The organism is Arthrobacter sp. zg-Y1219 (assembly GCF_030125545.1).
Taxonomy (GTDB): Bacteria; Actinomycetota; Actinomycetes; order Actinomycetales; family Micrococcaceae; genus Arthrobacter_B.
The window spans coordinates 1-43,927 of sequence record NZ_JASKLY010000004.1 but is presented as its reverse complement, the minus strand read 5'-3'; the positions used below and the strand labels follow the sequence as shown (position 1 = coordinate 43,927).

Here is a 43,927-nt window from a genome sequence, read left to right as displayed (position 1 = left end):
TTCCCCCCCTCTACGGGCAATCTGGTGCGCTCCCCCGCGGGGTGACGCCCCCCTTCTGCCATTTCGGCGGTTGGTTTCCTAGTGGCCGAACGGATCCGGGTCGACGCCGGGCATCCAGGTCAGCCCCGGAACGTTCCAGCCGTGGGCCTTGATCACCTTGCGGGCCTTGCGGCTCCACCGGTCGTTGAGCTTGTCCACATAGAGTTTGCCGTCCAAGTGGTCGTACTCGTGCTGCAGGACGCGGGCAAACCAGTCGGTGGCCTCGAATTCCACCGGCGCGCCGTTTTCGTCGAAGCCGGAAATCTTCACCCATTCAGCGCGGTTCACGGGGAAATTCTCGCCGGGCACCGACAGGCAGCCTTCAGCGTCCTCTTCGGGGTCCGGGGCGGAGCCGGGAACCTTGGAGGTGATGAGCACGGGATTGACGACGACGCCGCGGTCGGGGGCATCGTCGTCGTTCTGGAAAGCGAAGGTAAAGAGGCGCAGCCCCACGCCCACCTGCGTAGCTGCCAGTCCGACGCCGTTGGCCGCGTCCATGGTTTCGTACATGTCGGCGACCAAGGTGCGCAGTTCGTCGTCGAACTTTTCCACCGGAGCGGCGCGGCGGTGCAGGACGGGTTCGCCGTGGATGACGATGGGACGGACTGTCATGGCTGTCTTTCTGTAGGACGGGCGGTGCTGGTGCTGCAAGAAGTGCGGGTGCGGAAAGCGCGGCGGCTAGGCGGTGATCTGCCGGCCGATGACTTCGCGCATGATCTCGGAGGTGCCGCCGAAGATGGTCAGCAGCCGTGCGGCGAGGAACGCCTGCGCCACCGGGTACTCGAGGATGTATCCGTAGCCGCCGTGCAACTGCAGGCAGCGGTCGGTGATGGACTTGACGCGTTCACTGGCCCAGAGCTTGGCCTTGGCCGCGGAGACGGCGTCCAGCTTTCCCTCGTTGAACGCTCCAATGGCTGAGTCCACGTATGCCTCGGTGACCTCAACCTCGGTGAGGATGTCGGCCAGGGCAAAGCGGCTGTTCTGGAAGTCGGCAACCCGTTCACCGAAGGCGTTGCGGTTCTTCGTGTACTCGACAGTGGCTTCATAGATCTGCCGGGCGACGGCGGAGGAGGCGACGGCGATGGCCAGCCGGCCCTGGGGGAGCTGGCCGGCGGCGTACTCCAGGCCGCGGCCCACTTCGCCGACAAGGTTCCCCTCCGGAACAAGGACGTTGTCGAAGAAAAGCTCGGCGGTGTCCGAGGCTTTCAGCCCCATCTTGTCCAGCTGCCCGCCGGTGACGTAGCCCTCAGTCTTTTCCACCATGAACATGCTGAACGAGTCCCTGCCGCCGCGGCCCGTGCTTCCGTCGGTGCGGGCCAGGACCAGGGACGCATCGCCGCTGATTCCGTTGCCGATGAAGGTCTTCTGGCCGCTCAGGCGCCAGCCGCCGTCGTCGGCGCGGACGGCCTTGGTGCGGATGCCGCGCAGGTCACTGCCGGCACCGGGCTCCGTCCAGGCCACGGAGGTGACCTTGGCGCCGCTGACCATGTCCGGCAGCCAGCGTTCCTTGAGGTCGTCGGAGCCGTAGGCCAGCAGGTGGGGGAGGACCATGTCGTCGTGCAGGTGGAACGCCAGGGCGACCGCGAGGTGGTTGGCTTTCGCGAATTCCTCATCCATTACGGCGCGGAAGCGGTAGTCGGGCATGCCGGCGCCGCCGAACTCTTCCGGAACGGCCAGGCCGAGCAGGCCCTGTTCGCCGGCGGCCGTCCACAGCTGCCGGGGCATCATGTGTTCGGCGTCCCACCGGGCATACCCGGGGGCAACCTCGCGGGCGTTGAATTCCCGGGCGAGGTCGCGGAAAAGCTCATGGTCTTCTTCGAACAAGCTGCGCTCCAAGGCGGCGTCTCCTCATTGGCTGGCCACACTGATTTTCAGCGGCGGTGGCCGGTGGTTCATTGGCTTGCTGCGGCGCTGCGCTGCGGTCGCTGCGGCGGGCCGGAGCACCTCATAACAGTCAAACACAACAAAGGCCGCCCCGAATCAAACCGGGGCGGCCTTTGTGAAGCTGGTCCTGCCAACTTCATTGGGGTGAGTAACGGGGGTTGAACCCGCGACCTCCTGGACCACAACCAGGCGCTCTGCCAACTGAGCTATACCCACCATGTGCCCCGGATAACATATTTCCAAAGTCCAGGCGAGTGGTCTTTGCAAACTCATTTATCTGGGGCAGCGGAATCAAGCTTACACGGTTTTTCGGGTAGTCCTGACCAAGTTCGGGCCGGGTGGCCCAAATGTGACCGAGCTAACCTTTGATGTCCTCGATGATGCCCGCGGCGATCTTCTTGGCTGTGGCCGAGTCCGGTCCCGGAGCCGGCACAAAAACGGCCTGGCGGTAGTACCGGAGTTCGTTGATGGAATCCACGATGTCGCCCAGCGCCCGGTGGTTTCCCGTCTTAGCGGGCGCCTGGAAGTACGCGCGGGGATACCAGCGGCGTGCCAGTTCCTTGATGGTGGAGACATCGATGATCCGGTAGTGCAGGTAATCGATGACCTCGGGCATGTCCCGGGCCAGGAACATCTTGTCAGTGCCTACTGAGTTCCCGGCCAGCTGCGCCTTCTTGGGCTCCGGAACCCACTTGGTGATGTAGTCAATCACCTGGGCTTCCGCCTCAGCCATGGACATGCCGTTCGGCAGTTCATCCAGGAGCTTGGAGGTGGTGTGCATGTTCCGCACAAAGTCACCCATCTGCGCGAGGGCGGCGTCATCGGGACGGATGACGACGTCCACCCCGTCCCCCAGAATATTCAGCTCGGAGTCGGTCACCAGGACTGCCACTTCGATCAGGGCGTCATTCGTGATGTCCAGCCCGGTCATTTCACAGTCAATCCAGACAATGCGTTCATTAGTTATTGGCACAGAACCAATGTACCGCTTGGCTCCGGCAGCGCGCGGCGCGCTGTGTTGCGATGCATGCACCGAAGAATCCGTGCCTTCGGCGGTGCCGGAGGTTCCAAGGCCGGAGGATCAGAAGCTGGAGCGTCAGAGGCCGGAGTGGCTGCGCTGCCTGCGGTCCGGAGAGTCGGCGTCGGGAGCAGCGGGCACGACGACGGCGGAGGCGGCAGCGGCGTTGTGTCGCTGGATCGGGAGCTGGCCGGTTTCGGGCGGGCCGAAGGCGCGTGTCCAGCGGCTTTCCGCGGGCTCCTCGGTGTCGGCTGAGTCCGCAGCAGCCGCAGCAACTCCTGATGCCGTCGGTGCCGTCAGCGTTGCAGCAGCAGGTGCTGCAGGTGTTGCCGGTTCCACAGTCTGGACCGGAGCCGCGGGGGCCGGGGCAGGATCCGCAACGGGGACGGTCACGGCGCCCGAAGGAGTCGACGAGGCGTACCAGACGGCCGCAAAGGCCAGGAGAAGCAAGAGGGCGGATGCGGCAGTGACGGGCCAGTCGACGCCGACCCAAACCATGGCTGTGGCTGCTGTGGCGGTCAGGAAGAAGCCCCAGCCGAGCAGATCGTAATTGATCTGGGCGGGCTTCTGCGAGGGCTTCCGGAAGGGCTTCGGCGCCGCGGAGTCGGTGGCTGCAGGTTTGGAGCGGCGGCCGGAGCTGCGGCGCGGACGCAGTGCCTCGCTGCTGACAGGTCGCAGTGTCGAAACGGGTTCCTCGCTGTCTCCGCGCCTGCGCTGCGGCACCGGAACCTGCGGTCCGTCGTCGTGCTTCTGTCTGTCTTCACTGTCTGCCCGGTGGCGCCCCACAGCCCATACCGCCTTGCGTTGATGATCCAAACGGATGTCGGTGTATGTGACGCACCCCGCATACCTGTGTTCCGGCTCCGGCGCGTCCGCACCATCCCGGATTTGCGCGCTCTGCGATGCTAATATTTGGGCTACTGACGGTCCTCGCCGCGGTGCATCGGTGCTGGTTGTACGGTACCGTCGGCCACGCTGATTTGCTGCTGGTGACTGCAGCTCGTGAAATCCGGCCTTCGCCGTGAAATCAGGCCCGCGCCGCCACGCCGTTGGGTAACCGTACAAACCCAAAGATTGGAACCACGCAGATGACCGCCCAGGTCCCCGCGACCGAGCCTTCGTCTCCGGACACGGAGATCGCGAAAGCCAACAATCCGAACGTCGCGATCATCCAGGGCCTCGTCGGTTCCATCATGATGCTTGCCGGCTCGCTTGGTGTCGGATGGCTGTCCCTGGCTTCCTATGACCTGCGCCGCAACCCGGTGATCATGTGGCTCCGGTTTGAGCCGGAGGGCTCCGTGCTTGCCGTCTTCCTGCTGGCACTGGGCGGCATGCTCCTCGTCCGTTCGTGGCTGAGGCTCGGGCAGCGCATCACGTCCTGGGGGCCGGAAACCCGGCCGGTGGTGCTGAAGGCGATCGTTGCCTGGGGCGGTCCGATGTGCCTGGCACTGCCGCTCTTCAGCCGCGATGTCTTTGCTTACATTGCGCAGGGCCTGGTCATGGTCAGCGGGCTGAATCCGTACAAGGACGGCTATTCGCAGATTTCCAATTATCTGCAGACCGGCGCCGACGATCTGTGGGCGCAGAGCCCCACGCCGTACGGCCCGGTGTTCCTGTGGCTGGAGGAACTCGTCGTCGGCATCACCGACGGCCAGCCGGAGTTCTCGATCCTGCTCTTTCGGCTGATCTCCCTGATCGGTGTGGCGCTGTGCGTCTACTACGTTCCCAAGCTCGCCGAACTGCACAACATCAACCCCAACCGCGCCCTGTGGCTGACGGCGGCCAACCCATTGTTCCTGACCACCTTCATTGCCAGCATCCACAATGACGCCCTGATGATCGGGCTGGCCCTGGCCGGCTTGTACCTAGCCGCCACCAAGCGTGCGCTTCCCGGCATCCTGCTGATCACGCTGTCCATTGGCATCAAGCCGATCACCGTCATCCTGCTGCCCTTCGTGGGCCTGATGTGGGCGGGCAAGGGCGCTTCCTGGCCGCGCAAATTCCTCTACTGGTTCATGACCGCCGGAATCTCCCTGGGCATCCTGTGGATCATGGGCATCGTGAACGGTTTCGGCTTTGGCTGGGTCGGTGCGCTGAGCACTCCCGGCAGCGTCTGGATTTGGTACGCACCGGTCGGCTTCCTCGGCATGCTCGTCGCCACCCTGGGCAATGCCCTCGGCCTTCCCGGCTGGACGTTTGCCGACATCGTGCACACCGTCGGCCGGGTCGTGTCCGTCGTGATCGTGCTCTGGCACATGTTCGTGGGCGAGTACAGCAGGCTGGTGCGCCGTCTGGCCCTGGCGTTTGCCGCCGTCGTCCTGCTCGCGCCGATGATCCAGTCCTGGTACGTGGTGTGGCTGATTCCGCTGTTTGCCGTCACCGGAATCCGCAACGACTGGCAGGTGAAAACGCTTTACCTCCTGGTCTCGTTCTTCATGGTTTACGCGATCAGCGACCAGCTGGACATCTGGCCCTACTTCGACTTCAGCCTCAGCGCCGCCAGGCAGATTGCTGCCGTGACGGCGCTGGGCTTCGCGCTGTATCTGATCTTCCTGGACCGCAAGACGAAGGTCCTCTTCCAGCGAAAGCTTACGGAGCCGTCTCCGGGCGAACTCCGGGTGCGCTGAGGCGGCCGGCGCCGCCTGCCTTGGTCAGGCGGACAATCCGCACCAGCGACCAGACGAAGAGGACCAGCAGCAGGATGTTGCGGACCGTGAGCAGCAGCGCCACAACCACGTTCAGGTCGTTGTACAGCGCAGCGTAGAACATCGGGTAAACCAGTGTGGTCAGCGGAGCGATGACCAGCATCAGGATCGCCGGGACGCGCCAGCTGCGGCCCTCCCAGGCCACTCCGACGGCCACCACGGCGCCCAGCCACAGCATGAACTGCGGCGAACCCACCTTGTTGAACACGATGAATGCGGCCACCAGCGCCAGCGATCCGGCGATGAGCAGCTGCCCGGCGTCGGCTCCCCGGCGCATGGCCCACAGAAGCAGGACGACGACGGCGAGGGCCGCCAGCGCCAGCAGCGGCATCATGAGCGCGGCCACCGGCTCGCCGAGTGCACCGCGGACCTCGCGCGTGTTGATGAGCTTGTCCTCGAAAATGTAGGCATCGGATCCGCCCAGAATCGCCTGCCACAGCCCGGGCGTCGTGAACGGGGCCTCCATCTGCATGCCGCGGGCACCCTGGGCGCCAATGAAGGACAGCAGGTGGGAGATTCCGCCGCCGGCGACCACAACTCCGGCCATGAGAAGGGATACAGCCGCGCCGGTCAGCAGCAGCGTTCCGCGGCGGCGCCAGGTGACCAGGACCGCCAGGATCACCGCCGCCGGCCAGACCTTCATCCAGGTGGCGAACGCCAGCAGGGCCGAAGCCACGACGGGACGCTTGGCCAGCAGCAGCAGCGCGATGACCACCAGAGGTGCCGTAAGGCCGTCCACTCGGCCCACAGCCACCGGGCCCAGCAGCCCGGTGATGAGCAGCCACCAATACGAAGCCGCATAGCGGACCGGGGTTCCCGGCTTGCTCAGAACGGCCACGGCAGCGGCGTTCAGCGCCGTGAAGATGAGGAACCAGACCAGCTGATACGGGCCCCAGCCCAGCACGGCGGCCAGGAGCATGGGAATCAGTGCTCCGATCGGATAGACCCAGTCCGCACTGATGCCCTGCCAAATGCCGTTCTCGATGCCGTCGAAGGCCCACTGCCGGTAGAAGATGATGTCGCTGAGCACGCCGCCGGAGAAAATGAGCGACGACAACGCTGCGAAGAAGACTAAATGGACCACAGCGAAGCAAATCCATAACGATTTGCGGTGCATGAAGCGCTCCTGCAAAGGGGCCAATTTCTGCGACATTCCGGGTGGTTCTCCTTAGGTGATGCAGGTGCCGTGTCCTGTTCGGACACAGCGATAAGGCTACCGGCGGCCGCGCCGCGGCATGCAATCCGCCGTCGGACACGGGATACTGGAAGGATGACCGACGGAACAGAACACGTAATTACGGCAGATTTTGATGTCTCGGAATGGGAACCGACGCCTTATCAGGTGGAAGGAACCAACAGCGAACTCTCCACAGTCCGCGCAGTGAAGATCTTTGAAGGCGACATCCTGGGCACCAGTGTGGCGGACCTGATCATGGCCGGAAACGCCGTCGGCGCCGGCTATGTCTGCTCCGAGGTGTTCGCAGGATCCATTGCCGGGCGGGAAGGCACCATGGTCATCCAGCACTGGGGCGTCGCCGAAGGAACCGCGACCGCCAGCTCCGGCCACATTATTCCCGGCTCCGGCACTGACGGGCTCGCCGGCATCGCCGGGAAGGCCCACTTCACGCAGGAACCCGACGGCCAGCACCGGCTGGAACTGCGGGTGACCCTGCCGGAGGAGTGACCGGGAGATCCGTGGCTCAGCGCAGCGCTCAGGACAACCAGCCGGCCGCGGGGCGGGCCCACCAGAGTGCCGCAGCCACTGACGCCGTGATCACGGCAGCAAACGCTGCCAGCCACAGTGCCGACGGCACGCCGGTGCGCTGATAGAGGATGTAGGCGTCCGAGCTCTGCAGGGACCGCCTGCGCCGGGTGTGGACGCTCAGGACGTTCAGCCAGTCCCGGACGGCGCCCGCCAGGAGGGCAATTCCCACCGCCAGCGTGATGCACGAAACGGCAAAAGGCGTGGCAAACCACACCAGCATCACCGAAACGGCGGCGCAGCCGCAGGCAATCAGCAGACCCTGGGCATTGCGGATGAACAGCAGCGCGGCCAGCAGCACCAGGGCACCGGCGGACAGCGCAAATCCGGCCCAGCCGGAGAAGGCGGCCCAGACCAGGAGCGCGCCGGTAACGGCCGGAACCGGATAGCCCCAGAACCCTGTCCAGGCAGCGGCAAAGCGGCTGCGTCCCATGCTGCGCATCTGCCCGGAATGATCGAATCGCAGCTCGATGCCCTTCACCACCTGCCCGGTCATCAGGGCGGCAAACGCATGCCCGAGCTCGTGGACGAACGTCACGAACAGGCCGAACCAACGCCACACGGGCCGGGGAACGGTGAGTGCCGCAGCGGCGGCGGCGATCAGGAGCAGGACCGGCCAAGCGACCTCCAGGGGAGCGCCGCGCGAAAAACCGTCAGCGACCTTGGACCACCACTGCGTTATGACGGATCCGACAGTACCGAAATCCACTAAAGAACCACATCCACTAAAAACGTCCCCCAAGAAGCATGAACTAAAGATCCAGCTGTCCGCGCAGGATTGAATTCCCGGAGTGCGCGGGGTCGCCGTCGAACGGCTCGTCCGAAATATCCACCACCGGATAGCGGTTCAGATCCAGGTCGGCGGGCAGCTCAAAACGCCCTTCGGTGCCTGCCATCGCGCCGAGACTGACCATCGACTGCGCGTCGGGTGCCAGGAGCCAGACCTCCCGGTAGCCCTGGGCGGCGTCGCTGCCGGAGGTCACCACGAGTTCGCGCCGGCCGTCCGGCAGCTGATCCACGACGGCGCTGCCCGTCTCGGAGTAGGACGCGAGGGGTGCCAGGTCCGCCGAAGCAACCGGTTCGGGGCCGGGCAACGAATCCACTGTGCGCAGCGCACCCCAGGTCCCTGCTCCGGCGACGACGACGGCGGCTGCCGCAGCGGCCAGCCAAGTGACGGTGCGCCGGCGCCGGGCAGCGGCAAGGGACGGCACTGGGGAGGACAGCGGGTCTTCCCGCAGCTCTTCGTCGAGGTTGAGCGCCTGGTGAATGCCTGCCCACACGGAGGGTGCCGGAGGTTGCAGGGCCGCATCGGAGGGGTCCTCCCGTTCCGGCGGCGCATAGGCCGGCTGCCGGCCGCTGCCGGATTCCTGGGTGCTTGTCCGGCGGGCAGCGGTAACCACCCGGGAGAAGGAACCAAAATCGGCCCGGCATCGCGGGCACTGTTCCAAGTGGGCGGTTTCCTCGTCGGTGGCGGGCTCACCCAACGCCAGGAGGGTGAGCGCGTCATCAGGCAGGTGCTGCATCACTGACCTCCAATCTTTGCCTCAGATGAACGAGGCTTCGGCGTATATGGCTCTTAACGGTCCCCAGCGGCAGTTCGAGCCGGTCGGCAATCTGCTGGTGGGTCAGGTCCTCGTGGAAAGCCAGTCGGAGGATTGAGCCCTGCGGTTCGCCGAGCCGGTCCAGTTCCGCATCGATGACCACCTTGTCGGCAACCCGATCCGGATTGCCGACACCGTCGTCGGCTTCTTCCCGGCGCTGGGAGGCCGCGGTCTCCCAGACGTTCGCCTCGCGGATCCGTGAGGCGCCCATGCCGAGGGCCACATTGCGGGTAATGCCGACCAGCCAGGACAGGAGACCGGACAGTTCGGGGGAGTAGCTGGCACGGTATTTCCATGCCCGAATGAAGACTTCCTGCACGACGTCGTCAGCGGCAGCAGAATCAGCCAGGCGCCGGAGCGCGAGCGAGCGGATCAGGGGAGCGAACCGGCGGTAGGCCTCAGCGAGGGCCGTCTGGCTGCCGGAGGCGAAGGCGCGGTCAAGGGCCGCGTCCTGCTCAACGGAACCGGCTGGCATCGAGTGCGGTCTCCTGGTCTCGGGAATCCGGTCCAATGCGGCGCGGCCATCCGGCCCGCCCCTCGGATCGGCAGTTTTGCCTATGATACCGGTGCCGCTGTCAGGACCACGTTATCTTCGTAGTCATCCTGTGCCTCCAGCCACTGTCCGCCGCAGGTGACGAGTTTCAGCCGCGGTTCTCCCGTGCGGTCAAAAAGTCGATGGCCGTCCAGGCTTTTCTTGGCGATGTGGTCCACACCTTCGGCGGCGTACCGCAGCACTGAACCGTCCTCCCGGGTGACGGTTACGACGGTTCCTGCGGGCACGTCCTTGAGTCCGGCGATCGGCAGCTGCTCGGTGCGCGAATCCACGTGTGCGGCGAGGACGCTGGAGCCTTCTTCCGCACCGGGTGCGGGACCGTAGCGGTACCACGCGGCTTGGTCGTGGTTGTCCGGCAGGGCCATTGCACCGTTTGCCTCCACTCCTCCCGGAATGACCTCAAGGTCAATTCCCGTTCCTTCCACCTGAACGCGCACCGGACGCGGGATGCTGACGGCGGGTTCCGGAACTGCCGGGCGGATGTCGATTGGAGCGGCCGCGGTTGGAGTGGCCGCGGTTGGGGACGGGGCGGGCGATGCGGGGGCGGCGGCAGGAGGGGCCGACGTCGGCTCGTCAGCCGCTTCCTGGCCACAGGCTGTGGAGCCGGCGACTAACGCGGCCGCGAGTGCAGCACCGGCCCACAGACGGCGGCGGCTGGGTGCGGGTCGGGTCATTCTGGGAACCTTTCGGAGCTGTGCTGCGGGGACTGGGGGTTTGCAGAGCGGGGCCAGCGGAACCGGCGGCCGGCAAATGGATCCGCCGGCGGCCCGGCCCCGCTGCTGTTGTTCCGGGGTTGGTTCCCGGACATAAATCCCGGGGCATGAGATTCCCGTGTGCCTTGGAACCCCGGGTGCCGCTGCTACCGGCGGGAAGCGGCCGCTGTACTGCTGCGGCGCACCGCCACGGCGGCGCCGGCCAAAAGCATCACCGCAATGCCTCCGGCTGCGAGGGCCTGGCCGTCGTTCGACGTGGCCAGCGCACCCGGCACCGCGTTCGGCGCCGACTCCATGCCGTGAACGGTCTGGGATGCGAGGGCGAGGTTTCCGTCCGCCAGCGAACCCCAGGCGTAAACAAACGTATGCGTGCCTTCGGGCAGCGTCAGGTCTGCCGGACCGATAACCGGCTCGGTGGTTCCCGCGGCCGCCACTGAAGCCGAGATGGTTCCGGCGTCGACCGCCAGAGTCTCTTCACCCGGATTCTCCAGCCCGCTGATCACGGGAGAACCGCCCGCCAGGACGTCGACGGCGGGAGCCGCCGCGGTGTGCCGGACCGTCAGGTGCGACTTGCCCGGAGCCACAGTGGAGAGGTCATTGGTGTAGAAGTTTGCGGTGGGGGCTCCGGACGCGTCGAGGTTGGCAACGGCGGTGTAGTTTCCGCCGGCGGCCAGGTCCACGGTCACTGGTCCGATGATTGGCGCGGAGGCGTCAGCGGCGTCAGGGGCGGTGATGGCCAGCTCGTAGCTGCCGCCGGCCAGGTCGAGGGGACCGGCGAGGGTTCCGGGGGTGAAATCGTCGAGGGTGAGTGCCCCGTTGACGTACACATCAACCGTGGTGTCGGGTACAGCATGCAGGACGGAGAGCTGGGCGGTGTCCGCTGCTGCAGCAGGGGTCAGGAATCCGACTCCGGCAGTCAAGCCTGCTGCTGCTGCAAGGGCGGTGACGGTCTTACGCATGGTGTCTCCTTGGTAGTCTTCTCCGCCGGTCGGCGAAGATGTGGTGTTGCTTACACCTCCTCTACTTGTGGAGACAGGTCTTTGGATGCAGCTGCCCGGAAATTCTTGCCGGCTGGATCACTAGCCGGCTGATCTCTAAGAGGGGAGCGGGAGCCCACTGCGGTGAATCCGGAAGGCCGTGTGGTTGTCGAACCCGGACCGGCCCTGCAGCGGAGCCGGCACGCTGCGTCGCTGTATCACCGGCGCTGCGTAGTATCATCGACAGGTCGCCTCCGTAGCTCAGGGGATAGAGCAGGAGCCTTCTAATCTCTTGGTCGCAGGTTCGAATCCTGCCGGGGGCACTCATTGGCCGATGTCCCAACTTGCAGTGCACCGCTGCCGGTTGGGGCGTCGGCCTTTTTCTTTTAAGTTCTCACCTCCCGCTCCCAAGCCGCGGTTCCGCACCGCAAGACCGGAACCCACTGCACGGGCAAGAGTCCTCCACAGCCACTCGTACCCGGCCGGACCCGGCCGGCAATCCACAATTGCCGGCGCCGGGGCCCCGCTGGCGGCCTGCCGAAGCCAGACTTTTCCGTGCGGGCGGAACCCGTCCGGTTCAGGATTTCACTTACGGGAATCACTCAGAGGCAGGCAGGGAACAGCATGAGCGACACCATCACCGTCCGCGGCTATGTAGCCACGGAGGTCCGGAGCACCACCGCCGACAGCGGACTCGCCATTGCAGGATTTCGGATGTGCACCACGGAGCGGCGTTATGACCGTGAAGCCGGAAGCTGGGTTGACGGCCAAACCAATTGGTATTCCGTCAGTTTGTTTCGGCAGCTGGCAACAAACTCGGCGTTCAGCATTCACAAGGGAGACCGCGTGATCGTGACCGGGCGGCTGAAAGTCCGTCAGTGGGCGCTGGACGACGGACGCAGCGGCACCACCGTCGATATCGATGCCGAGAGCGTCGGCCACGACTTGATGTGGGGAACCGCCAACTACCGGCGCAACGTCCAGGACCGCGCCGCAGCCAATGCCTCCGCCGGGGAAGAACCGGCAACTGATGACCTTCCCGCGGACCTGGACCTGGAGACCGGGGAGCTTGCCGGTGCAGCCGGTGATGGAGACACCACTCATGAGGACGCAGGCGGAGGCCCCGACGACCCGTTCGTCGTCGCTGAGGCATCCGGGCGGGGGCATGGCACAATGAGCGGATGATTCCCGCACGCCGTACCGGCAGGCTTTCCCGGTTGACCCTCACCGTTTTGCTGGCCGGATCCGCGGCGCTGCTTGCTCCGGCCGCGGTCCCGGCAGCGCCGGCGGTTGCGGAGCCCTCAGCTGTTCCAGCTCCTGCAGGGCACCCGGATGTTGCAGCGTCATCCGCGATGCAGGCTGACGGAGCGCTGAACACAGGGATCCCCGTGGTTTCAGAGGTGCCTGCCGACAGCCTGACGGCGTCCCTGACAGCGCTCGCCGCTTCGCAGCCCAGCCCCGGTGCGAAAGCGGTGCGCCAGGCTTTCGGTGCGGCTGGCTTCCCCGAAGACTCCGTGGAGGTCTCCCTGGACATCACGCCCACCGGTCTTGCCGTGGATTCCATTCGCGGCGCAACGGTGAGCGAGGGTGAATGCCTCTTCGGCGAGGTGCGTGACGGAAAGGTTGCCGTTACCGTTCTTCCGGTGCTGGACTCGGGATTCTGCTTTGTGGGGGATCAGCGCTAAGACCCTTGTTTGTGAGGTCAGTGCTAAGACCCTTGCCAGGTTCGACGGCTAGCCGTTGGCATCCCCTGGTCCTGGTGCGCGGCCGGCTCGCCTGCTCCGTCGCCCGGCTCGCCCCCCGCCCGGATGCCCCCGCCCGCCCGCCCAGCCGGCCCGGAGCGTGGGCGGGTCGGGCCCAAATGGCACTTATTGCCGTTGACGCACTAGCCTTGGTTGTATGGCGGAATTTATCTACACGATGACCAAGGCCCGCAAGGCCGTTGGCGACAAAGTTATCCTCGACGACGTAAGCATGTCCTTCTACCCCGGTGCCAAGATCGGCGTGGTGGGTCCCAACGGTGCGGGTAAGTCCACCATCCTCAAAATCATGGCCGGACTGGATACCCCTTCCAACGGTGAGGCCCGGCTCAGCGCCGGCTACTCCGTGGGCATCCTGCTCCAGGAGCCGCCGCTGAATGAGGAAAAGACCGTACTCGGCAACGTCCAGGAGGGCGTTGGCGAGATCTATGCGAAAATCCAGCGGTTCAACGAAATTTCAGAAGCAATGTCCGAGCCGGACGCTGACTTTGACAGCCTGCTGGACGAAATGGGCAAGCTGCAGGAAGCCATTGACGCTGCCGATGCCTGGGATATTGATTCCCAGCTCGAGCAGGCCATGGACGCGCTGCGCTGCCCGCCGCCCGAAGCCGACGTCACACTTCTCTCCGGTGGTGAGCGCCGCCGCGTAGCGCTGTGCAAGCTTCTGCTGCAGAAGCCGGATCTGCTGCTCCTCGATGAGCCCACTAACCACTTGGACGCAGAGAGCGTTCTCTGGCTCGAGCAGCACCTGTCGGCTTACCACGGCGCCGTCCTGGCCGTGACCCACGACCGGTACTTCCTGGACCATGTTGCCCAGTGGATCGCCGAAGTGGACCGCGGACATCTTTACCCGTACGAGGGCAACTACTCCACGTACCTGGAAAAGAAGCGGGCACGACTGGAGGTCCAGGGCAAGAAGGACCAGAAGCTGGCCAAGCGCCTCACCGAGGAGCTGGACTGGGTCCGTTCCAATGCCAAGGGGCGCCAGACCAAGTCCAAGGCCCGTCTGGCCCGGTACGAGGAAATGGCTGCCGAGGCAGACCGCACCCGCAAGCTGGACTTCGAAGAAATCCAGATTCCGCCGGGCCCGCGCCTGGGCTCCCTGGTGCTGGAAGCCAAGGACCTGCAGAAGGGCTACGGCGACCGCCAGCTCATCGAGGGCTTGTCCTTCTCGCTGCCGCGCAACGGCATCGTTGGCGTGATCGGTCCGAACGGTGTGGGTAAGTCCACGCTGTTCAAGACGATCGTCGGCCTGGAAGAGCTCGACGGCGGTGAGCTGAAGATCGGCGAGTCCGTCAAGATCTCCTACGTTGACCAGTCCCGCGGCGGCATCGATCCGGAAAAGAGCCTGTGGGAGGTTGTGTCCGATGGCCACGACTGGATCCAGGTTGGCCAGGTCGAAATGCCGTCCCGTGCCTACGTTTCCGCGTTCGGCTTCAAGGGCCCGGACCAGCAGAAGAAGGCCGGTGTGCTCTCCGGTGGTGAGCGCAACCGCCTGAACCTGGCAATGACGCTGAAGCAGGGCGGAAACCTGCTTCTGCTCGATGAGCCCACTAACGACCTCGACGTCGAAACGCTCTCCAGCCTGGAGAACGCCCTGCTGGAATTCCCCGGCTGCGCCGTGGTGGTCTCTCACGACCGGTGGTTCCTGGACCGCGTGTCCACCCACATCCTGGCCTACGAGGGCACCGAAGAGAACCCCGCGAACTGGTACTGGTTCGAGGGTAACTTCGAGGCCTACGAGCAGAACAAGATCGAGCGCCTGGGGCCGGATGCAGCCAAACCGCACCGGGTCACCCACCGCCGTCTGACGCGCGACTAGGCAGAACCCGGTTCGTGCCTGCGAACTGAAAGAAGCTAAAAAGAACCCGCTCCGTGCAAACGGAGCGGGTTCTTTGCATCTGGTGAAACCCTAGGGCTGGTCGGGAACCCGGACCATGCCTTCCTGGGCGACGGTGGCGACGAGCTCGCCGGCCCGGTTGAAGATCCGGCCGCTGGCCAGGCCGCGGGCGCCGGAGGCGCTGGGGGATTCCTGGACGTACAGCAGCCAGTCATCCACGCGCAGCGGGCGGTGCCACCACATGGCGTGGTCGAGGCTGGCGATGGACATGCCCCGGGCGGACCAGGCCAGCCCGTGCCGGCGCAGGACCGATTCGAGCAGCGTGTAGTCGCTGGCGTAGGCCAGGGCGGCGCGGTGCAGGTTCTGATCATCGGGCAGCGGGCCGAAGGACTTCATCCAGACGGCGTTGCGGGCAACCTTGTCCGGTCCTGCCTCGAAATACACGGGCTTTTCCACGTGCCGGATATCCATCGGCCGCTGGTGGGACCAGGCCTTGGCCACCGGATGATCAATGCCCTTCAGCAGCTCCGCCGTGGTGGGCAGGGACTCCGGCTCCGGAATACCCTCCGGCATCTCCACCTGGTGATCCAGCCCCTCGCCGGGCACCTGGAAGGACGCGATCATGGACAGGATGGGAACGCCGTTCTGATAGGCATGCGTTCTGCGGGCCGAAAATGAGCGGCCGTCGCGCAGCCGCTCGACACCGAAGGTGATGGGAACCTCCGTGTCTCCGGGGCGCAGGAAATAGGCGTGCATGGAGTGCATCAGGCGGTCGGGCTCCACCGTGTGGGTAGCGGCAACCAGCGACTGTCCCAGGACCTGTCCGCCGAAGACCCGCTTCTGCGGTTCCGGCCGTGATCCGCCGACAAAACTGTCCTCGTCCGTCTGCGTGCCGTCCGCAGGGCTGAGGGTCAGCAGACTCAGCAGGGAAGCAGTGGGATCGACGGTGTCGTCTAGCGCCATGGGGGGTTATTCTCCTCGGAAAAGCTCAGATGTAGGGGCCGCGTGGGTGCCGGTTCCCTCTTCGAGATTAGACGCCCCGCCGACAAGACCCAAGCCGGGCGTTTACCGCGCTGCCCCGCAGGTTTGAGAGGATGGGGTCATGCCTATCAACCGCTTTCCGATCCAGTTGCGCTTTGGCGACGAGGATTCCAACGGGCACGTGAACAATGTGCGCTTTGTCCAGTTCCTGGAAGAGGCGCGCGTGCGCCTGGGCCTGATGCCGCTGGGGGAGGAGCTATTCCCCGAAGCCGGCGGGCAGAGCTTCCGTTCCCTCACCTCCCGGGCCGGGATGGCGGTGGTGGCACGGCAGGAAATCGAATACCGGTCCCCGCTGGTATACCGGCAGGAGCCCGTCTGGGTGGACATCTGGGTGACCGGGATCGGCAGTTCCAGCCTGACGTACGGCTTTCGGATTGCCGACGACGACGGCGGCCGGGTTTATGCCTACGCGCAGAGCACACTGGTGATGGCCGATGCTGAAAGCGGCCGTCCGCAGCAATTGTCCGATCTGCAGATCCGGGTTTTGGAGAGCTGGCGAGGGGAACCGGTCCCGTTCCGGGGCGGCAATGCCGTGCCGGACCGCACGGGTGCCGCCGAGCCGAGCGGAGCAAACCGATGACCGCCCGGCCCGAAACACCTCCGACCGGACTGGTCCTCGCCGACCCGCAGGTCACCGCGGATCTTCGCACCTTCGTCATCCGTTCCCGCGCCGCCGACGACGGCGCGGTGCGGCTGCAGGCCGTCGGCGCCGTGCTGGCCGCCTACGTCTGCGTTCTGCGGCCGCGGGCGCTGGGGGAGGACCTCCCCACGGTGTTGGGAATGCGCACCATGCCCTTGGCCGAGCCGGCCAGCCTCGACACCGTCGTGTCCCTGGCTTCCATTGCCGACCGGCTGGCACGAATGGGTGAAACCGACACGGTGCTTCCGGTGCCGCCCATGACCGTCACCGAGAGCTGGACGGGCGTGGGCGCGCCGCGCAGCGGATGGGAACGCGGCGACGATGTTCCCTTCAAGCTGCTGGAGCAGGCGGCGCACCGGGGCATCCGGGAAGTCGCTGCACTGGTCCCCGCCAGTGCCGGGGCGCCCGTCGTCAATACCGCCCGCGGCGCCGTCTGGGGCCGGCCTCTGCCGGATACCGCTGCTGCCATTCCCGCCGGAGCGGCGTTCGCGGCGCTGACGCTTGGCTTCCTCCCCGGAGAGGGCAGCGCTGCCGGCGGCAGCGCAGCGACCTTCAGGTGCGGCCGGTGGACCCGGCTGAGCATGCCCCGCGGCCATGTACTGGTGCGTTCGGCTTCCGTCCTGGAATTCTGAGCGTCGGAGGCTCCCGCGCCGGGGAACCAGAGCACGGGAGCTAGGCGGAGTTGACCATGGAGTGGGCGGCCCGCTCCAGATAGTCCCACAGTGTTGCCTCGTGCAGCGGAGCCAGTTCCAGGGTGTCCACGGCAGCCCGCATGTGCTTGAGCCAGGCATCCCGGGCCTGGGGCGTGACGGTAAAGGGCATATGGCGCATCCGCAGCCTCGGGTGTCCCCGCTGGTCAGAATAGGTCCGCGGGCCGCCCCAGTACTGCTCGAGGAACAGCTGCAGGCGCTCCTTGGCCGCGGTCAGGTCCTCTTCGGGATACATGGGACGCATGAGCGGATCGTCGGCGACGCCGTCGTAAAAAGCGTCGACCAGCTTAGTGAAGGTTTCGTGCCCGCCGACGGCCTCAAAGAAGTTCTCGGTGTAGGTCGGCTGGGAAAATCCCGGCTGGCCTGACAGCGGCAGCCGGGAGGCTGCCGGAGGTACGGGGGACACAGGCAGCGGGGGCCGGTTCTCGGAAGGTGTTGCCGGGGTGGTCACAATGAGTCTCCCTTGCTGGAAGCCGAGGCGGAGGAAATGGGTGCGGCAGGCGCGGCAGCTGCAGGTGCGGCGGCGTCGGCAGCCTTTGCCGGGCTCTGCTCCGGCTCACCGGCCGGATCAGAGAAGTTGCCCTGGGACCGGTTGCCGACCTTGGCCAGCTCGCCGTTGCGGATGTACCAGATGACGCCGCGGGCATCGACAATCCGGGTGATCCGGATGCCCACTGACTGGACGGTTCCGATGGTGTCGCCGACCTCAATCACGTCCCCGATGCCGTACTGGTCTTCAATGGTAATGAAGAATCCGGCCAGGGCGTCGCGGATGAGCTCGCGCGCACCGAAACCGAGGGTGATGCCGACAATACCCACGCTTGCGATGAGGGGCGCGACGTCAATGCCGACGGCTTGGAGGACCATGATGATCACTGTCGTCCAGATGAACAGGCTGACTGCACTGCGCAGGAGCGCGCCAATCGTGTCCGCACGCTGCGCCCGGCGCTTTTTGTCCAGGTTGCGCATGACCGGCGCGGCCCACTTCAGCTTCGAGGAGCTGAAGAGCGCGTAGCCCTTCTGGGCGCGCTGGACAACACGGTTGATCAGGAACGTTGCTGCCGTCCAGACAAGCAGGCCGATCAGAATAATGACACCGGCCTGGATCAGGCCGGGCCAGTCAAAGTTCTCGATCTTTATGGACGATGTTTCAATTTCTCCGGCGGTCAGCAACGGACGGTTACCATCCCTTTCGTGTGGGGAAGCAGGCTGCCGTACACGGAAGCATGCTGCGGGCACAGACAAGGCTACCGGGGTAGGCTCCGAACATGCGCATCCTTATTCTCGGCGGAACCGTCTTCCTTTCCCGTGAGGTCGCCCGGCAAGCTGTTGCCCGCGGCCATGATGTCACCTGCCTCGCCCGGGGCGAGTCGGGGCCGCCCGTGACCGGCGCGGCCTTCGTGAGCGCTGACCGTGACGCCGGCGCAGCCGCATACGCAGAGCTCGACGGCGGCTGGGACGCAGTGATCGACGTCGCCCGCAAGCCGCAACAGGTCCGGGAAGCGCTCCTGGCGCTGGCGGGAAAAAGCAGCCACTGGTCCTTCGTGTCCAGCGCGTCGGTCTATGCAGCCCACGACAAGCCTGGCGCTGATGAAAGTGCCGAGCTGCTGGCACCGATGACCGCCGTTGACGGCGTGTACGCAGAGCCCGCGGACAACGAGTACGGCGAGGGCAAGGTCGCCTGCGAGAACCTGGTGCGGGACCTGGGCCCGGCCAAAACGCTGGTGACCCGTCCGGGCCTGATCGCGGGACCCGAAGATGACAGCGACCGATTCGGCTACTGGCCGGCACGCCTGGCCCAGGAACGCAGTCCGGTGCTGATCCCTGCCAATGCCGAAGTCATGACGCAGACCATCGACGTGCGTGACCTGGCACTGTGGCTCGTCACCGGCGCCGAGGAGGCCGTGACCGGCAATTACAACGTGATGGGGCCGTCGGTCCCGTTTGGCGAGCTGCTGACACTGGCTGCCGCTGCCTCCGGTTTCCACGGCAGCTTCCGCAGCGCCGATCCGCAGTGGCTGCATGAGCAGGGTGTGGCATATTGGGCCGGGAGCGAGTCGCTGCCGCTGTGGCTGCCGGAGAAGGGGTACGACGGGTTTTCCACCCGGTCCACCGCGTCCGCGCTGGCGGCCGGACTTAGCCTGCGCCCGGTCGAGCACACCATCCGTGACGTCCTCGGCGACGAGCAGGACCGCGGCCTGCACCGGGAACGGAAGTCCGGGCTTTCAGCTGCCCGGGAAACTGCTCTGCTGGCGGCCCTGGAGACGCTCTAGTCAGCTGCCCTCGATGGTGGTTTCGGGTTTGTGCAGCACCGGAAAGTTCACGCTGCGGGCAATGAAGCACAACCGGTTGGCTTCGGCATGCAGGCCCTCCGCTGCGGCTGTGGAATCGCCGGCGGCAACCGTTACCCGGGGGCGGAGCACGGCCCCGGTGAATTCACCGCTGCCGTCCCGGTTTAGCCGAAGGGTTCCCTCGGCGTCGTCGGCGTAGGCGAGGACGGTGATGCCGTTCTTCACCGCCACGTGCAGATAGGAAAGCATGTGGCACTGGGACAGCGCGGTGAGCAGCAGCTGCTCGGGGTTCCAGCGGTCGCGGTCGCCGTGGAACGTGGGGTCGGCAGTGCCGGCCAGATCCGGCAGTCCGTCGGCCCTGATGATGTGGTCGCGGCCGTAGCCCCGGTAGCTGGCAGTGCCCGTCCCGCGGTTCCCCGTCCACTCCAGGGAGATGGCGTAGCGGTGTTCGGAAAGATCCATAACTTGCTGACCTTCTTCCTGGTCGGTGAAAAGATGCGTGGTGGGAACCGCCCGCCCCGGAGCCCCGCAGAATGCTGCGGGGCTCCGGGCCAGTGGTGATTTCTACTTGTCGGCTGCCTGCGCCTTCAAGGCGCGGACCACTCCGTCGCGGCTTTCCAGGATCAGGCGGCGCAGCGAAGGTGCTTCGTCGCCCAGGGACTCCAGGAAGGCATCCGTGGCATCCACGGTGGCCTGGGTGGTCAGCCGTGACGGGTACAGGCCCGTGACGATCTGCTGGGCGATTTCGTGCGTCCGCGAGCTCCAGACTTCGCGCACGGCAGCAAAGTACTTTTCGGCGTACGGCTCCAGCAACGCTGTGTCCTTCACCCGGCTGAAGCCGACGATCGCCGAACGCTGGGCGGCGTTGGGCATGTCGGTGCGCTCAACAATGGCTTCCCAGGCAGCCGCCTTGGCTTCAGCGGTGGGCAGAGCGGCACGGGCCATGGCGGCGGCGAGCTGTCCGGTGGCCGTGGCGTCCTTGTCCAGCTCTGCAACGATGTCGGCCTCGCCCATGCGCCCGCCGGCCACGAGGCCGGTCAGGAGTTCCCAGCGCAGGTCTGCGTCAATGTGCAGGCCCTCCAGGGTCTGGCTGCCGGAGAGCAGCCCGGCCAGCGAGTCCAGATGTTCTTCGGTCACGGCGTGCCCGGCGAAGGACTTCACGAACTGCAGCTGGGAGTCAGAGCCGGGCGCTGCCGCGCCGGCCAGATCCCACACGCTGTCGGCAGCTGCGGCGGTCATGGCCTCGCGGTCTGCCGGCGACACGTAGAAGGCTAGGGTGGTGGCCAGCTGACGCAGCAGCACCTGAACCACCGAGGAGTCGGATTCGGACCCGATGTTCTGCAGCACCAGTTCCACGTAGTTGCGGGCCGGGATCTCGCCGTCGCGCGTTGCGTCCCAGGCGGAAGCCCAGACGAGCGTGCGGGGCAGCGACTCGGAGATGTCCCGCAGCCGCCGGACAGCGGTGTGCTCCGACGCGGCGTCCAACCGGATCTTGGCGTACGCCAGGTCATCGTCGTTCAGCAGCAGCAGGTCCGGACGCTGCCGGCCAACCAGCTCCGGCACGTCGGTGCGTTCGCCGTCGATGTCCAGCTCCAGGCGGTGGGTGCGGTGCAGCTTGCCGTCGTGCCCGACGTCGTAAAAACCGATCGCCAGCCGGTGCGGCCGCAGGGTCGGGTATTCAGGCACGGCGCTCTGGAGGATGCCGAAGGAGGTGATGGCGCCGTCGTCGTCCACCTCCAGTTCGGGCCGAAGCGTGTTCACTCCGGCGGTCTCGAGCCACAGCTCGGACCATTCCTTAAGGTCCCGCCCGCTGGCCGTTTCCAGCTCGGAGAGCAGGTCCTTGAGCTCGGTGTTGCCCCAGGCATGCTTGCCGAAGTACTCGCGCACCCCGGCCATGAACTGGTCCTGCCCCACCCAGGCTACGAGCTGCTTGAGCACTGAGGCACCCTTGGCGTAGGTGATGCCGTCGAAGTTCACCTGCACGTCTTCCAGATCGCGGATCTCGGCGACGATCGGATGCGTGGTCGGAAGCTGGTCCTGGCGGTAGGCCCAGGCCTTTTCCATGGAAGCGAAAGTGGTCCACGACTGCTTGAATTCAGTGGCGTCCGCTGCGGCGAGGGTGGACATGAATTCCGCGAAGGACTCATTCAGCCAGAGGTCGTTCCACCAGCGCATCGTCACCAGGTCGCCGAACCACATGTGGGCCAGCTCGTGCAGGATGGTGACGGCGCGGCGCTCGACGGTGGCGTCGGGGACGCGGGAGCGGAAGACGTAGCTCTCGAGGAACGTCACCGCACCGGCGTTTTCCATCGCGCCGGCGTTGAACTCCGGCACGAAAAGCTGGTCGTATTTCTCGAACGGGTACGGTGTGCCGAACTGCTTTTCGTAGAATTCGAAGCCCTGCCGGGTCAGCTCGAACACGTTCTCGGCATCCAGATGCTGCATCAGCGACTTGCGGGCAAAGACGCCGAGCGGAATGGTGCGGCCGTCGGAGCTGGTGAGCTGGCTGCGCACGGACTGATACGGACCGGCGATCAGCGCGGTGATGTAGGAAGAGATCCGCGGCGTCGGGTCGAACGACCAAGTGGCGTTCTTGCCGCCCTCTTCCAGGGAGCCGGCCGGAAGCGGCTCGGGGGTGGGGGAATTGGAAATAACGTCCCAGTGCGAGGGCGCAGTAACAGTGAAGCGGAAGGCTGCCTTCAGGTCCGGCTGCTCGAACACGGTAAACATGCGGCGGGAGTCCGGAACCTCGAACTGGGAGTACAGGTACACCTCGTTGTCCACCGGATCCACGAAACGGTGCAGGCCTTCGCCGGTGTTCATGTAGAAGGCATCGGCCTCGACAACGAGCTCATTGGACGCGGCAAGCTTGGGCAGCTGGATGCGGACGCCGTCGGACACCTCGGCGACATCCAAATCCACGCCGTTCAGAGTGACGCGGTGGACCGCTGCGGTGACGGCGTCGATGAACGTGGAAGCGCCCTGCCGGGCGGAGAACCGAACCACGGTGGTGCTGCCGAAGACCTCATCCCCGCGGGTGAGGTCCAGATTCACGTCATAGGAATCGACACTGATCAGTTCTGCGCGTTCACGGGCTTCGGAGCGCGTGAGATTCATACCTGGCAAGGTGTTGCCTTTCCAATATGCGAAGGGGTGTCTGCCGGCCCGTGGAAATCGGCTTGGCGACTTTAAACAATTGCAACATTGTCTCACTGGTTGGCGCTCAGAAAAGAAAGGAACTGCATATTGGCGGCAGAAAATTGCTGGGTGCTGGCGGCCGCCCCGCCGGTGCCGGTGACTGCTCTGCCCATTATTTGTGCCCGCCGGTCAGCGGCTAGGCTGGTACCGCAGGATTTCCCCACCACACGAAACGGATGGAACATGCGCGTCCACATAGCAACCGACCACGCGGGCATGGAACTCAGTGCCCACCTTCTGGCTCACCTTCGGGACAAGGGCTACGACATGGTGGACCACGGCCCGCAGGCCTACGACGCCGAGGACGATTACCCGGAGTTCTGCATCGCTGCCGCCGAAGCCGTGGTGACCGATCAGCAGAGCGGCATCGACTCTTTGGGCATCGTGCTGGGAGGCTCGGGCAACGGTGAGCAGATCGCCGCCAACAAGGTCCGCGGCATCCGTGCGGCGCTCGCCTGGAATCTGTCCACCGCCAAACTGGCCCGCGAGCACAACGACGCCAACGTGATCGCCGTCGGCGGCCGCCAGCACACGGTGGACGAAGCCACGGAAATCATCGAGGCGTTCCTGGCGGAGCCCTACAGCAACGCCGAGCGCCACAACCGCCGGATCGCAAAAATCGCCGAATACGAAACCACCGGAACCATCGCGGGCTCCTGATGCCTGAGGTGTCCTGATGCCGGAAGGGCATTCGATTCACCGGCTCGCCCGGCAGTTCAGCTCGGTGTTTGCCGGGCAACGGCTTGAAGTGTCCAGTCCGCAGGGACGGTTCTCCGCAGGAGCTGCCCGTCTCGACGGCCGGGTTCTGGTTGATGCGGCGGCGCACGGCAAGCAGCTCTTCCTGGGCTTCGACAATGACCTGTTCCTGCGCATCCACCTCGGTCTCTACGGCGCCTTCGATTTCGGCGGTGACTCGACCTTTCTGGGAGCATCCAGCATCGGTGCACCGCGGAAGGTGGGGGAGCGGGAGGTAGCATCCGAGGACGACGGCGCCGCCTATGCAGGTCCGCCTGCTCCCAAGGGCGCGGTCCGTGTGCGTCTGGTGTCGCCGCACGGCTGGGCGGACCTTCGCGGCCCCACGGCATGCGAGGTGATCACCGACGCCGAGCGCGCCGCAGTCGTTGCGCGCCTCGGCCCCGACCCGCTGCAGGACGGCGCCGATGAAGCGGACTTTATTGCCCGGCTCCGCCGGCGTGCTTCTCCGGTGGGCTTGCTGCTGATGAATCAGGAGATCCTGGCCGGGGTCGGCAACGTCTACCGTGCAGAGGTGCTCTTCCGGCAGCGGCTCTCGCCCTGGCGATTGGGTCGGGACGTGGGGGAGGAGGAAGCGGCGGCGCTGTGGGCCGACATTGTCTCCGTTATGCACGACGGCGTAGCCCAAGGCAGGATCATCACCACCTTGCCGGCAGACCGGGAGAGCCAGGCCGATCCGGTTCCCCGCGAGGAAGCGCACTATGTCTATCAGCGCACCGGCCTGCCCTGCCGGCGGTGCGGCATGACCGTTGCCGGCACCGAGATGGGTGCCCGCAAGCTCTACTGGTGTCCGGTCTGCCAGGAGCACTGACAGAAGCGGAGTCATGGTGCCGGCAGCATCGGCGCTGTGGAAGCACGGGAAGCAGCAGATGATTGCGGGAGTTGCGGCGCCGTGGACCGGTAGGTGTGTCCGGTAGGAGTGATTGTGTCCACTGTGTGGCGGTCCGGTTGGCGATCCCCGACCGCGTGTGCGCTCCAGCCTGGTGCTTCCTTGGCCTGGTTGCAGGCCTCGCAGAGTCCTTGAATGTTCTCGGCACTGGTTGGTCCGCCCTCGCGGACGGGGGTGATGTGGTCGTAGTGCCGGATCGGTGCTCCGCACCACGGGGTCCGGCAGATCTGGTCGCGGGCTGCGATTAGCCGGGCCAGGCCGCCGGGGACGAGGCGTGCCCGGGAATCCATCGCGGTCAGCTGCCCGGAGTTCGGTGCGACGTAGAGCCGGCGGAGCCAGACTTCGGTGCGCGGATCCGGACGCCGCGCCACCGTACCGCAGCCGGCTGTGGCGCCGCCCGGATCAAGGGCGGGACCATGGGCCTGATTGGGTGCGGGACCACGGGCCTGATTAGGGGCAGGACCACGGGCCGGATTAGGGGCGGGACCCCGGGCCGGATTAGGGGCGGGACCCCGGGCCTGGTCTCTGTCCCCGGGATCCGGGCTGTCCGGGCTGGGATCGTCCGGAACCGGGTCGGGACCGCGGATCAGGTCCCGGGCCCACTGCGCCGGAACGATTCCGTATCCGGCCAGCACGGCCGGTTCGGCTCCGTCGGGCACGAAGGATTCCGTTTGCCGGCCGGCTGCTATCCCGCCACAGTTCGCGGTCCCGGGGTCTTTGGTGTCCGCAGATGTCCTGGCAGCGTCCAGCTCCGCAGCCGTGTCCGCAACCGTATTCGTGCCCGTGTCCGTATTCGTGCCCGCGTCTGTGCCCGTGCCTGTGTTTGTGTTTGTGTCTGGCGGCAGGATGCCGTGCAGCAGGGTCCGGTCCGTCATGATCAGCTGCACCTCGACCCGCACGTCCTCCGCGCGGGCCTGTCCGGTGGTGCGTTCCACGAGGGTGTCGGCCATGATCTGGCCCTTCGTCCGCGGATCCCCGGCAGCCCGCAGCCGGTCCGCGTCCCGAGTCAACGCCGCGAACACGCCCACCCCCTGGGCAACCGGCAGCAACGCGGTCAGATACGTCATGGTGTCCGGGGCCGGACGGCAGGACACATACCGTTGGGAAACGGCATGCGCGGCACGGTTGACCACGGCATGCGGGTCCAGACCGTAGGACAGGGACTTGATCCGGGCGATCAGCTTCCGATCTCCGAGCTGTTCCAGTTCCGCGGGGTTCCCGGCGATCTGTTCATCGACTTTATGCCGGTCGGCCAGGGTCAGGCAGGCGGTCTCGCGGACCAGGAGCGTGGCCCGCCACTCGTTGATCACCCCGGTGGAGAGGGCGTGCAGGGTGTGCGGCATTTCGGTGGTCAGGATCCTTGCCAGGCCCAGCAGTTTGGCACCGTTATGCGGAGAGTCCCGGCGCGCCAGGGCCAGTTGCGCGGCCACGCCCCGGCCCAGCTGCTCGGCCTTCAGGCCGGCCCGGGCCTGGGCGCGGCGGGTGGAAGCGTCGAAGGCCGCCGCGGCCTTGGCCTGGGCGGCGGCGATGACGCACTTCAATTCCTCCAACGCCCGGATCTCGTTGATCAGGCAGACCCGCTCCGCAGCCTCCAAATCCTCCACACCCCTGGAAGGGCGGACGCCAACTCCGGTAGTCCCGGCAGCGGGGACAACCCCACCTAAGAGGACACCGGGACCAACGCCGGAGGCCGGCAACGACCCAGTGCTCAACGCGTTGAGCGACACACTGGAAGCGTCGGGGCCGGGAGTTCGGCTGCCGTCTTTGCCAGCTGGGGAGTAGTACATGTCTTCTATTTTAGTGATCCGAACCACAGTTACTGCGGTGGGCCATTACTGGACACTTACTCGAAAATCCACCTGGCACGGTGAACTGCTGCTGAACTGGGATGGCCATGGGGCACCCCGGTCCGATGGGCCTAATGCGGCTCCAGACAATCGGCACACAGTCCGCGCAGGACCACCTGGGCGGAATCCACTCGGGCTCCCGGGATGTTCATGTCCAGCAGCGGCGGAACCTCGCTGCCTGCAGGGACATCGGTGATTGTTCCGCAATCGCGGCACAGGAAATGGTGGTGATCGCTGCCGCGCAGCTCGTACAGGGTGGTTCCGGGGCCGGCCTGCACCACTTGGACAAGTCCGGCATCCACCAGTGCCCGCAGGGCGTTGTAGACGCTTGTGCGCTGGACGGTTCCGCCGTCGGCTGCGAGCATCCCGGCCAGATCATCCGCTGACCTGTGCCCTCCGGACACCGCGAGAGCGCGATATACGTCGAGACGGGGGATGGTCGCACGGAGCCCTTCGTGCCGCAGAGCCGCACTGACCTGGAGTGCGGTGAGCGCCGGTCCGGCAGGGCCTGCGTGGGCAGTCGTTTGGGCCATCTCATTCACCTCCGCGGAACTGGGTTGGATCGTGGCAAGAGTTTAGCGGTCCGGACGGCGCAAAAAGCACAGGCGCGCAAGACGCAGGTTCCCGAGTCCCGGTTCCCAAGTACGGGCGCCAGGCCCCAAAGTTCTAGGCTCCCAACACGCTGGCTCCCAGCACCCAGGCTCCCAACACCCAGGCTTCCAGGCTCCCAGGCACGGCTGCCCCAGTCCGGCCCTCGCAAACCAAAGATGCGCGAAGGACGAAAGGAAGGTGATGGCACAGTTATGGGACAGACGGGACAAATGAAAAAGGCCCCCCGCCGAAGCGGAAGACCCTTTCAAAGCCGGCAACAGCCGGATATATTCTCCTGAGGGGATGACGGGAATCGAACCCGCGTGATCAGTTTGGAAAACTGAGGCTCTACCATTGAGCTACATCCCCCGGCGCCCTAAGGCAGGTTTTACCTTAGCACGGTAAAACAGTGGTTCGGAAATCCCCTGCCGAACCGGGCTTCCGGGAGGTTGGGGCCACACCCAATTGTGCACATGTCCCTGCATGCCGGTAGGCTGTCAGTTGCACTGACGGGGTGTAGCTCAGCTTGGAAGAGCGCCTGCTTTGGGAGCAGGAAGTCGCAGGTTCAAATCCTGTCACCCCGACTCTGTAGTACACATGGTGCAGACCCAATCCCAGAACCCTCAGGAGAACTACGCTGTGAAGAGCGCTGTAGAAAACCTCACACCCACGCGGGTAAAGCTCGTTGTCGAAGTTCCTTTCGAGGAATTGAAGCCGAGCATCGAAGAGGCCTACAAGACCATCGCCACTCAGGTGCAGGTGCCTGGCTTCCGCAAGGGCAAGGTCCCCAACAGGCTCATCGACCAGCGCGTTGGCCGCGGCTACGTTCTGGAAACCGCCATCAATGACGGCCTGAACGGTTTCTACCAGGAAGCTGTATCGGAAACGGGTATCCGTCCGATGAGCCGCCCCGAGGTGGAAATCAGTGAAGTTCCGGACCCCGCCACCGACGAGGGCCAGCTGGTCTTCAACGTCGAGCTGGATGTCCGCCCCGAAATCGAGCTCCCGGACTACTCCGGCCTCGAGGTCACCGTTGAGCCGGCTGAAGTTTCCGACGACGACGTCACCAAGGCACTGGACGAGCTGCGCGGCCGCTTCGGCACCCTCAAGACGGTTGACCGTCCGGCCGCCGACGGCGACTTCCTCACCATGGATCTCGTAGCCAAGGTTGGCGAGGAAGAAATCGATTCCGCTGCAGACCTTTCCTACCAGGTCGGCGCCGGCACCATGCTCGAGGGCATGGACGAAGCAGTCACCGGCCTGTCCGTTGACGAGTCCGCAACCTTCGAGACGAAGCTTGCCGGCGGCGAGCACGCCGGCGAAGACGCCACCGTCACCGTTACGGTCAAGGCCGTCAAGGAGCGCGAGCTTCCCGAGGCCGACGACGACTTCGCCCAGCTGGCCAGCGAATTCGACACCATCGAAGAACTCCGCGAAGACCTGACCAAGCGCGCTGCAGAGTCCAAGCTGATGGAGCAGGGCGTCGAAGCCCGCGACAAGGTCCTGGAGAAGCTGCTGGAAATGATCGAGGTTCCGGTTCCGGAATCCGTCATTGAAGAGCAGCTGGAACAGCACTTCAACTCTGAGAGCGCACACTCCCAGGGCGAAGACCACGACACCGAAGAGCACCGTGCAGAAGTTCGCGAGAACACTGCCGCAGCCTTCAAGAACGAAATCATCCTTGACGCTGTTGCCGACAAGGAAGAGGTAGGCGTCAGCCAGAACGAGCTGATCGACTACATCGTCTCCGCCGCCGGCCAGTACGGCATGGATCCGAACCAGTTCGCGCAGCTGATCGACCAGAGCGGCCAGGTCCCGATGATGGTTGGCGAAGTCCGCCGCCGCAAGGCCCTCGCCAAGGTTCTGGAGCAGGCCAAGGTCACCGACACCGCAGGTGTCGAGATTGACCTGAGCGACTTCGTCCGCCCCGCCGGCGAAGAAGCCCCCGTTGCAGACGCTGAAACCGAAGCCCCCGAGGCTGAGGTTGCCGAAGAGTCGAAGACCGGCGACAAGGCATAATCTTCCCGCCGGGGAACAACTGAACGACGACGACGCCGCTTGCCCGCACGGGCAGGCGGCGTCGTCGTTTAAGCAGTAGGGAGACCGGGGGAGCACGCAGTGCGGAACCCGGGGAAGCGCCGGTGCCAGCCGCCGTCGGCCGCGTGATTTCCCCTGCCTTGGGCTGTGGCGGGCATCGTGCGCCGTCAGCGAACAGCCCGCAAAACCCGAGCAGATCACAGCCGCAACAGGTTAGTGTCCTAGAAGAGATAAACGGCGGGACCAGCTGACGCGGTTAGCGGTTCTGTACCCCGCCAGAGCGAGAGGTCACTCAGTATGGCAATTGCACCCAACACACCCACAATGGCAACGGTGGACCCGGCTAGCCGGGACGACTACATCTACAACCGTCTGCTGCGCGAGCGGATCATCTGGTTGGGCTCGGAAGTCCGGGATGACAACGCGAATGCCATCTGCTCTCAGCTGCTGCTGCTCTCCGCAGAAGACCCTGAGAAGGACATCTTCCTTTACATCAACTCTCCGGGCGGATCGGTGACGGCCGGAATGGCCATCTACGACACGATGCAGTTCATCCCGAACGACGTCGTCACCGTGGCAACCGGGCTGGCAGCGTCCATGGGACAGTTCCTGCTCTCCTCCGGCACCAAGGGCAAGCGCTACGCCACGCCGCATGCCCGCATCCTCATGCACCAGCCCTCCGGTGGCATCGGCGGCACCGCCTCCGACATCCGCATCCAGGCTGAACTGATCCTGCACATGAAGCAGGTCATGGCCGAGCTCACGGCCGAGCAGACCGGCCAGTCGGTGGAAACCATCCTGAAGGACAACGACCGCGACAAGTGGTTCACGGCTCCGGAAGCACTGGAGTACGGCTTCTTCGACAAGATCTCCGCGCATGCCGGCGGCGTCACGGGCGGCGGCGGAACTGACCAGGACAAGGGCGCAGCCCCGGTCGAGGACTGACGCTTCCTCCTTAGCCAGCGCACCTTTCTTAGACTTCAGGAGTAATTTATGAACACCCATTTTGGAACCGCAGGCGGCTCGGCACCGCAGATGCCGTCCAGCCGCTACGTGCTGCCGCAGTTCGAGGAGCGCACGCCGTACGGCTTCAAGCGCCAGGACCCGTACACCAAGCTGTTTGAGGACCGCATCATCTTCCTCGGTGTCCAGGTCGACGACGCCTCCGCCGACGATGTCATGGCCCAGCTGCTGGTCCTTGAGTCCAACGACCCGGACCGCGACATCACCCTGTACATCAACTCTCCGGGCGGTTCGTTCACGGCCATGACGGCCATCTACGACACCATGCAGTACATCCGTCCGGAAATCCAGACGGTCTGCCTGGGCCAGGCAGCCAGTGCCGCAGCCGTGCTGCTGGCCGCCGGAACCCCGGGCAAGCGCCTGGCGCTGCCGAACGCCCGCGTGCTGATCCACCAGCCTGCACTGGGTGGCGGCGAGCGTGGACAGGCATCTGACCTGGAAATCCAGGCGGCCGAAGTCATGCGCATGCGCACCTGGCTCGAGGACACCCTGGCGCTGCACTCGAACCACACCTCCGAGGAAGTGAACCGGGACATCGAGCGTGACAAGATCCTCACCGCCGCCGGTGCCCTTGAGTACGGCCTGATCGACCAGGTGCTTGATTCCCGCAAGATCAAGACCCCGGCCATCAACCGGATGTAACTGCTTCCAATAGGCCCGTGGTGCGAAATTACGCACCACGGGCCTTTTGGTTGCTGAATCGCTCAGCCAATTGTCCTAGAGTGGAACATGGCTGACCGGCCGAGCCCGCCCCCGTCTGGGGACGGAGTCCGGCGCTGTTGGAACGATGGACCATCTAAGGGGACTGAATTATGGCTCGCATTGGTGAGAGCACCGATCTGCTCAAGTGCTCCTTCTGTGGAAAGAGCCAGAAGCAGGTCCGCAAGCTCATTGCCGGCCCCGGGGTCTACATCTGCGACGAATGCATTGACCTGTGCAACGAAATCATCGAAGAGGAACTCTCCGAGGTGGCGGATCTGGGCACCTTCGAGCTGCCCAAGCCGCGCGAAATCTTCGATTCCCTGCAGGAATACGTGATCGGCCAGGAACCGGCCAAGCGCTCCCTCGCCGTCGCCGTCTACAACCATTACAAGCGCATCCAGGCCGGCCACGCGCCGCGGAACACCGGCAACCTTTCCGACGCCGTGATGTCCGACGACGTGGAGATCGGCAAGTCCAACATCCTGCTGATCGGCCCCACCGGCTGCGGCAAGACCTATCTGGCTCAGACCTTGGCCCGCCGCTTGAACGTGCCCTTCGCCGTCGCCGACGCCACGGCACTCACCGAAGCCGGTTATGTGGGCGAGGATGTCGAGAACATCCTGCTGAAGCTGATCCAGGCCGCCGACTACGACGTCAAGAAGGCCGAGCAGGGCATCATCTACATTGACGAGATCGACAAGATCTCGCGCAAGAGCGAGAACCCCTCGATCACCCGCGACGTGTCCGGCGAGGGCGTGCAGCAGGCGCTCCTCAAGATCCTTGAAGGCACGGTTGCCTCCGTCCCGCCGCAGGGCGGCCGCAAGCACCCGCATCAGGAATTCATCCAGATCGACACCACCAATGTGCTGTTCATCGTGGCCGGTGCTTTTGCCGGACTGGAAGAAATCATCGGCTCCAGGTCCGGACGGAAGGGCATCGGCTTCGGCGCTCCGCTGAACGAGAACGCCAAGGAAGCCGATTCCTACGCCGAAGTCATGCCTGAGGACCTGCTGAAGTTCGGTTTGATTCCTGAATTCATCGGCCGGCTCCCGGTCATCACCACGGTGTCCAGCCTGGACCGCGCCGCGTTGATCCGGATTCTTACCGAACCCAAGAACGCCCTGGTCAAGCAGTTCCAGAAGATGTTCCAGCTCGACGGCGTGGAGCTCACCTTTGAGCCTGCCGCCCTGGACGCCATTGCCGACGCCGCACTGTCCCGCGGCACCGGGGCCCGCGGATTGCGTGCCATCCTCGAAGAGGTGCTGCTGCCGGTCATGTTTGACCTGCCCAGCCGCGACGACGTCGCGACCGTGGTCATCACCGAGGACGTCGTGACACAGAAGGCCGAGCCCACGCTGATTTCCCAGGCCGTGGCGACCAAGCGCCGGAACAAATCCGCCTGATCAGCGGTTGCCCCAACCAACGATCCGCATAACCCTTGAAGGAGTTTGCCTTGACCTCGCCTGACGCTGCAGCAAAAGCTGATTTCTGGTTTGACCCGACCTGCCCGTTCGCCTGGGTGACCTCCCGTTGGATGGACGAAGTCGAGAAGGTCCGTGATGTCCGCACCTCGTGGCACGTCATGAGCCTGGCCGTCCTGAATGAGGGACGGGATCTGCCCGAGGATTACCAGGAACGCATGGAGGCAGCCTGGCGTCCGGTGCGCGTGATCATCGCCGCGCAGGAACTGCACGGTGCAGAGTACATCAAGAAGCTCTACGACGCGATGGGCACGCGCATCCACATCGGTGCCGACAAGGACTTCACCGCAGTGATCCGGGAAGCCCTGGAGGAGGTGGGCCTGCCGGCTGACCTGGCGCAGTACGCCGACAGCGACGCGTTCGACACCCAGCTGCGTGCCTCGCACCAGGAAGCCACCTCCCGGGTGGGCGACGACGTCGGAACCCCCGTGGTCGCGTTCAACGGCACCGCGTTCTTCGGTCCGGTGCTGACCCGCATTCCGCGCGGCGAGGAAGCGGGCCGGATGTTTGACGGCGCCGTCATGCTGGCCGAGAACCCGGCCTTCTTCGAGATCAAGCGCAGCCGTACCGAGCGCCCGCAGTTCGACTGAACCAGCCGACACACCAAAAACCAACTGACACACTCAGACACAGGAAAGCCCCGCCGGAAGATACATCCGGCGGGGCTTTCTCCGTCCCTGCGGACGGAGGCTTCTACTCGGCCGGAGGAGCCAGCTCGACGTCGGAGACGGCCAGTTCGCCGTCGCCCGTTGCCAGGGACAGCTCACGCACGTTGCCAGCCGCCTTCAGATCGGCCAGCCCGGCCTCCAGCTGGACCACCTGGGCTGCGGAAGCCGTGACGGCGGCCTTGAGGACCTCCGTGCGCTGCTTGACCTTGGCCTCGGACTTGGCCTTGCGGATGCCGCCCAGGGCGGTTGCCACCGTGGCGAGGATCCCGGCGTCGGCCTCCGCAACGGCTGCGGACAGCGCATCGACGTTCGGCCACGGCGCGCGGTGCACCGAGCCGTTCCGCCACCAGCCCCAGACCTCTTCGGTCGCGAAGGGCAGGAACGGAGCGAACAGACGCAGCAGCGCATCCAGGGTGGTGGCCAGGGTGGCCAGCACGGAGGCCTGCTCTTCTTCGCCGAACGCACCGTAGGCGCGGTCCTTGATCAGCTCCACGTAGTCATCGGTGAAGGACCAGAAGAAGGACTCACTCAGCTGCAGGGCCTTGGCATAGTCATAGTTCTCAAATGCCTTGGTGGAGGCATTCACAACCTCGGCCAGCTGCTTGAGCAGTGCGGAGTCCAGCGCGTTGGTGATCACCGAGGTGTCGGCGGTGAGAACGTTCTGTTCCGTGGCACCCAGGTTCAGCACGAACTTGGAGGCATTGAGCAGCTTGATGGCCAGGCGGCGGCCAATCTTCATCTGCGCAATCTCGTAGGCCGTGTCGGCACCGAGCTTGGCCGAGGCCGCCCAGTAGCGGACGGCGTCGGAGCCGTAGTCGTTGAGCACATCGGTGGGGACCACCACGTTGCCCTTGGACTTGGACATCTTCTTGCGGTCCGGATCCAGGATCCAGCCCGAGATGGCGGCGTGCTTCCACGGCGCTGCGTGGTTCAGCGCGTCGGCGCGGACCACGGAGGAGAACAGCCAGGTGCGGATGATGTCGTGCCCCTGCGGGCGCAGATCAAAGGGGAAGACCTTGGCAAACAGGTCCTCATCCCGGCTCCAGCCGCCCACAATCTGCGGCGTCAGGGACGACGTGGCCCAGGTGTCCAGGACATCGGCGTCGCCGACAAAGCCGCCGGGCTGATTGCGCTGGTCCTCCGAGTAGCCCGGGGCCGGCTCCGCGGCCGGATCCACCGGCAGCGACTCGGACGCGGGCAGCACCGGATTCTCGTAGTCCGGGTTGCCGGAGGCATCCAGCGGATACCAGACCGGAACGGGGACGCCGAAGAAGCGCTGGCGGGAGACCAGCCAGTCACCGTTCAGGCCCTCGATCCAGTTTTCGTAACGTGAACGCATGAACGCCGGATGGAAGTCGATCTCCTTGCCGCGGGCGATCAGGCGTCCCCGGCGGTCCTCGTCCCGTCCGCCGTTGCGGATGTACCACTGGCGGCTGGTGACTACCTCCAGCGGCTTGTCGCCCTTTTCGAAGAAGTTCACCGGGTGCGTGATCTTCTTCGGTTCTCCCTCGAGGTCGCCGCTTTCGCGCAGCATCTCCACGACGGCTTCCTTGGCGCTGAAGACGGTCTTGGCGGCCACGGCGGCGTAGTTTTCCTTCGCCTTTTCCGTGGTGATCCACTCCGGCGTTTCGGCCAGCAGGCGGCCGTCACGGCCGACGACGGCGCGGGTGGGCAGGTTCAGTTCCCGCCACCAGGTGACGTCGGTCTGGTCGCCGAAAGTACAGATCATCGCGATGCCCGAACCCTTGTCCGGCTTGGCCAGCGGATGAGCGCGGACCTGGACCTCGACGTCGAACAGCGGGGACGTGACCGTGGTGCCGAACAGGCGCTGGTAACGCTCGTCGTCGGGGTGTGCGACCAGGGCGACGCAGGCGGGAAGCAGCTCCGGACGGGTGGTCTCCACGAAGATCTTTTCGCCGTCGGGGGCATGGAAGCTGATCCGGTGGTAGGCGCCGGGCTGCTCGCGGTCCTCCACCTCGGCCTGGGCGACCGCGGTGCGGAAGGTGACGTCCCAGAGCGTGGGAGCCTCCGACATGTAGGCATCGCCGGCCTTGAGGTTCTCCAGGAAGGCGCGCTGGCTGACGGCGCGGGAGTTGTCATCGATGGTGCGGTAGGTGCGGGTCCAGTCCACGGACAGGCCCAGGGTGGAGAAGAGGTCCTCAAAGACCTTCTCGTCCTCCACAGCCAGCTCCTCGCACAGCTCGATGAAGTTCCGGCGGGAGATGACGTCGAAGTCGCGCTGGTTCTTCGGTGCGGTGGCCGGCGGGCGGTAGTCCGGATCGTAGGGCTTGGTCGGATCGCAGCGGACGCCGTAGTAGTTCTGCACCCGGCGCTCGGTGGGCAGGCCGTTGTCGTCCCAGCCCATCGGGTAGAACACGTTCTTGCCGGTCATGCGCTTGTAGCGGGCCATGACGTCGGTCTGCGTGTAGGAGAACATGTGTCCCACGTGCAGTGAACCGGAAGCCGTGGGCGGGGGAGTGTCGATCGAGTAGACGTCCTCGCGGACCGTGTCTTCGTTGAACGCGTACGTTCCCTCTTCGCGCCAGCGGCGGCTCAGGGTTGCTTCAAGGCCCTCGAGGGCGGGCTTGTCGGGGACGGATACGGTCTTGGGTGCGTTGTCGGGCGTGTCTGTGCCCGGAAAGTTTTCAGCCATGGTTCCATTCTTTCACGCGGGCGGTATGGCGTGCGGCACTGTGCGCTGTGATGCGGAATTGGCGGACGCGGCGGTGCCGGTGATGCCGTGTTTGGCAGGCCCGGTCTTGCTGCCCGCACCGGTTCCCACTCCTTGGTATCTGCTGGGGCAGGTGGGACCCCACAGGCCACAGGAGTAACGAAGGGTGGGAATCAGTGCGCGGCGCCGGACCGTTTCCAGATCCGTGGCACCAGGCGGGCCACGACTCTGTGGCGGCCCGCTCCTGTGCGGCGACGACACTCCTCTGCGCAACGCCGCCGCTGCGCAACGACACCCCGGAGCACAACCCCTCCGCCACAGGCCGGGAACCGATGCGCCCTGTCTACAGATCTGGCCTTCCCATGGCGCCGATACTCCAACGGAATAATGCTCGGGGCATGAACAGCCTCGAAGTATTCCTGAGGTTCCACCATGGTGCCGCGCGATTCAGTACCCTCACGGCGAACGGCTTCACGCGGGCCGAGATCGACCGAGCAGTGCGGAGTGGAACGGTGTTGCGGCCCGGCCCCGGCATCTATGCCCTGCACGATGCGCCGCCCGAGCTGCTGTTCGCTGCTGCCAGCGGTGTGTCGCTGACCTGCATCAGCGCCGCACGGGTGCTCAATTGGTGGGTGCTGCCCGAGGCGCATCAGGTCCATGTGGTGGCGGACCGGGCAACCCGCCTCGCTGACACCGTTGTGCACCGGGGTCCCCGCACGGGTAAACGCCTCATCGCTGCTCCCGCACAGATCGTCGGAACAGCTTTCCGATGTCTTCCGCCGCTGCCCGCGCTGGTCCTCGCAGAGTTTGCCGTCAGCAGGCAACAAGTGGGGATCCGGACATTGGAACAGCAGTTTTCGGGTCCCAAGGACTGGAAGATTCGGCAGCTCATCGCCGGAATCCGGCCCAGGACTGCATCGCCGCTGGAAGTGTGCGCGCGTTTCCACCTCCAAGCGGCCGGGCTTTCGGTCGAAACGGAGGTTCGCATACCGGGAGTGGGCCGGGTGGACCTAGTTGTGGAAGGACGGCTGCTCGTGGAAATCGACGGATATGAGTTTCACAGTGGAAGGGAGCAATACCGCAGGGACAGGAACCGTTGGAATGCGGCGACGGCGGCAGGATGGATGACACTTCGGATTACTGCTGAGATGGTGCTGCGGAACCCAGAGGGGTTTTTGGCACTCGTTCGGCGTGCACTCGCTGGCTACCCCGCACTGGTTCCCACCCTCTGATTTCTTCTGTGGTTGGTGGGGTCCCATAGGCCACAGGAGTAACGAAGGGTGGGAACCAGTGCGCGTGCGGGAAGGAGAGGCGGTTAGGCGGGTCCCACAGGCCACAGGAGTAACGAAGGGTGGGAACCGGTGCGGGCGGTGGAGTCGGTTCGGGCAGGGGTGCGAGCGCAGGCGGTACGGCAGCGCGCGCGGGCAGGAAGGCGGGGGTGGGAACCAGCAGGCGCCGCGGACAGGCAGGGTCGGCAGGGTCGGCAGGGTCGGGCAGCGCGACCCGGCAGGACGGAGCCGGCAGGACGGAGCGGACAGCGCAGCGGCTGCAGCACGTAATACAGGGCCCGGGACCTGTGGAGCAGGCGGGCCCAATGACTACAGTGGCTGCATGACTTCCGCCGTGCCTTCCCCCGTGCCTTCCCCCGCGCCTTCCCCCGCGCCTTCAGCCGCCCAGTCCAGCCCCGTCCAGCGCGCCAAACGCGCAGTAGTGACCGGAGCAAGCTCAGGAATTGGAGCGGCAGCTGTCCGCGCCCTGCGCGCCTCCGGCTGGGATGTCGTGGCTGTCGCCCGCCGGGAAGAGAAACTGCAGGCGCTCGCCGAGGAAACCGGCGCGCAGACCGTCACCGCAGATGTGACCGACAGCAAATCGGTAACGAAGATGGCCGAAGAGGTGCTGGCCGGCGGGGGAGTGGACGCGCTGATCAACAACGCCGGCGCCGCCTTCGGCATGGACTCGGTGGCCGAGGGCAAGCTCAGCGACTGGGAAGCCATGTACAACGTGAACGTCATCGGAGCACTCCGGGTTACCCAGGCATTCCTGCCCGCCCTGCGCGAATCCGGCCAGGGCTCCATCCTGATGCTGACGTCGACGGCGGCCCTGGCTGCTTACGAAGGCGGCGCCGGTTACTGCGCGGCCAAGTCGGCTGAACAGGCGCTCGCGGAAACCCTGCGCCTGGAAGAGGCGGAAAACAACGTGCGGGTCATCGAGATCCTCCCCGGCATGGTCAAGACAGCGGAGTTCTCCCGGAACCGTCTGGGGAACGAGGAAGCGGCCGAAAAGGTCTACGCCGGCGTCGCGGAGCCGCTCACCGCCGAAGACGTAGCGGATGTCATGGCCTATTCCCTGAACCTTCCCCACCACATCAACCTGGACAAGGTAGTGCTGCGCCCGCTGGCCCAGGCAGCAAACCACAAGGTCATCCGCCGGTAACGGCCATCCGCCGGCCAACGCGTTGCCGCAGCGGGCACGGCACGCCTTCGGTGTACTTCGACATCGCCGGGGCCGTGGCCTAAACTGGCGGGAGCAGCTTTGACCCGGCCATCACCGGTGAGCTTCCGGAAGAACAGCCCTGCCACTGCAACACGGGGCCCAGTAGAACCGGACGGGTAAGCCCGTCACAGCAGTCAACGAGCGGCAGCCCGGTTCGGCGGCGCATTGTTTTGCAGTTCACTGCAACGCACGGCGCGGACGACGACGGCGGCAAGCGAGGTGGTACCGCGGATTTCCGCAGGCTTTGAGCCGGCAAGGATTCCGCCCTCGCATCCTGTTTTTCACCAGAATTACTTGCCGCTATCAGGATGACGAATATGCCCTCTATCTATCCCAAGGCCACTACGGCCGCCGCCCCGGCAGAAAACGCCGCCCCGTCTTCCCCCCGGTTTCCGGAACTCGAAGAACGCGTTCTGAAGTACTGGGACAAGGACGGCACCTTCCAGGCCTCGATTGATGCACGGCCTGCCGGCAAAGACGGCGCCAACGAATTTGTCTTCTACGACGGCCCTCCCTTCGCCAACGGCCTGCCGCACTACGGGCACCTGCTCACCGGCTACGCCAAGGACCTGGTGGCCCGCTACCAGACCCAGCGCGGCCGCCGAGTCGAGCGCCGCTTCGGCTGGGACACGCACGGCCTGCCCGCTGAACTTGAGGCAATGAAGCAGCTGGGCATGTCCGACAAGGTCCAGATCGAGAAGATGGGCATCGACAAGTTCAACGACGCCTGTCGTGCCTCGGTCATGGAATATGCCGGCGAGTGGCGGGACTACGTCACGCGCCAGGCCCGCTGGGTGGACTTCGAGAACGACTACAAGACACTCAATGTCGACTACATGGAATCGGTCATCTGGGCCTTCAAGACCCTGCATGAAAAGGGCCTGACCTACAGCGGCTTCCGCGTGCTGCCGTACTGCTGGAAGGACGAGACGCCGCTGTCCAACCATGAACTGCGCATGGACGACGACGTCTACAAGGACCGCCAGGACCAGACTGTCACGGTGACCTTCCCGATCACCGCCGGCGACAACGTGCTCTCCGCCGAGCTCGAGGGCGTTCTCGCTATCGCCTGGACCACCACGCCCTGGACCCTGCCCACCAACATGGCCCTCGCCGTCGGGCCCTCCGTCCGCTACGCCGTGGTGCCCGCCGGCCCCAACGGCACCCCGCAGGGCGATCCGGCCGCCCGCTACCTGCTCGCCGAAGACCTGGTGGGTGCCTACGCCAAGGACCTGGGGTACGACGACGCCGACGCCGCCCGTGCGGCCGTCACCGCCGTGCACCTGGGCAACGACCTCGCCGGACTGCGCTACGCGCCGCTGTGGAACTACTACACCGACACCGAGAAGTGGGGCACGGCCAACGCCTGGCAGATCGTCACCGCCGACTACGTCACCACGACCGACGGCACCGGCATCGTCCACCAGGCTCCCGCCTACGGTGAGGACGACCAGAAGATCTGTGAAGCCAATGGCATCCCGGTGATCCTCTCCGTGGACGAGGGGGGCAAGTTCCTGCCCATGTTTGGCGACGGCCCCCTGGCCGACATTGCCGGCCAGCAGGTCTTCGACGCGAACAAGGCGATCACCAAGGTGCTGCGCGCCGACGGCCGCCTGCTGCGCCAGGCCAGCTACGAGCACAGCTACCCGCACTGCTGGCGCTGCCGCAACCCGCTGATCTACAAGGCGGTCTCCTCCTGGTTCGTCGAGGTCACCAAGGTCAAGGACCGCATGGTGGAGCTGAACCAGCAGATCAACTGGATCCCGGACAACGTCAAGGACGGCCAGTTCGGCAAGTGGATCGAAAACGCGCGTGACTGGTCCATCAGCCGCAACCGCTACTGGGGCAGCCCCATCCCGGTCTGGGTCTCCGACGACCCCAACTACCCCCGCACCGACGTGTACGGTTCGCTAGCGGAACTGAAGGCCGACTTCGGCCGCCTGCCGGTGAACAAGGCCGGCGAGCCCGACCTGCACCGACCGTTCATCGACGAGCTGACCCGCCCCAACCCGGATGACCCCCGCACCCCGGAAGAGGGCCAGTCCACCATGCGCCGCGTGGAGGACGTGCTGGACGTCTGGTTCGACTCCGGTTCCATGCCGTACGCCCAGGTGCATTACCCGCACGAAAACGCCGAGTGGTTCGAGAATCACAACCCGGGCGACTTCATCGTCGAGTACATCGGCCAGACCCGCGGCTGGTTCTACACCCTGCACGTCCTGGCGACGGCACTGTTTGACCGTCCGGCGTTCCGCAACGTGATCAGCCACGGCATCGTGCTGGGCTCGGACGGGCAGAAAATGTCCAAGTCCCTGCGCAACTACCCGGACGTCTCCGAGGTCCTGGACCGCGACGGCTCCGACGCCATGCGCTGGTTCCTGATGTCCTCGCCGATCCTGCGCGGCGGCAACCTTGTTGTCACCGAACAGGGCATCCGCGAGGCAGTCCGCCAGGTCATCCTGCCGCTGTGGAACGTGTGGCACTTCTTCACGCTCTACACCAACGCCGCGGACAACGGCAACGGCTATGAGGCCAAGGCCCGCTACGAGTCCAGCGAACCGCTGGACAACTACATGCTCGCCGCCACCGGCGACCTGGTGCGGACCATGACCGGGCAGCTGGACAGCTACGACGTGTCCGAGGCCTGCGAAACGCTGCGCCAGTACATGGACACGCTGACCAACTGGTACATCCGCCGCAGCCGCAACCGCTTCTTCGACGAAGACGCCCAGGCCTTCGACGTGCTCTACACCTGCCTGGAAACGGTCTGCCGGGTCGCCGCCCCGCTGCTGCCGCTGATCTCCGAAGAGATCTGGCGCGGCCTCACCGGCGGACGATCGGTGCACCTGACCGATTGGCCGGACGCCGATCTGTTCCCGCAGGACGAGGCCCTGGTGGACCGCATGGACCGCACCCGCCGGATCGCCTCGGTGGGTTCCTCGCTGCGCAAGGCCGCGAACCTGCGGGTGCGCCTGCCGCTGTCCGAAATGACGGTCGTCGCCCCCGACGCCGAGGCGCTGCAGGGCCAGTTCGCCGCCATCATCGCTGACGAGCTGAACCTGAAGTCAGTCCGGCTGATGGAGGCGGCCGCCGCTGACCCGGCCGAGTTCGGCATCACGCAGAAGCTTGTGGTGAATGCCCGTGCCGCGGGTCCGCGCCTGGGCAAGAACGTCCAGACCGCGATCAAGGCCTCCAAATCCGGCGACTGGTCGGTGGACGACGCCGGAACCGTCACCGCCGGCGGCCTTGAACTGCAGCCGCAGGAATACACGCTGGAAACGGTCGTGGAAACCGCCGACGGCGAGTCCTCCAAGGCAGTCTCAGTCCTGCCCGGCGGCGGCTTCCTGGTGCTGAACACCGAGGTCACCCCGGAGCTGGCTGCCGAGGGCACTGCCCGCGACGGCATCCGCGCCATCCAGCAGGCCCGCCGCGACGCGAACCTGCACATCAGCGACCACATCCGCACCGTGGTCAAAACGTCGCCGTCGTCCGCCGCGGCGCTCGAGGCGAATGCCGAACTGATCAAGTCCGAAACCCTGACCGACGAGCTGGTTCTCACGGCAGTTACCCTTGCCGACGACGATGAAGAATTCACCGTCACCCTGGAGAAGATTTAATGAGCATGTCTGACGGACCCTCCGGAGCAATTGACGGTTTTTCCGTTGAGAGCGTCTATGCCGAGCTGCTGAGCCGGGCGCCGGAAAACAAGATGGAGCCCCGGATGGCTCCGCTGTTCCGGGCCATGGAGGTGCTCGGGGAGCCGAACAAGGCGTTCCCGATCATCCACATCACCGGCACCAACGGCAAGACGTCCACGGCGCGGATGATCGAAGCCGGACTGCGTGCCTACGGGCTGCGCACCGGCCGGTACACCAGCCCGCACCTGAGCAAGGTCACCGAGCGGATCAGCATCGACGGCGAACCCGTTTCCGATGAGACGTTTGTGCGGATCTGGGACGAAATCCACCCCTACCTGGACATCGTCGACGGCGAACTGACTGCCGCCGGAGAGCCGCGCCTGACCTACTTTGAGGCCGTTACCATCCTGGCGTTCGCGGTCTTCGCCGACGAACCGGTGGACGTGGCGGTCATTGAAGTGGGCCTGGGCGGCATCACCGACGCCACCAACGTGGGCGACGGTTCGGTCTCCGTGATCACCCCGATCTCCCTGGACCACACCGAGCTGCTGGGCGACGACGTCGCCGACATCGCCATGGAAAAGGCCGGCATCATCAAGGAAAACGGCTTCCTGATCAGTGCCGCCCAGCCGATGGAGGCGGCCCAGGTGCTGCTGGAGAAGGCCCGTGAAATGGGCATCCCGTACCGCTTCGAGGGCGTGGAGTTCGGCATCGAATCCCGGGTCATGGCAGTGGGCGGGCAGATGCTCACCATCGCCGGACTCGCCGGACGCTACGAGGACCTGCTGCTTCCGCTGCACGGCAAGCACCAGGCCGAAAATGCCGCCGTCGCCGTCGCTGCGCTGGAGGCCTTCATCGGCGGAGGAACCAAGGAACTGGATGTGGAGCTGCTGCGCACCGGGTTCTCCACCGTCACCTCGCCCGGCCGCATGGAAGTGGTGCGGACCGCCCCCACCATCGTGGTGGACGCCGCGCACAACCCGGCAGGCGCCAAAGCCGCTGCAGAGGCTGTGCTGGAAGCGTTCAGCTTCACCTCCCTGGTACTGGTGGTGGGGATTCTGGCGGAGAAGGACGCCGTCGGGATCCTGACCGAACTGCGCGAGACGCTCGGCGACCAGATCGCCGGAGTCTGCCTCACGCAGTCCAGCTCGCCGCGGGCCCTTTCGGCCGAAGACCTGGTTCAGGACGCCGTCGACGCCGGCTTTGCCGATGCGGACCTGCAGGTGGAACCAGGCCTGGACAACGCACTGGAGTGGGCCGTCGCCAAGGCCGAAGAGAACAATGACCTGGCCGGCGGTGTCCTGATCATTGGGTCCATCACCGTGGTGGCCGAAGCGCGCACCCTCTTGGGGAAGTAAGGGCCATGGCAAAGCTGACCAAAGCCCAGCGCGAGTGGCGCCCGGGCATGCCCAAAAAGCGGCGCTCCGTGCGCATCATGTTCGCCTCCGTGGTCCTTACGCTGGAAGCGTTCCTGGTGATCTTCGCAACGCTCGCCGTTTTTGGCCTGCAGCGCGACGTCCTGAATCCCGCGATAATCCTCAGCGGCGGCCTCGTCCTGAGCGCAGCACTGATCGCAACCTGCGCGTTTCTGTCCAAGCCGGCCGGTCCGGTGATCGGCTGGATCCTTCAGCTGGTGATCATCGCCACCGGCTTCCTGGAGCCGATGATGTTCCTGGTCGGAGCGCTCTTCGCCGGCACCTGGTGGTACGCGCTGAAGACGGGCATGCGGCTGGACCGCGAAAACCGCCAGCGGGACCGCGAGCAGGAGGAATGGGAAAAAGCCCATCCCGAAGGCTCGGCAGGCTCCGGCACTGCCGGCGAAGCGGCCACAGACTAGGCTTAGACCAGAAATCCGCAACTTGGCAAGGAGATTTACCGTGAGCACCGAGCGCACACTTGTACTGATCAAACCCGACGGCGTGGAGCGGAACCTCTCCGGAGCCATCTTGGCGCGCGTTGAAGCCAAGGGCTACACCCTGGCCGAGCTGAAGAAGGTGGAGGCCACCCGCGCCGTGCTCGAGGAGCACTACGCCGAGCACGAGGGCAAGCCGTTCTACGAACCGCTGGTGGAGTTCATGCTCAGCGGCCCGATCGTCGCGGCCATTTTTGAGGGCGAACGGGTCATTGAAGGCTTCCGGTCCCTGGCCGGAACCACCGATCCGACCACTGCCGCCCCGGGCACCATCCGCGGCGACTTCGGCCGCGACTGGGGCACGGCCGTGCAGCAGAACCTCGTGCACGGTTCGGATTCCCCCGAGTCCGCGGCCCGTGAAATCGGCATCTGGTTCGGCAAGTAGTTTTTACCCCGGGGAGCAGTTCCCCGGACAAAAGAGGAGGGCGGGCCCCCCCCGGGGGCGGGCGCCCCATTTGTGGTTTTGCCGCGGGCGGGCCGAGGGGCACCG

39 protein-coding genes and 4 tRNA genes are annotated in these 43,927 nt (G+C 65.5%); 23 read left to right on the top strand and 20 right to left on the bottom strand.

Features of this window, described 5'->3' with window-relative positions:
* Nucleotides 1-78: 78 nt before the first annotated feature.
* The 5 genes from QNO00_RS02995 to QNO00_RS02975 all read right to left on the bottom strand — a co-directional run bounded on the left by QNO00_RS02995 (nucleotide 79) and on the right by QNO00_RS02975 (nucleotide 3,727).
* Nucleotides 79-651 (bottom strand): peptide deformylase, encoded by a 573-nt coding sequence (locus QNO00_RS02995; RefSeq protein WP_229965390.1) that lies wholly within the window; start codon nucleotides 649-651, stop codon nucleotides 79-81.
* Nucleotides 652-717: 66 nt separating this feature from the next.
* Nucleotides 718-1,875: an acyl-CoA dehydrogenase family protein gene (locus QNO00_RS02990; RefSeq protein ID WP_229965391.1), complete on the bottom strand. Its 1,158-nt coding sequence runs from the start codon at nucleotides 1,873-1,875 to the stop codon at nucleotides 718-720.
* 188 nt (nucleotides 1,876-2,063) lie between these two features.
* A tRNA-His gene (locus QNO00_RS02985) sits at nucleotides 2,064-2,139 on the bottom strand.
* Nucleotides 2,140-2,281: 142 nt separating this feature from the next.
* Entirely contained in the window at nucleotides 2,282-2,896 is a 615-nt protein-coding gene (orn, locus tag QNO00_RS02980; protein WP_284015751.1) for an oligoribonuclease, read from the bottom strand.
* 123 nt (nucleotides 2,897-3,019) lie between these two features.
* Nucleotides 3,020-3,727, bottom strand: a complete 708-nt coding sequence (locus QNO00_RS02975; protein WP_284023580.1) for a hypothetical protein — start codon at nucleotides 3,725-3,727, stop codon at nucleotides 3,020-3,022.
* Between the two features lie 302 nt (nucleotides 3,728-4,029).
* Between QNO00_RS02975 and mptB the strand changes: the two genes are divergently transcribed.
* On the top strand, nucleotides 4,030-5,568 hold the full coding sequence (gene mptB / locus QNO00_RS02970; RefSeq protein WP_229965393.1) for a polyprenol phosphomannose-dependent alpha 1,6 mannosyltransferase MptB: 1,539 nt from the start codon (nucleotides 4,030-4,032) through the stop codon (nucleotides 5,566-5,568).
* Here the strand turns inward: mptB and QNO00_RS02965 are convergent.
* A complete protein-coding gene (locus QNO00_RS02965) occupies nucleotides 5,531-6,763 on the bottom strand; it encodes a glycosyltransferase 87 family protein (protein WP_284023579.1) in 1,233 nt (410 codons plus the stop codon). The genes mptB and QNO00_RS02965 overlap by 38 nt on opposite strands.
* 153 nt (nucleotides 6,764-6,916) lie before the next feature.
* On the opposite strand from QNO00_RS02965, the gene QNO00_RS02960 reads away from it, so the two are divergent.
* Entirely contained in the window at nucleotides 6,917-7,330 is a 414-nt protein-coding gene (locus tag QNO00_RS02960) for a DUF3224 domain-containing protein (RefSeq protein ID WP_229965395.1), read from the top strand.
* Between the two features lie 28 nt (nucleotides 7,331-7,358).
* Here the strand turns inward: QNO00_RS02960 and QNO00_RS02955 are convergent, their stop codons facing one another.
* From QNO00_RS02955 to QNO00_RS02935, 5 genes are all read right to left on the bottom strand, one after another.
* Nucleotides 7,359-8,117 carry a M50 family metallopeptidase gene (locus QNO00_RS02955; protein WP_284023578.1) on the bottom strand — a complete coding sequence of 253 codons (759 nt, stop codon included), beginning with the start codon at nucleotides 8,115-8,117 and terminating at the stop codon, nucleotides 7,359-7,361.
* 43 nt (nucleotides 8,118-8,160) lie between these two features.
* Nucleotides 8,161-8,931 carry an anti-sigma factor gene (locus QNO00_RS02950; RefSeq protein ID WP_284023581.1) on the bottom strand — a complete coding sequence of 257 codons (771 nt, stop codon included), beginning with the start codon at nucleotides 8,929-8,931 and terminating at the stop codon, nucleotides 8,161-8,163.
* Entirely contained in the window at nucleotides 8,915-9,484 is a 570-nt protein-coding gene (locus QNO00_RS02945) for an RNA polymerase sigma factor (protein ID WP_284023577.1), read from the bottom strand. Before QNO00_RS02945 ends, QNO00_RS02950 begins: the two co-directional genes overlap by 17 nt.
* An 80-nt stretch (nucleotides 9,485-9,564) precedes the next feature.
* On the bottom strand, nucleotides 9,565-10,236 hold the full coding sequence (locus QNO00_RS02940) for a class F sortase (protein WP_284023576.1): 672 nt from the start codon (nucleotides 10,234-10,236) through the stop codon (nucleotides 9,565-9,567).
* Between the two features lie 185 nt (nucleotides 10,237-10,421).
* Entirely contained in the window at nucleotides 10,422-11,234 is an 813-nt protein-coding gene (locus QNO00_RS02935) for a DUF4397 domain-containing protein (protein ID WP_284023575.1), read from the bottom strand.
* 268 nt (nucleotides 11,235-11,502) lie between these two features.
* Here QNO00_RS02935 and QNO00_RS02930 point away from each other — a divergent pair.
* From QNO00_RS02930 to ettA, 4 genes are all read left to right on the top strand, one after another.
* Nucleotides 11,503-11,575 (top strand) — tRNA-Arg (locus QNO00_RS02930).
* 301 nt (nucleotides 11,576-11,876) lie between these two features.
* Nucleotides 11,877-12,437 (top strand): single-stranded DNA-binding protein, encoded by a 561-nt coding sequence (gene ssb / locus QNO00_RS02925; protein WP_284023574.1) that lies wholly within the window; start codon nucleotides 11,877-11,879, stop codon nucleotides 12,435-12,437.
* Nucleotides 12,434-12,937 (top strand): DUF6993 domain-containing protein, encoded by a 504-nt coding sequence (locus QNO00_RS02920; RefSeq protein WP_284023573.1) that lies wholly within the window; start codon nucleotides 12,434-12,436, stop codon nucleotides 12,935-12,937. Before ssb ends, QNO00_RS02920 begins: the two co-directional genes overlap by 4 nt.
* 214 nt (nucleotides 12,938-13,151) lie before the next feature.
* Nucleotides 13,152-14,834 carry an energy-dependent translational throttle protein EttA gene (ettA, locus tag QNO00_RS02915; RefSeq protein WP_229965402.1) on the top strand — a complete coding sequence of 561 codons (1,683 nt, stop codon included), beginning with the start codon at nucleotides 13,152-13,154 and terminating at the stop codon, nucleotides 14,832-14,834.
* Nucleotides 14,835-14,924: 90 nt separating this feature from the next.
* Here the strand turns inward: ettA and QNO00_RS02910 are convergent, their stop codons facing one another.
* The gene (locus QNO00_RS02910; protein WP_229965403.1) at nucleotides 14,925-15,815 is read right to left on the bottom strand and encodes an acyl-CoA thioesterase; all 891 of its coding nucleotides are present in this window, start codon (nucleotides 15,813-15,815) and stop codon (nucleotides 14,925-14,927) included.
* 139 nt (nucleotides 15,816-15,954) lie between these two features.
* Between QNO00_RS02910 and QNO00_RS02905 the strand changes: the two genes are divergently transcribed.
* The gene (locus QNO00_RS02905) at nucleotides 15,955-16,473 is read left to right on the top strand and encodes an acyl-CoA thioesterase (RefSeq protein ID WP_284023572.1); all 519 of its coding nucleotides are present in this window, start codon (nucleotides 15,955-15,957) and stop codon (nucleotides 16,471-16,473) included.
* The gene (locus QNO00_RS02900; protein WP_284023571.1) at nucleotides 16,470-17,165 is read left to right on the top strand and encodes a DUF8185 domain-containing protein; all 696 of its coding nucleotides are present in this window, start codon (nucleotides 16,470-16,472) and stop codon (nucleotides 17,163-17,165) included. The genes QNO00_RS02905 and QNO00_RS02900 overlap by 4 nt, the downstream gene beginning before the upstream one ends.
* Nucleotides 17,166-17,205: 40 nt before the next feature.
* Here QNO00_RS02900 and QNO00_RS02895 read toward each other — a convergent pair whose 3' ends face one another.
* The gene (locus tag QNO00_RS02895) at nucleotides 17,206-17,619 is read right to left on the bottom strand and encodes a globin (protein WP_269439166.1); all 414 of its coding nucleotides are present in this window, start codon (nucleotides 17,617-17,619) and stop codon (nucleotides 17,206-17,208) included.
* Nucleotides 17,620-17,690: 71 nt separating this feature from the next.
* Nucleotides 17,691-18,416: a mechanosensitive ion channel family protein gene (locus tag QNO00_RS02890; RefSeq protein WP_284023570.1), complete on the bottom strand. Its 726-nt coding sequence runs from the start codon at nucleotides 18,414-18,416 to the stop codon at nucleotides 17,691-17,693.
* Nucleotides 18,417-18,511: 95 nt separating this feature from the next.
* On the opposite strand from QNO00_RS02890, the gene QNO00_RS02885 reads away from it, so the two are divergent.
* Nucleotides 18,512-19,516 carry an NAD-dependent epimerase/dehydratase family protein gene (locus QNO00_RS02885; protein ID WP_284023569.1) on the top strand — a complete coding sequence of 335 codons (1,005 nt, stop codon included), beginning with the start codon at nucleotides 18,512-18,514 and terminating at the stop codon, nucleotides 19,514-19,516.
* Here QNO00_RS02885 and QNO00_RS02880 read toward each other — a convergent pair whose 3' ends face one another.
* On the bottom strand, nucleotides 19,517-19,996 hold the full coding sequence (locus tag QNO00_RS02880; RefSeq protein WP_229965408.1) for an OsmC family protein: 480 nt from the start codon (nucleotides 19,994-19,996) through the stop codon (nucleotides 19,517-19,519).
* A 102-nt stretch (nucleotides 19,997-20,098) separates the two neighbouring features.
* Nucleotides 20,099-22,651, bottom strand: coding sequence for an aminopeptidase N (gene pepN, locus QNO00_RS02875; protein ID WP_229965409.1), 2,553 nt, complete (start codon nucleotides 22,649-22,651; stop codon nucleotides 20,099-20,101).
* A 264-nt stretch (nucleotides 22,652-22,915) separates the two neighbouring features.
* Between pepN and QNO00_RS02870 the strand changes: the two genes are divergently transcribed.
* Nucleotides 22,916-23,392: a ribose-5-phosphate isomerase gene (locus QNO00_RS02870; protein ID WP_284023568.1), complete on the top strand. Its 477-nt coding sequence runs from the start codon at nucleotides 22,916-22,918 to the stop codon at nucleotides 23,390-23,392.
* Between the two features lie 16 nt (nucleotides 23,393-23,408).
* A complete protein-coding gene (locus tag QNO00_RS02865) occupies nucleotides 23,409-24,296 on the top strand; it encodes an Fpg/Nei family DNA glycosylase (protein WP_284023567.1) in 888 nt (295 codons plus the stop codon).
* Nucleotides 24,297-24,307: 11 nt separating this feature from the next.
* Here the strand turns inward: QNO00_RS02865 and QNO00_RS02860 are convergent, their stop codons facing one another.
* The 3 genes from QNO00_RS02860 to QNO00_RS02850 all read right to left on the bottom strand — a co-directional run bounded on the left by QNO00_RS02860 (nucleotide 24,308) and on the right by QNO00_RS02850 (nucleotide 27,181).
* On the bottom strand, nucleotides 24,308-25,978 hold the full coding sequence (locus tag QNO00_RS02860) for an HNH endonuclease (protein WP_284023566.1): 1,671 nt from the start codon (nucleotides 25,976-25,978) through the stop codon (nucleotides 24,308-24,310).
* A 314-nt stretch (nucleotides 25,979-26,292) separates the two neighbouring features.
* A complete protein-coding gene (locus tag QNO00_RS02855; RefSeq protein WP_284023564.1) occupies nucleotides 26,293-26,754 on the bottom strand; it encodes a Fur family transcriptional regulator in 462 nt (153 codons plus the stop codon).
* Between the two features lie 356 nt (nucleotides 26,755-27,110).
* Nucleotides 27,111-27,181 (bottom strand) — tRNA-Gly (locus tag QNO00_RS02850).
* Between the two features lie 141 nt (nucleotides 27,182-27,322).
* On the opposite strand from QNO00_RS02850, the gene QNO00_RS02845 reads away from it, so the two are divergent.
* The 6 genes from QNO00_RS02845 to QNO00_RS02820 all read left to right on the top strand — a co-directional run bounded on the left by QNO00_RS02845 (nucleotide 27,323) and on the right by QNO00_RS02820 (nucleotide 32,645).
* Nucleotides 27,323-27,396: transfer RNA gene (locus QNO00_RS02845), tRNA-Pro, on the top strand.
* Nucleotides 27,397-27,451: 55 nt separating this feature from the next.
* Nucleotides 27,452-28,831, top strand: coding sequence for a trigger factor (gene tig / locus QNO00_RS02840; protein ID WP_284023563.1), 1,380 nt, complete (start codon nucleotides 27,452-27,454; stop codon nucleotides 28,829-28,831).
* Nucleotides 28,832-29,173: 342 nt separating this feature from the next.
* On the top strand, nucleotides 29,174-29,794 hold the full coding sequence (locus QNO00_RS02835) for an ATP-dependent Clp protease proteolytic subunit (protein WP_229965773.1): 621 nt from the start codon (nucleotides 29,174-29,176) through the stop codon (nucleotides 29,792-29,794).
* A gap of 48 nt (nucleotides 29,795-29,842) precedes the next feature.
* Entirely contained in the window at nucleotides 29,843-30,514 is a 672-nt protein-coding gene (locus QNO00_RS02830) for an ATP-dependent Clp protease proteolytic subunit (RefSeq protein WP_229965415.1), read from the top strand.
* Nucleotides 30,515-30,684: 170 nt separating this feature from the next.
* On the top strand, nucleotides 30,685-31,977 hold the full coding sequence (gene clpX, locus QNO00_RS02825; RefSeq protein ID WP_229965416.1) for an ATP-dependent Clp protease ATP-binding subunit ClpX: 1,293 nt from the start codon (nucleotides 30,685-30,687) through the stop codon (nucleotides 31,975-31,977).
* Nucleotides 31,978-32,027: 50 nt separating this feature from the next.
* Nucleotides 32,028-32,645, top strand: a complete 618-nt coding sequence (locus QNO00_RS02820) for a mycothiol-dependent nitroreductase Rv2466c family protein (RefSeq protein ID WP_284023562.1) — start codon at nucleotides 32,028-32,030, stop codon at nucleotides 32,643-32,645.
* Between the two features lie 103 nt (nucleotides 32,646-32,748).
* On the opposite strand, the gene valS is transcribed toward QNO00_RS02820, so the two are convergent.
* Nucleotides 32,749-35,376 carry a valine--tRNA ligase gene (valS, locus tag QNO00_RS02815; protein ID WP_284023561.1) on the bottom strand — a complete coding sequence of 876 codons (2,628 nt, stop codon included), beginning with the start codon at nucleotides 35,374-35,376 and terminating at the stop codon, nucleotides 32,749-32,751.
* Between the two features lie 416 nt (nucleotides 35,377-35,792).
* Here valS and QNO00_RS02810 point away from each other — a divergent pair, with 416 nt between their 5' ends.
* From QNO00_RS02810 to ndk, 6 genes are all read left to right on the top strand, one after another.
* Nucleotides 35,793-36,626 (top strand): PDDEXK-like endonuclease domain-containing protein, encoded by an 834-nt coding sequence (locus QNO00_RS02810; RefSeq protein WP_284023560.1) that lies wholly within the window; start codon nucleotides 35,793-35,795, stop codon nucleotides 36,624-36,626.
* A gap of 379 nt (nucleotides 36,627-37,005) precedes the next feature.
* Complete coding sequence (locus QNO00_RS02805; protein ID WP_284023559.1) at nucleotides 37,006-37,827, top strand: SDR family oxidoreductase; 822 nt, start codon at nucleotides 37,006-37,008, stop codon at nucleotides 37,825-37,827.
* Between the two features lie 368 nt (nucleotides 37,828-38,195).
* A complete protein-coding gene (ileS, locus tag QNO00_RS02800; protein WP_284023558.1) occupies nucleotides 38,196-41,504 on the top strand; it encodes an isoleucine--tRNA ligase in 3,309 nt (1,102 codons plus the stop codon).
* Between the two features lie 5 nt (nucleotides 41,505-41,509).
* Nucleotides 41,510-42,883 carry a bifunctional folylpolyglutamate synthase/dihydrofolate synthase gene (locus QNO00_RS02795; RefSeq protein WP_284023557.1) on the top strand — a complete coding sequence of 458 codons (1,374 nt, stop codon included), beginning with the start codon at nucleotides 41,510-41,512 and terminating at the stop codon, nucleotides 42,881-42,883.
* Between the two features lie 5 nt (nucleotides 42,884-42,888).
* Nucleotides 42,889-43,362 (top strand): DUF4233 domain-containing protein, encoded by a 474-nt coding sequence (locus QNO00_RS02790; RefSeq protein WP_284023556.1) that lies wholly within the window; start codon nucleotides 42,889-42,891, stop codon nucleotides 43,360-43,362.
* 40 nt (nucleotides 43,363-43,402) lie between these two features.
* Nucleotides 43,403-43,822 carry a nucleoside-diphosphate kinase gene (ndk, locus tag QNO00_RS02785; protein ID WP_284023554.1) on the top strand — a complete coding sequence of 140 codons (420 nt, stop codon included), beginning with the start codon at nucleotides 43,403-43,405 and terminating at the stop codon, nucleotides 43,820-43,822.
* Nucleotides 43,823-43,927: the final 105 nt, after the last annotated feature.

Coding starts and splice junctions, on each gene's coding strand:
- QNO00_RS02805 (WP_284023559.1), top strand. CDS start 37,006: ATGACTTCCGCCGTGCCTTCCCCCGTGCCTTCCCCCGCGCCTTCCCCC.
- QNO00_RS02790 (WP_284023556.1), top strand. CDS start 42,889: ATGGCAAAGCTGACCAAAGCCCAGCGCGAGTGGCGCCCGGGCATGCCC.
- QNO00_RS02885 (WP_284023569.1), top strand. CDS start 18,512: ATGCGCATCCTTATTCTCGGCGGAACCGTCTTCCTTTCCCGTGAGGTC.
- QNO00_RS02935 (WP_284023575.1), bottom strand. CDS start 11,234: ATGCGTAAGACCGTCACCGCCCTTGCAGCAGCAGCAGGCTTGACTGCC.
- mptB (WP_229965393.1), top strand. CDS start 4,030: ATGACCGCCCAGGTCCCCGCGACCGAGCCTTCGTCTCCGGACACGGAG.
- QNO00_RS02920 (WP_284023573.1), top strand. CDS start 12,434: ATGATTCCCGCACGCCGTACCGGCAGGCTTTCCCGGTTGACCCTCACC.
- clpX (WP_229965416.1), top strand. CDS start 30,685: ATGGCTCGCATTGGTGAGAGCACCGATCTGCTCAAGTGCTCCTTCTGT.
- QNO00_RS02905 (WP_284023572.1), top strand. CDS start 15,955: ATGCCTATCAACCGCTTTCCGATCCAGTTGCGCTTTGGCGACGAGGAT.
- QNO00_RS02965 (WP_284023579.1), bottom strand. CDS start 6,763: ATGCACCGCAAATCGTTATGGATTTGCTTCGCTGTGGTCCATTTAGTC.
- QNO00_RS02910 (WP_229965403.1), bottom strand. CDS start 15,815: ATGGCGCTAGACGACACCGTCGATCCCACTGCTTCCCTGCTGAGTCTG.
- QNO00_RS02865 (WP_284023567.1), top strand. CDS start 23,409: ATGCCGGAAGGGCATTCGATTCACCGGCTCGCCCGGCAGTTCAGCTCG.
- ssb (WP_284023574.1), top strand. CDS start 11,877: ATGAGCGACACCATCACCGTCCGCGGCTATGTAGCCACGGAGGTCCGG.
- QNO00_RS02835 (WP_229965773.1), top strand. CDS start 29,174: ATGGCAACGGTGGACCCGGCTAGCCGGGACGACTACATCTACAACCGT.
- QNO00_RS02855 (WP_284023564.1), bottom strand. CDS start 26,754: ATGGCCCAAACGACTGCCCACGCAGGCCCTGCCGGACCGGCGCTCACC.
- QNO00_RS02880 (WP_229965408.1), bottom strand. CDS start 19,996: ATGGATCTTTCCGAACACCGCTACGCCATCTCCCTGGAGTGGACGGGG.
- QNO00_RS02810 (WP_284023560.1), top strand. CDS start 35,793: ATGAACAGCCTCGAAGTATTCCTGAGGTTCCACCATGGTGCCGCGCGA.
- QNO00_RS02940 (WP_284023576.1), bottom strand. CDS start 10,236: ATGACCCGACCCGCACCCAGCCGCCGCCGTCTGTGGGCCGGTGCTGCA.
- QNO00_RS02900 (WP_284023571.1), top strand. CDS start 16,470: ATGACCGCCCGGCCCGAAACACCTCCGACCGGACTGGTCCTCGCCGAC.
- ettA (WP_229965402.1), top strand. CDS start 13,152: ATGGCGGAATTTATCTACACGATGACCAAGGCCCGCAAGGCCGTTGGC.
- pepN (WP_229965409.1), bottom strand. CDS start 22,651: ATGAATCTCACGCGCTCCGAAGCCCGTGAACGCGCAGAACTGATCAGT.
- QNO00_RS02795 (WP_284023557.1), top strand. CDS start 41,510: ATGTCTGACGGACCCTCCGGAGCAATTGACGGTTTTTCCGTTGAGAGC.
- valS (WP_284023561.1), bottom strand. CDS start 35,376: ATGGCTGAAAACTTTCCGGGCACAGACACGCCCGACAACGCACCCAAG.
- QNO00_RS02945 (WP_284023577.1), bottom strand. CDS start 9,484: ATGCCAGCCGGTTCCGTTGAGCAGGACGCGGCCCTTGACCGCGCCTTC.
- QNO00_RS02995 (WP_229965390.1), bottom strand. CDS start 651: ATGACAGTCCGTCCCATCGTCATCCACGGCGAACCCGTCCTGCACCGC.
- ileS (WP_284023558.1), top strand. CDS start 38,196: ATGACGAATATGCCCTCTATCTATCCCAAGGCCACTACGGCCGCCGCC.
- QNO00_RS02960 (WP_229965395.1), top strand. CDS start 6,917: ATGACCGACGGAACAGAACACGTAATTACGGCAGATTTTGATGTCTCG.
- QNO00_RS02870 (WP_284023568.1), top strand. CDS start 22,916: ATGCGCGTCCACATAGCAACCGACCACGCGGGCATGGAACTCAGTGCC.
- QNO00_RS02950 (WP_284023581.1), bottom strand. CDS start 8,931: ATGCAGCACCTGCCTGATGACGCGCTCACCCTCCTGGCGTTGGGTGAG.
- QNO00_RS02830 (WP_229965415.1), top strand. CDS start 29,843: ATGAACACCCATTTTGGAACCGCAGGCGGCTCGGCACCGCAGATGCCG.